Source organism: Hymenobacter fastidiosus (genome assembly GCF_039539565.1).
In the GTDB taxonomy this organism is placed as follows: domain Bacteria; phylum Bacteroidota; class Bacteroidia; order Cytophagales; family Hymenobacteraceae; genus Hymenobacter; species Hymenobacter fastidiosus.
The window spans coordinates 1-42732 of sequence record NZ_BAABDJ010000029.1 but is presented as its reverse complement, the minus strand read 5'-3'; the positions used below and the strand labels follow the sequence as shown (position 1 = coordinate 42732).

The 42732-nt window shown below is 60.2% G+C and carries 37 protein-coding genes and 1 riboswitch; of the genes, 24 read left to right on the top strand and 13 right to left on the bottom strand.

Going from position 1 to position 42732, the window contains the following annotated elements; translation table 11 throughout:
* Positions 1-177: 177 nt before the first annotated feature.
* From ABD833_RS12865 to ABD833_RS12855, 3 genes are all read right to left on the bottom strand, one after another.
* A complete protein-coding gene (locus ABD833_RS12865; protein ID WP_345073499.1) occupies positions 178-804 on the bottom strand; it encodes a NifU family protein in 627 nt (208 codons plus the stop codon).
* Positions 805-987: 183 nt separating this feature from the next.
* Positions 988-2067 (bottom strand): chorismate synthase, encoded by a 1080-nt coding sequence (gene aroC, locus ABD833_RS12860; RefSeq protein ID WP_345073496.1) that lies wholly within the window; start codon positions 2065-2067, stop codon positions 988-990.
* Between the two features lie 207 nt (positions 2068-2274).
* A complete protein-coding gene (locus ABD833_RS12855) occupies positions 2275-3738 on the bottom strand; it encodes a BatD family protein (RefSeq protein ID WP_345073495.1) in 1464 nt (487 codons plus the stop codon).
* 265 nt (positions 3739-4003) lie between these two features.
* On the opposite strand from ABD833_RS12855, the gene ABD833_RS12850 reads away from it, so the two are divergent.
* The 5 genes from ABD833_RS12850 to ABD833_RS12830 all read left to right on the top strand — a co-directional run bounded on the left by ABD833_RS12850 (position 4004) and on the right by ABD833_RS12830 (position 7825).
* Positions 4004-4726 carry a ferritin-like domain-containing protein gene (locus ABD833_RS12850; RefSeq protein WP_345073493.1) on the top strand — a complete coding sequence of 241 codons (723 nt, stop codon included), beginning with the start codon at positions 4004-4006 and terminating at the stop codon, positions 4724-4726.
* Positions 4727-4793: 67 nt separating this feature from the next.
* Positions 4794-5630 carry a ferritin-like domain-containing protein gene (locus ABD833_RS12845; RefSeq protein WP_345073491.1) on the top strand — a complete coding sequence of 279 codons (837 nt, stop codon included), beginning with the start codon at positions 4794-4796 and terminating at the stop codon, positions 5628-5630.
* Between the two features lie 155 nt (positions 5631-5785).
* Positions 5786-6487, top strand: a complete 702-nt coding sequence (locus ABD833_RS12840; RefSeq protein WP_345073490.1) for a ferritin-like domain-containing protein — start codon at positions 5786-5788, stop codon at positions 6485-6487.
* Between the two features lie 29 nt (positions 6488-6516).
* On the top strand, positions 6517-7401 hold the full coding sequence (locus ABD833_RS12835; protein ID WP_345073488.1) for a ferritin-like domain-containing protein: 885 nt from the start codon (positions 6517-6519) through the stop codon (positions 7399-7401).
* Positions 7402-7636: 235 nt separating this feature from the next.
* Entirely contained in the window at positions 7637-7825 is a 189-nt protein-coding gene (locus ABD833_RS12830) for a hypothetical protein (protein WP_345073487.1), read from the top strand.
* A 30-nt stretch (positions 7826-7855) separates the two neighbouring features.
* Here ABD833_RS12830 and queG read toward each other — a convergent pair whose 3' ends face one another.
* Complete coding sequence (queG, locus tag ABD833_RS12825; protein ID WP_345073485.1) at positions 7856-8788, bottom strand: tRNA epoxyqueuosine(34) reductase QueG; 933 nt, start codon at positions 8786-8788, stop codon at positions 7856-7858.
* Between the two features lie 145 nt (positions 8789-8933).
* Entirely contained in the window at positions 8934-9983 is a 1050-nt protein-coding gene (gene ruvB, locus ABD833_RS12820; RefSeq protein ID WP_345073484.1) for a Holliday junction branch migration DNA helicase RuvB, read from the bottom strand.
* Positions 9984-10184: 201 nt separating this feature from the next.
* Here ruvB and ABD833_RS12815 point away from each other — a divergent pair, with 201 nt between their 5' ends.
* Positions 10185-11150, top strand: coding sequence for a hypothetical protein (locus ABD833_RS12815; RefSeq protein WP_345073483.1), 966 nt, complete (start codon positions 10185-10187; stop codon positions 11148-11150).
* Positions 11151-11170: 20 nt separating this feature from the next.
* Here ABD833_RS12815 and ABD833_RS12810 read toward each other — a convergent pair whose 3' ends face one another.
* Positions 11171-11524, bottom strand: coding sequence for an HIRAN domain-containing protein (locus ABD833_RS12810; RefSeq protein WP_345073482.1), 354 nt, complete (start codon positions 11522-11524; stop codon positions 11171-11173).
* 131 nt (positions 11525-11655) lie between these two features.
* On the opposite strand from ABD833_RS12810, the gene ABD833_RS12805 reads away from it, so the two are divergent.
* Positions 11656-12117 carry a DUF4268 domain-containing protein gene (locus tag ABD833_RS12805; protein ID WP_345073480.1) on the top strand — a complete coding sequence of 154 codons (462 nt, stop codon included), beginning with the start codon at positions 11656-11658 and terminating at the stop codon, positions 12115-12117.
* A 343-nt stretch (positions 12118-12460) separates the two neighbouring features.
* Here ABD833_RS12805 and ABD833_RS12800 read toward each other — a convergent pair whose 3' ends face one another.
* The gene (locus tag ABD833_RS12800; RefSeq protein WP_345073478.1) at positions 12461-13693 is read right to left on the bottom strand and encodes an acyl-CoA dehydrogenase family protein; all 1233 of its coding nucleotides are present in this window, start codon (positions 13691-13693) and stop codon (positions 12461-12463) included.
* Between the two features lie 231 nt (positions 13694-13924).
* Between ABD833_RS12800 and ABD833_RS12795 the strand changes: the two genes are divergently transcribed.
* Positions 13925-15661, top strand: coding sequence for an APC family permease (locus tag ABD833_RS12795; RefSeq protein WP_345073477.1), 1737 nt, complete (start codon positions 13925-13927; stop codon positions 15659-15661).
* 181 nt (positions 15662-15842) lie between these two features.
* Here ABD833_RS12795 and ABD833_RS12790 read toward each other — a convergent pair whose 3' ends face one another.
* Positions 15843-18332: a TonB-dependent receptor gene (locus ABD833_RS12790; protein ID WP_345073475.1), complete on the bottom strand. Its 2490-nt coding sequence runs from the start codon at positions 18330-18332 to the stop codon at positions 15843-15845.
* A gap of 59 nt (positions 18333-18391) precedes the next feature.
* Positions 18392-18503: riboswitch (TPP riboswitch) on the bottom strand.
* Between the two features lie 199 nt (positions 18504-18702).
* Here ABD833_RS12790 and ABD833_RS12785 point away from each other — a divergent pair.
* Entirely contained in the window at positions 18703-18945 is a 243-nt protein-coding gene (locus tag ABD833_RS12785) for a hypothetical protein (RefSeq protein ID WP_345073474.1), read from the top strand.
* Between the two features lie 160 nt (positions 18946-19105).
* On the opposite strand, the gene ABD833_RS12780 is transcribed toward ABD833_RS12785, so the two are convergent.
* The 3 genes from ABD833_RS12780 to pnuC all read right to left on the bottom strand — a co-directional run bounded on the left by ABD833_RS12780 (position 19106) and on the right by pnuC (position 21234).
* Entirely contained in the window at positions 19106-19993 is an 888-nt protein-coding gene (locus ABD833_RS12780; RefSeq protein ID WP_345073473.1) for an aldose 1-epimerase family protein, read from the bottom strand.
* Between the two features lie 69 nt (positions 19994-20062).
* A complete protein-coding gene (locus tag ABD833_RS12775; protein WP_345073471.1) occupies positions 20063-20608 on the bottom strand; it encodes an AAA family ATPase in 546 nt (181 codons plus the stop codon).
* Positions 20608-21234, bottom strand: a complete 627-nt coding sequence (gene pnuC, locus ABD833_RS12770) for a nicotinamide riboside transporter PnuC (RefSeq protein ID WP_345073469.1) — start codon at positions 21232-21234, stop codon at positions 20608-20610. Before pnuC ends, ABD833_RS12775 begins: the two co-directional genes overlap by 1 nt.
* 118 nt (positions 21235-21352) lie before the next feature.
* On the opposite strand from pnuC, the gene ABD833_RS12765 reads away from it, so the two are divergent.
* The 3 genes from ABD833_RS12765 (at position 21353) to ABD833_RS12755 (ending at position 25231) form a co-directional block, all read left to right on the top strand.
* Positions 21353-21676, top strand: a complete 324-nt coding sequence (locus ABD833_RS12765) for a rhodanese-like domain-containing protein (protein ID WP_345073468.1) — start codon at positions 21353-21355, stop codon at positions 21674-21676.
* Positions 21677-21772: 96 nt separating this feature from the next.
* A complete protein-coding gene (gene hrpB, locus ABD833_RS12760; RefSeq protein ID WP_345073467.1) occupies positions 21773-24304 on the top strand; it encodes an ATP-dependent helicase HrpB in 2532 nt (843 codons plus the stop codon).
* Between the two features lie 270 nt (positions 24305-24574).
* Positions 24575-25231, top strand: coding sequence for a DUF2490 domain-containing protein (locus ABD833_RS12755; RefSeq protein ID WP_345073466.1), 657 nt, complete (start codon positions 24575-24577; stop codon positions 25229-25231).
* Positions 25232-25411: 180 nt separating this feature from the next.
* On the opposite strand, the gene ABD833_RS12750 is transcribed toward ABD833_RS12755, so the two are convergent.
* Positions 25412-26260 (bottom strand): oxidoreductase, encoded by an 849-nt coding sequence (locus tag ABD833_RS12750; protein WP_345073465.1) that lies wholly within the window; start codon positions 26258-26260, stop codon positions 25412-25414.
* A gap of 323 nt (positions 26261-26583) precedes the next feature.
* Between ABD833_RS12750 and guaB the strand changes: the two genes are divergently transcribed.
* The 9 genes from guaB (at position 26584) to ABD833_RS12705 (ending at position 37822) form a co-directional block, all read left to right on the top strand.
* Positions 26584-28059: an IMP dehydrogenase gene (gene guaB / locus ABD833_RS12745; protein WP_345073463.1), complete on the top strand. Its 1476-nt coding sequence runs from the start codon at positions 26584-26586 to the stop codon at positions 28057-28059.
* Positions 28060-28430: 371 nt separating this feature from the next.
* Positions 28431-30521 (top strand): PP2C family protein-serine/threonine phosphatase, encoded by a 2091-nt coding sequence (locus ABD833_RS12740; protein WP_345073462.1) that lies wholly within the window; start codon positions 28431-28433, stop codon positions 30519-30521.
* Between the two features lie 14 nt (positions 30522-30535).
* Positions 30536-30865: an STAS domain-containing protein gene (locus tag ABD833_RS12735; protein ID WP_345073460.1), complete on the top strand. Its 330-nt coding sequence runs from the start codon at positions 30536-30538 to the stop codon at positions 30863-30865.
* Between the two features lie 25 nt (positions 30866-30890).
* Entirely contained in the window at positions 30891-31304 is a 414-nt protein-coding gene (locus ABD833_RS12730) for an ATP-binding protein (protein WP_345073459.1), read from the top strand.
* 180 nt (positions 31305-31484) lie between these two features.
* A complete protein-coding gene (locus tag ABD833_RS12725; protein ID WP_345073458.1) occupies positions 31485-33782 on the top strand; it encodes a peptidylprolyl isomerase in 2298 nt (765 codons plus the stop codon).
* A gap of 314 nt (positions 33783-34096) precedes the next feature.
* On the top strand, positions 34097-35485 hold the full coding sequence (locus ABD833_RS12720; protein ID WP_345073457.1) for a peptidylprolyl isomerase: 1389 nt from the start codon (positions 34097-34099) through the stop codon (positions 35483-35485).
* 92 nt (positions 35486-35577) lie between these two features.
* Positions 35578-36543, top strand: coding sequence for an AAA family ATPase (locus ABD833_RS12715; protein WP_345073456.1), 966 nt, complete (start codon positions 35578-35580; stop codon positions 36541-36543).
* 144 nt (positions 36544-36687) lie between these two features.
* Positions 36688-37131, top strand: a complete 444-nt coding sequence (locus ABD833_RS12710; protein ID WP_345073455.1) for a hypothetical protein — start codon at positions 36688-36690, stop codon at positions 37129-37131.
* A gap of 124 nt (positions 37132-37255) precedes the next feature.
* Positions 37256-37822, top strand: coding sequence for a GNAT family N-acetyltransferase (locus ABD833_RS12705; protein ID WP_345073453.1), 567 nt, complete (start codon positions 37256-37258; stop codon positions 37820-37822).
* Positions 37823-37841: 19 nt separating this feature from the next.
* Here ABD833_RS12705 and ABD833_RS12700 read toward each other — a convergent pair whose 3' ends face one another.
* Positions 37842-38960 carry a hypothetical protein gene (locus ABD833_RS12700; protein ID WP_345073451.1) on the bottom strand — a complete coding sequence of 373 codons (1119 nt, stop codon included), beginning with the start codon at positions 38958-38960 and terminating at the stop codon, positions 37842-37844.
* A 240-nt stretch (positions 38961-39200) separates the two neighbouring features.
* Here ABD833_RS12700 and recA point away from each other — a divergent pair, with 240 nt between their 5' ends.
* From recA to ABD833_RS12685, 3 genes are all read left to right on the top strand, one after another.
* Positions 39201-40292, top strand: coding sequence for a recombinase RecA (gene recA / locus ABD833_RS12695; RefSeq protein WP_345073450.1), 1092 nt, complete (start codon positions 39201-39203; stop codon positions 40290-40292).
* A gap of 209 nt (positions 40293-40501) precedes the next feature.
* A complete protein-coding gene (locus ABD833_RS12690) occupies positions 40502-41326 on the top strand; it encodes a DUF3108 domain-containing protein (protein WP_345073449.1) in 825 nt (274 codons plus the stop codon).
* Positions 41327-41633: 307 nt separating this feature from the next.
* A complete protein-coding gene (locus ABD833_RS12685) occupies positions 41634-42332 on the top strand; it encodes a response regulator transcription factor (protein WP_345073448.1) in 699 nt (232 codons plus the stop codon).
* Positions 42333-42732 lie beyond the last annotated feature (400 nt).

The window sequence follows — 42732 nt, the reverse complement described above, 5'->3', positions numbered from 1 at the left end:
TATACCGTTTCCGAACGGCTGAAATGGAGGCTGCTTGCATCCAACAAAACTAACTCAAACAGCTTCTCAGGCCCCGTGCAGAGTACCACCGGCGGCGGCCGACGAGCTGCCGAAAGCACAAAAAAGCCCTTCCGGATAAGTATCCGGAAGGGCTTTTACATTCTCAAAAGGGGAAGCTTACACCGTAATGCCTTCGGCAACTACTTCCGTTACTTCCGGCACCATGCGCTTGAGCAGGTTTTCGATGCCCGACTTAAGCGTGACGGTGGCAGAAGGACAGCCCGAGCAGGAGCCCTGTAGATTCACGGTGACCACCCCGGCTTTGTACGAGCGGAAGGTGATGTTGCCGCCGTCCTGCTCCACGGCGGGACGCACGTAATTCTCGAGCAGGTCGATAACCTTCTGGCTGATCTGCTGATCCTGCTCGGAGGCGTCGCCGGTGGCGGCAGCCTGCTGGGCAGCTTTCTGCTCAGCGGCCGGATCGACGGTGAAGATCGGTCCGTTGGCCTCGATATACGACTTCAGGAAGGTGCGCAGCTCGGGAATGAGGTGGGTCCAGGTGAGGTCGGAGTTTTTGGTGACGGTGACGAAGTTGGCGGCAATGAAGACGCGGCCCACGTAGTCGAAGTTGAACAGCTCCTGGGCCAGCGGGGAGTTGGTGGCCGCTTCGAGGTTCGGATAATCCACGCTGACCCCGTCGCTGAGCAGCGTCGAGTTGAGCACGAACTTCATGGATTCGGGGTTGGGGCTGGCTTCGGCGTAAATGGAAACCGGACCAACGGGAGCAGTGAGGGTATCAGCCATGTTTGAAGGACTTGGAGACGAATGGTAACGGCGCGAAACGCCGACGACAAGGTAACGTGTTCGGCGGTGAAACCGTGCCACGCGCTATATGTTGCAAAGGTACATCAGGAATAAGGAAGCGGCTGGTTTACGCTTTCGGCCTCCAACCCCGGATTCAACAGCGGCCGCGGACCGCCCCCTGCGCTAGACCTTATTGGCCCGGGCCCGCAGCAGCATATCGGCCAGCACCAGATTGGTCATGGCATCAACGATGGGCACGGCCCGGGGCAGCACGCAGGGGTCGTGGCGGCCTTTGCCGGCCAGCATAATTTCTTCGCCCTGGTCGTTGATGGTGGCCTGGGGTTGCAGAATGGTGGCCACGGGCTTGAAGGCCACGCGGAAATAGATATCCTGCCCGTTGGAGATGCCCCCCTGAATTCCGCCCGAATGGTTGGTGCGGGTACGCACCAACCCGGCCTCATCGGTATAAAAGGCGTCGTTGTGCTCCGAGCCAAACAGCAGCGTGCCGGCGAAGCCGGAGCCGTACTCGAAGCCCTTCACGGCGTTGATGCTCAGCATGGCTTTGCCCAGTTCGGCGTGCAGCTTATCGAATACTGGTTCGCCCAGCCCCACCGGCACCCCCAGGGCCACGCCCGTCACGATGCCACCCACCGTATCGTGCCGGTCGCGGGTCTGGCGGATCAGCGCCGCCATGCGGTCGGCCGTTTCGGGGTGGGGGCAGCGCACCAGGTTGGTATCAATCAGGCTCAGATCGAGCTGCTCGTAGCCCACCGGCACGGCCACGGCCCCCACCTGCGATACGTAGCTTTGGGCCCTGATGCCAACCGTACGCAGCAGCGCGGCGGCCACGGCCCCGGCAGCCACGCGTGCAGCCGTTTCGCGGGCCGAGCTGCGCCCGCCGCCGCGGTAGTCGCGCCGGCCGTACTTCTGGTCATAGGTGTAGTCGGCGTGCGAAGGGCGATAGGCGTGCTCGATGTGGGAGTAGTCGTGGCTGGCCTGGTCCTGGTTGCGAATCAGCAGACTGATGGGAGTGCCGGTGGTGTAGCCGCCAAATAAGCCGGACAGCACTTCCACCTGATCGGCTTCCTTGCGCGGGGTGGTCAGGTCCGACTGGCCCGGGCGCCGCCGGTCCAGGGCCTGCTGAATCTCATCGGCAGCCAGCGCCACGCCCGCCGGGCAGCCGTCAATAATCACCCCTATACCCACGCCGTGCGACTCGCCAAACGTGGTAATGCGAAATATGGAACCGAAGGAATTACTCATGGACAGCCCAGCAACTTGATACTTCAGAAAATGGTGAATATGCTTCGGGCACCACAACGGAGGAACCCAGCCTGCACAACAAAGAAAGCGCAGTTTCCATGAAAATCTCCGCCACCAGCCACCCCGGGAAGCTCCCCGGCGGTACCTGGTTTACTTGCCCGCCCATCCGGCAGCCGCTTTTACCCCGGCACTGCCCCTGACCTTTATCTAGTTACGGCTGCGCCACCAGCTAAAAGCGGCCACCGTAAGCAGCAGCCCCAGGATAATGTTGGCGTACCGGCGCACGTCCGCATATTCGTCCAACGGACGCAGCGTGTTATCGGCACTGTTGAGTACCTCCCGGTAAAAAGCATCGTCTGGTAATGAATCGAAGGTGGAAACCCGTTGCGCTGAGCCGCCAACCGCCGGGTGCAGCTCCGCCCGTAGCGTATCGTAGCGAACGGTGGCCGGATTGAATATCACCAGGGAGAACAGGGTATCCAGCGGTACCACGCCGGGCCGGCGGGCCACCAGCCGGTAGCTGAACCGCTTGCTGCCGCCCACCCGGCCCACCTGCCGGGTCAGGCTCTGCTCCACCTCCGGGCCATAGACTTCCAACCCGGCAGTGGCGGGTACCACCGGGGCCGGCAGCGCGGCCAGATTACCTTCCCCCTCCACCACCAAGCCGTAGCGAAACGCTTCGCCCGTGCGAAAAGCAGTCCGGTCGATGGTTTCGCGTAGCCGGTAGTTGCCCACGGGCACCTGGTCGCGCAACGGGTGCGGCGGCAGGGGCTTCACGGTGATGACGCGGGGCTGGCTCAGGTAAGTTTTATAGCCTTCCAGCCGGTTATCCAGCCCTTCCGCCGGCTTTTTGGCTACCCGGTACTTGATCATCTGCAAGGCTACGGCCGGAAAGGTGAGCGGCTGCGCGTTCAGGGGGTACAGCTCGGCCTCGTACAGGCGGTAGCGCAGATACTGCTTGCCGCCGGCCATTACTGTTTCGGGCAGAATCTCCTGGTCATTAAACGGCTCCTCCCACACCGTAGACTGGCGCAGCTGCTTGAGTATGACAGGCAACTGGCGGGTCAGATCGTAGAAATTCAACAGCCCCTGGTCGGCGGGCGTGAGATAGAAATATACCCCGATATGGACCCCTTCGCCCACGAACACGCTGGTTTTATCGGGGACCAGGGCCAGAAAGGCGTTGTCCTGGAGCTCCACATATTCCTGGGGCTTAGGCTTACCAAACAGCTGATCCAGCAGCCCCAAGCCCTGCACGGGACCAGGAGCGGCGGGGGCGGCGGCAGGCTGGGGCGCTATTTTCACACTGCCGCCGGCCGAGCGAACCGGCAGCCCATTGATGGTCATTACGAAGGGCTTTATAACGTAGTCGCCCTCGGCATAAGCGGCGTAGCGCTGCGTGATGGTTAGCTCGACGGAAGTCTGCCCCCCTATAACGCGGGTTGTGGTCGTACTGGACTTGCCACTTTTCTTGAACCCTTCCAGATCCGGAAACGCGGAGTACTTCTCCAGGGGGGCCCCGCGTAGCCGGAAGCTGATGGTGTAGTAGTCCGTTATGGAAACTGCTGCACTCCCCAACACAACGTCGGCGGCTACCGGGGCCGGCTGGGCGCGTAGGGACCCGATTGTGGTCAGCCAAAAAAGCAGGAAGCCTAAAAAACACTGCGGCACGGACATTTCAAGCTTTTTAAAGAAGGCTTCAAAACTACGCAAAAAGCCTGTCCAGTTCGCGTAGCCCCGCTTGGCGCTACCACTCATGCTCTATATCCCCGATTCCGCATACAAAAAAAAAGGTGCCTTGTCAATCCGTTTTTCTGAGCCGGCCGTAAATGGCTTTCAAATACCCTTCCGCTTCTGGATTTACCTTGACAAACGTCTTATCCAAGCCGTTTCGGAAGCATTTTGCTTTTTCTTTTCATCCTAACCACCCCATCTCATGTCTAAACTCCTCAACTCCGGCGGGGACGAAGCGGAATTCGCTAAGCCGCTATACGTACCCATCAAACGGCGCTCTTTCTTCATGTATGCCGGTGCTACGGCCGGAGCTACTGCTCTGCTGTTGTCAGGCTGCGGCGATGATGAAAACGATGACGTCGTCCAACCCGGTATCGTGAGCCTGGGTAGCGGTGATGTTGGTGTGCTGAACTACGCTTACGCCCTGGAGCAGCTCGAAGCCGCCTTCTACGCGCAGGTTATCGCCACCCCGTACGCTAATATCTCAGCCGACGAGAGAGCCGCGCTGACTGCCATTGCCAAGCACGAGGCCATTCACCGCGACTTCTTCAAAGCGGCCATCACGGCCGCCGCGCCCACGATGATTATCCCGGGCCTGACTCCGGATTTCAGCAAAGTCACCTTCTCCGACCGTACCTCGGTGCTGACGACCGCCAAAACCTTCGAGGATTTGGGCGTTGGCGCTTACAACGGCGCCGGACAACTGATCCAGAACCCAACTTATCTGCTGCTGGCCGGCAAAATTGTATCGGTGGAAGCCCGGCACGCTGCTTACATCCGTGACCTGATCACGCCGGGCAGCTTCTCGGGCAGTGATGTAGTAAATGCTTCGGGCCTCGACCAGGCGCTGTCGGTAGCGACCGTTCTGGGGGCTGCTCAGGCCTTCATCAAGGAAAAAATCAACGGCGACAACGTCGGTAAGTAATCCACCACCCTCACCTCTGACTTCTCTTCATATGAACCTGTTCAAGATAATTTCCGAGCTGGAAAAGGTGGATCCAGAACTTATGGACCGCCTTTCGCATCGCCGTAGTGCTCTGAGCATGCTCGGCGACATCAGCAAGAAGATGGCCCTCGCCGCAGCTCCTATTGCCATTGGCTCCGCCTTCAACAAGGCTATGGCCCAGAATACGCTGACCAACCCAAATGATATTCTGAACTATGCCCTGCTGCTTGAGCGGCTGGAGTTCAGCTTCTACGATCAGGCTCTGAAGGCCGCTACGCTCACGCCGGTCCTGACCGGTGTCGACCGCGCGGCCATTGAGACCATCCGGACCCACGAACTGGCGCACGTAAACCTGCTGACCGCCGCTTTGGGCTCGGCAGCGGCCCCGGCGCCGGCCAACGGCTTCGACTTCAAGGGGGCTTTCGCTACCTACGACGGCTTCCTCACCACGGCTCAGGCCCTGGAAGACACGGGCGTACGGGCTTACAAAGGCCAGGCTAACAACATTCCCCGCACCCTCAACCCAACGGTAGGCGGTACGGTGGTGAACCTGCTGACGGTAGCGTTGCAGATCCATTCGGTGGAAGCTCGTCATGCGGCGCGTATCCGCTACATGCGGCGTGGGGCTACGGCCGGCAACCAGACCACTATCTTCCCCTGGATCAACAATGCGGAAGCTAACGGTGCTCCGGCCGTAGTATACGGTGCTGGCAACCCGGCCGCTACGTTCCCGGCGGAGAGCAACCTGGCTCAGGGTGGCATCGCCAACCTGACTACTGCTCTCGGAGCCACTTACTCTGCCGCTGACGTGAGCGCAGCCTTCGATGAAGGCCTCGACAACACTACGGTAACGGCTATTGCCCGCGCTACCGCTAATTTCTAAAGCGCCCGTTCTTGTTTCTGAAAAAGGCGTCCCCAAAACAGGGACGCCTTTTTCATGCAACCTCAGGCCCGGTTTAGAGCATCTCACCATAACAGGTTACCTTCGTAAAATTTAGCGCCGGGCTTGTCGCGGCCTTGCTCAGTGATTGTCTGCTTATGATAACCTCTTTTCTGGCCCGCAGCATGCGCCGCCGTTCTTTTTTTCAGCTAGCCGGAGCTACGGCCGCTACGTCGGCACTGGTACTGACCGGGTGTGGCAAAGACGATCCGACCCCTCCGGCCGGAGCCAATCCGAATGTATTGACCTTGCCGGCCGGTGATGTTGGGCTGCTCAATTATGCTTACCTGCTGGAGCAGCTCGAAGCCGCTTTTTATCAGAAGGTACTGGATGCGAAGCTGACCGATCTGCTGCCCGGAGAGCTGGCGGCGCTAACCGACCTGCGCGACCATGAGGTTATTCACCGGGAATTTTTCAAATTTGCGCTGCTCGATAACGCTATTCCAACCCTTGTCTTCGACTTCAGCTCCATTTCCTTTACGTCCCGCCTGAACGTACTTACGGCGGCCAAAAAATTCGAAGATCTGGGGGTAGCGGCTTACAATGGCGTGGGCAAGCTGGTTTCCAGCAGCGCTTACCTGGTATTGCTGGCCAAAATAGCTTCTGTCGAAGCCCGGCATGCCGCCTTCATCCGGGATGCCCTCCAGCCCAATTCCCTGGCCACTCCGGATGCTACCATTATTGCTACCGCCGGCGATTCTACCGGGTTCAATATTGCCCTGACGCCCCGGGAAGTACTCGCCGCCGCCGCGCCGTTTCTTCCATTTGCTGTTGACGCTTCCCAGCTTCCCACCTCTTAATTCCGGTTGCCGCCGACGTCTCTTTTCGTATGAACATCTTCAAATTATTTGCTACTCTGGCTGAGGTTGACCCGGAAGCTTATCAACGGCTAAGTGCCCGCCGGAGCGTACTAAGCAGCCTCGGCAAACTGAGCCGGCGGGCGGCGGCTACTGCTGTTCCTCTGGGGCTCGGGGCCGTGCTCCAAAAAGCCTATGGCGGCACCACGCAGACTATTCTCGACGCCTTCACCCTGGCGCTCCGGCTGGAGCACCTGGAGAATGAGTTTTATAGCCAGGCGTTAGCCGCCGGCCAGGCCGGCACGCTGATCTTCGCGGCCGGTACTCGACCGGTTATCCAGCAAATTCAGGGGCACGAGCAGGCTCACGTGACCTTTTTCCAACAGCAGCTGCAAAGCTCCAGTGCCACCGTACCGGCTAAGCCCAACTTTGACTTTACGGGCAGCAAAAACGGGACGAAGCCCGCACTGTTCGCGGACGTTTTTACCAACTTCGGCACCTTCCTCAAAGTTGCTCAGCTCCTCGAAGACGCGGGAGTACGCGCCTATAAAGGGCAGGTGGAGTTTCTGATGGCCGACAATGACTTGTTACAGGCCGCGCTGCAAATTCATGCCGTGGAAGCCCGCCACGCGGCCCACATCCGGGGCATGCGGCGGGCCCTGGGTGCCAACGTCCGGAACTGGATCAGTAAAAGCGACGATTCAATTACTGTAGTGGGCGCTACGGAAGCAGTTTACGCCGGCGAAGACGTGACCGTGCAGGCGATACCCGGTACTCCCGTACGGCTGTTTCCTGCCGATACTACTCCTATCGTCAGTGGGACAAAAGCGCAGGCCCTCATCAGTCTGGGGGAAGCTTTTGATGAGCCGGTAACGGCCACCGTAGCCAACCAATTGGCTAACCTGTTCATTTATTAACTCAAACGTAACAGCTTCTCTACCCCAAAGGAACGGCTAAGGCCGTTCCTTTTTTGTTGGTACAAGTGGCAGAATCATGCCGGTTGAGCTTGCACTATCAAGATTAATTCTTGTATCTTTCAATAACGCTCCAAAAACCCCTTAAGCCCTTAGAGGCTTTTCGTAAAGCCTTCCCATACTCTCTTCGTCTGCTGCTCTGTTACCTCCTACCCAACCCTTCTAAAACTTTTGACCGATGCTGGAATACGTGAAAACCATCCTGCTTAAAGTCAGCTTTGACAAAATTCTCTTTGAAAAAGAGCTGCGCAAAGCATTTCGGATGCTGGTACCCACTGAGTTGCTGCAACTCAAGACGTGGTGCTATCAGCAATTTGCTAAAGTGTATCATCGTATCCTGAACCGCGTTTTTGCCCAGGCGGCTTAGCCTGCTCCCGATCATTTCTGACGTTCTCGCCTACTCCGTTACAAACCGGATATTACGCGTTAGCCCCGCATAGCCCGTGCGCTTCACGGCCGACTGCCGGAACAGCTCCGAGAACAGCTCGTGGGTAATTTCCTGCCAGTCGGTAGCACTCAGGTGGGGCAACTGCGGGTTGGGCTTGAACTGAGCCTCACTGTGCGGCCTGGCGAACCGGTTCCAGGGACACACATCCTGGCAGATGTCGCAGCCAAATACCCAGTTACCAAACTTGCCGGCCATTTCCGTCGGAATCTGGTCCTTGAGCTCAATGGTGAAATAGCTGATGCACTTGCTGCCGTCGACCACGTAGGGCTCGGTGATGGCCCCGGTGGGGCAGGCATCCAGGCATTTGGTGCAGGTGCCGCAGTAATCCTTGATGGGGCCGTCGTAGTCCAGCTCCAGGTCCAGGATAAGCTCGGCAATGAAGTAAAAGCTGCCGGTGCCGGGCGTAATCAGGTTGGCATTTTTACCCACCCAGCCCAGCCCACTCTTTTTGGCCCAGGCCTTATCCAGCACCGGGGCCGAATCGACGAAGCAGCGGCCGCCTACCTCCCCTATTTCCTGCTGAATATCCTGCAGCAGCGTCTTGAGCTTGTCTTTGATGACGAAGTGATAGTCGCGACCGTAGGCATATTTGCTGATTTTGAGCGTGTCGGCGTCTTGCTGCTGATCTTCTTCTGCCGGGTAATAGTTGAGCAGCAGGGAAACCACCGATTTGGCCCCGTCTACCAGCAGGCGTGGATCGAGTCGCTTATCGAAGTGGTTGGCCATGTAGGCCATTTGGCCGTGCATGTTGCGGTTGAGCCAGTTTTCGAGGCGCGGGGCCTCCTCCTCCAAAAATTCCGCCTTCGAAATGCCACAGTACATAAAGCCCAGCTCCAGAGCCCGGCGTTTGATGAAAGCAGTGTATTGGGCGGTAGGGAGCATCTGGTTTTTGGTTTTTGGTTATTCGTTTTTAGTCAATACACTTTCCTTCTCTGTTTCCGGATAAAAGCAAAGCGTGCCTGAGAAGTTCAGACACGCTTCGTGTTGTAAAGGTCCAAAAACCAAAAACGAATAACCAACAACCAGCTTACCCTTCTGCGCCGAATAAGTCGGTGGTGTTGCCGCGCAGGTGCTGGGGCATGAGCTTGCCCAGGTGCTTATAGGCGGCTTCGGTGGCCTCGCGGCCCCGGGAGGTGCGCTTAAGGTAGCCTTCCTGAATCAGGAAGGGCTCGTATACTTCCTCAATGGTTTCGGCTTCTTCGCCGCAGGCCGTGGCAATGGTGCTGATGCCCACGGGACCACCCTTAAACTTGTCGATGATGGTATTCAGGATGCGCTTGTCCATGTCGTCGAGGCCGTTGTGGTCCACGTCGAGGGCATTGAGGGCGAACTGGGCAATATCGACCGTGATGGTGCCGGTGCCTTTGATCTGAGCAAAGTCGCGGGTACGGCGCAGCAGGTTATTGGCAATCCGGGGGGTACCGCGCGAGCGGCGGGCAATTTCGAAGGCGGCATCGGCGTGAATGGGCGTACCCAGGATTTCGGCCGAGCGCTTCACGATACTGGTCAGCAGCGTAGAATCGTAGTACTCGAGGCGGGCCGAGATGCCGAAGCGGGCCCGCAGCGGCGCGGTGAGCATGCCCGAGCGGGTAGTAGCGCCGATGAGCGTGAACGGGCTCAGCGAAATCTGCACCGACCGCGCATTCGGGCCCGAATCGAGCATGATGTCGATGCGGTAGTCCTCCATCGCCGAGTACAGGTACTCTTCCACCACCGGGTTGAGGCGGTGAATCTCGTCGATGAAGAGCACGTCGTTGGGCTCCAGGTTGGTGAGCAGGCCGGCCAGGTCCGAAGGCTTGTCGAGCACCGGGCCGCTGGTCATCTTAATACCCGATTCCAGCTCGTTGGCAATGATGTGCGAGAGCGTGGTTTTGCCCAGGCCGGGCGGGCCGTGCAGCAGCACGTGGTCGAGCGCCTCACCGCGCTGCCTGGCGGCGGCCACGAACACGCGCAGGTTATCGACCACCTTATCCTGCCCCGCGAAGTCGGAAAAGGACAGGGGGCGGAGGGCTTTATCAAAGTCTTTTTCGGAGGCGTCCATGTGGCCGTTGTCCCCGGATAGATAAGTTTCGCGCATGATGTGGAGCGGGAGTTTGGTAGCTGAAAGGTAACACAACGGCGGGCTGATTCCTCCCATTTTTAGCAAAAAAAGCTGGCTGACCGGCCTGTACGCCTCGTTTATCTAACCATATTAGCAAAAGCACCGCGTCAGTGACTTTCTGGTGGCCAACGACTGGCTGGCGCGTGCGTAATTTGCGGCTTCATCCGCTGCCGCTTTATGTCCGCTTCCGCTCCGTTTGCCACCTGGCTCCACTCACTGCCCGTTGATTTCTACGACCAGCTGGCCCACGCGCTTTCCCTGCACGGCATGGCCTGCGCCGAGCTCCTGAGCCGCCCCCACGACGAGCTGCCCCGGCAGATAGCCGCCCTCACCGGCCTCGCCGCGGCCCAGGTAGCCCAGCTCAACACTATCAGCAGCCATGCCCGGCTGGTGCAGGCGCTGGCAGAAAATCCGCGCCAACTCTACGATTTACTCCTGGTGGGCGGCCTGGTGCTCGATACGTCCCTGGCGGTGCCGGTGCTGGCTTACGTGCGCCAGCAGATGAACATTGATAATACCCGGCTGGCCACGCTAAAAAACTATTGTCTGGAACTGAGCGGCACGTTTCTGGGCGCCCTGGAGCAGCACCTGCCCCCCACGCTACTGGTGGGGCTGCACCGGCTGCGCGTGGAAGCGGCGTTTGCGCACTACGTAGCCGCTAACCCGCCGCCCGCGCCCACGGTAGCCACCATCCGCTTCACCGACCCGCAATTGCAGATGATGCGGCTGGCCCTGCTGCTGGTCCATTCCTTGCCAGAAGCGGGTGAGCAGCCGTTCATGCGGGCCGTAGTGGCGTTAGGCGCGCTGCAACCGACGGCGCTGGAGCCGATAATTGCCCGCCTGGGCCAGTTGCAGCCCGCAGAAGCCCTGACTCTGACCATGCCGGAACTGGTACAGCTCTACCAGGCTATGCAGGTGTGCGGAATGGTGTTTGTAAGCGACGTACTAAGCATGCTGGGTCTGGAAGAAGCCTTACCCCAGCCGCCGGCCGACACTCAAGCCACCCCGGCGCCGGCCAGCAGCCGGCAGGCCGTGGGCGAAATGGTAAGCAGCTTTACGCAATGGGTGCAGCAAACCTTCCCCGACGCACCCGAAATAGCGGCGGCCCGCCGGCAGGTACTGGCCCTGGCCGACGCGCTCTAGCGTCTGGGCCGGGTAAGCGCTTAGTCACGGCCGCCGGGCAGCAGCACTTCGATTTCGAGCTGCAGCCAGTCGTCCTCCCAGGCTTTGTGGGTGATGCGGGCCGTGAGCTCATAGCCGGCGTCAAGCAGGCGGGCGCTGGTTTCGTTGCGCACGTCGGGTAAGTAGCCCAGCCATACGTCCCCTTCAGCTTCGGTGGTCAGCACTTTCACGGCCCAGTCGTCGTACTTGCTGTCGGCCTCACGAACCAGACGCAATATCTGGCCGAGGTAGAGGCCGGGTTCGTGCTGTTGGAGATTTTCGCGGTGGGTGGTGCCGGCCACGAGGCATTCCAGGAGGACCAGATCGGGGGCCGACGGAGCGGGAGCAGGTTTCATGGGGCCAATGTACAGGACCGCAGGCAGCTTACCGCGCCCGAACTCCCAATCAGGCGCCGCCGCTGTCAGGCCGCCAACTTACCCAGCGCCGGAAACCGTATTTTCCCAACCCGAAATTCATTCTGCTTTATATGTATAGCAAAGCCGAAACCGCGCAGCTGCGTCAGGCCTTCTGGACCACCTTTGGGCAGTACATGGCGCCCGTGCCTTCCGCCGAAGGGCTGCCCACCAACTGGATCAACTACAAAACCGGCGTCAAGCACCTGTCCTTCCGCTTGCACGCCGATGTGCGCCACGCCACCATCAGCATCGAGCTGACTCACCCGGATGCCACGGTGCGGGCAACGTATTTCGAGCAGTTTGAGGCGCTGAAAACCCTGCTGCACGAAACCACCGGCCAGCCCTGGCGCTGGGAAGCCGACGCCCTGGATGCCCACGGCCAGCCCCGGAGCCGCATTTTCCAGGAGCTGACTCCGGTAAATATATTCAGCCGCGACGACTGGCCGGCGCTGATTTCGTTCTTCAAGCCCCGCCTGATGGCGCTGGACGTTTTCTGGAGCGACGCGCAGTACTCGTTTGCGGGGCTGGGATAAAACCCGGCTGGCTCAACCGCTGAAAACCATCCGTCATTTTCATTGCTCAGAAGCAGTTTGAGTTAAATTCTCAGACCTCTGAAACAAGGTAGCGACGCATCCTGGCGTAAGAGTCGGCCGCGCCGCTACCCCGTTCGGACGACTCTTACGCTAACGCCATTGGCTGACCGGATCAGCGTCAGGAAAATGGCACAGACGACCAGCCAGCCCAGCGGGTAGCAGACCGCCATGAACCGCAGCAGAGGATTAAAAAAACTCGAACGAAAACATAAGCGCAGCAGCATAAAACCCAAAAACGGCCGCCCTGTATGCAGAGCGGCCGTTTGAAGATACGTAATGCGGCTTACTTGAACGCCTGAATGCCGGTGATATCGGCGCCGGTGATGAGCAGGTGAATGTCGTGGGTGCCCTCGTAGGTGACCACCGATTCGAGGTTCATCATGTGGCGCATGATGGGGTACTCGCCCGTGATGCCCATGCCGCCGTGAATCTGGCGGGCTTCGCGGGCAATGTGCAGGGCAATTTCCACCGAGTTGCGCTTGGCCATTGAAATCTGGGCCGAAGTGGCTTTACCTTCATTTTTGAGCACCCCAAGGCGCCACACCAGCAGCTGGGCCTTGGTGATTTCGGTGAGCATCTCGGCCAGCTTCTTCTGCTGGAGCTGGAAGCCGCCGATGGGTTTGCCGAACTGCTCGCGCTCCAGCGAGTATTGCAGCGCCGACTCGTAGCAGTCGATGGCCGCGCCGATAGCGCCCCAGGCAATGCCGAAGCGGGCCGAGTCGAGGCAGCTGAGCGGACCTTTCAGGCCGTCGATGTTGGGCAGGATGTTTTCTTTGGGGATTTTCACGTCCTGAAATACCAGCTCGCCGGTAGTGCTGGCGCGCAGGCTCCACTTGTTGTGGATTTCGGGGGTGGTGAAGCCTTCCATGCCGCGCTCCACCAGCACGCCCTTGATGCGGCCATTCTCATCCTTGGCCCACACCACGGCTACCTGACACTCGGGCGAGTTGCTGATCCAGAGCTTAGCCCCGTTGAGCAGATAGTAGTCGCCCATGTCCCTGATGTTGGTGGTCATGCCGCCGGGATTCGAACCGTGGTCGGGCTCGGTGAGACCGAAGCAGCCCAGCCACTCGCCGGAGGCCAGCTTGGGCAGGTACTTCCGGCGCTGCTCCTCCGAGCCGTAGGCGTAGATCGGAAACATCACCAACGAGCCCTGCACCGAGGCCGTGGAGCGCATACCCGAGTCGCCGCGCTCAATTTCCTGCATGATCAGGCCGTAGCTGATGTAGTCGAGCCCGCCGCCGCCGTACTCGGTGGGGATGGTGGGGCCGAAAGCGCCCACGTCGCCGAACTTGCGCACGATTTCGGAGGGGAAGTGCGCGTCCTGGGCCCACTTCTCAATGTTCGGATTGATTTCCTTCTTCACGAAGTCACGAATACTCTGCCGGATAAGCTTGTGCTCCTCAGTGAGCAGGCCGTCGAGGTCGAAGTAATCGGTGAAGCCGGCCGCGTTCAGGGAGCCGTGGTGACTGGCTGCTTTAGCTTTGGGCGAGAGGACGTCAGCTTGGGATGACATAAGGAAGTTGTTGGGTGGGGAATCGGGCTCAAAGATAGGAGTTTCCGCCTGCGGAACAGGCAGCTGCCGCCGATGGTTTGGGCCGGCGGCAGCGCATTTTCCGGCTCCGCGGCTCCCGGGGTCCCGACGGCCGGGTGGCCGCTCAGACCATATTTTTAGCTGTTCCGATATTCAAAACCACTGTTGTCTGCGTACAGGCAGCAATCCTTGTCATTCTCCGCCCTCCTACCTATGAGCCACGAAAAAAAACTAAACGAGCTGGAAGCCACCGCTATCTGCGGCAACGATATTTCATCATCGTGCCTGTACGTATCGGCCCTGGCCATTGCCTACGCCGGGCAATACGCCTGGGTGGCCCTGCTGATGGTGGGGGCGGTGCTGTTTTTGTTCCGCTCCATCTACGGGGAAGTAGTAGGGGCGCTGCCCCTCAACGGCGGGGCCTACAACGTGCTGCTGAACACCACCAGCAAGCGCAACGCCGCGCTGGCCGCCTGCCTCACCATCCTGTCGTATATGGCCACGGCGGTTATTTCGGCTTCCGAGGCCATGCACTACCTGCACACACTCTGGGCTGGGCTGCCCATCATCGGCGCCACGCTGGGGCTGCTGGGGCTGTTTCTGGCCCTCACGATTCTGGGCATCTCGGAGTCGGCGAAGGTGGCGGTGGGCATTTTTCTGGTGCATCTGGTTTCGCTCACCCTGCTGGTGGGGACTACGATCTGGTTTCTGGCCACCCACAGCCTGGATACGATGTCGGTAAACTTTGCGCGGCCCCTGCCGGGCGGTAGCCTGCTGACGGCCCTTTTTCTGGGGTTCAGCGCGGCCATGCTGGGCATCTCGGGCTTCGAAAGCTCGGCCAACTTCGTCGAGGAGCAGGCCCCGGGCGTGTTCGGCAAAACCCTGCGCAACATGTGGGTGGTAGTAAGCTTTTTCAACCCCGTCATTGCCTTTCTGGTGGTGGCCGCGCTGCCCCTGACCGAAGTAGGCCCGCACACCGAAACCCTGCTGGCCTACCTGGGCACCACCACCGGCGGCCCGTGGCTGGGCATCCTGATTTCGGTGGATGCCGTGGCCGTGCTCAGCGGGGCGGTGCTGACTTCCTTCGTGGGCGTGAGCGGGCTGATGAAGCGCATGACCCTGGACCGGATCCTGCCCCAGTTTTTCCTGCGGGAAAACAAGGCTAAGAGCAACTACGTCATTCTCATCACCTTTTTCCTGCTCTGCGTGTCGGTGCTGCTGATCACCCGCGGGCAGCTGGGGCCGCTGGCGGGGGTGTATACCATTTCGTTTCTGGCGGTTATGGCGTTTTTTGCCCTGGGCAACTTCCTGCTCAAAAGCAAGCGCCCGAACCTGCCGCGGCCGGTGTACGCCGGTATTCTCACCGTGACGGTGGCGCTGCTGAGCATCCTGCTGGCGCTGTACGGCAACATCAAGATGCACCCCGACTACCTGATTGTATTCCTGCAGTACTTCCTGCCGGCCATGCTGGTGGTGTACGTGATGCTCAACCGTACTTCCATTCTGACCCTGACGCTGGCGGCGGTGAATTCGGTTACCGAGCATACCCGGTTTTCACGCTTCGGCCGGCTGCTCGTCAAGCGCAAGCTGCGGGAGCTGCATCAGCAGGAGTTCGTATTCTTCACCAAGGGCGACAATGTCTCGAACCTCAACAAGGTGATGGCCTACGTGGTGGAAAACGAGTTTACCACCCGCCTCAAGATCGTAACGCTACTCAACGAAGGCGAAACCGTGTCGCCCGAGCTGCTCACCGACATCAACGTGCTGGACCGGGCCTACGAGCAGATCGAAGTCGAGTTTGTGACCATGCAAGGCCACTTCGGCCCGGCATTGATTGAGGAGCTCTCGACTGAATGGTGCATCCCGAAAAACTTCATGTTCATCGGCTCCCCCGGCGACCGGTTTCCCTACCAGATATCGGAGCTGGGCGGTGTCCGGCTAATCATTTGACCACGGATTCGTCCGGATTTTTCGGATTCGTCGGATTTTGTGGACGATTATTAAGACAGAAAGGCCACCCGAGTGGGTAACCTTTCTGTCTTTTGTTTTCCGAGGTTTCTGTCGGGAAGACCCAAAATTCGCGCCGTCCGCAAAATCCGACCAATCCAAAAAATCCGGACGAATCCGTGGTTCAGAACTTCACGCCCACCGACGCCAGAAAATTACGGGTGGCCTGGGGGTAGTAGAAGTTGTAGTTCAGCTGCTGGCCGGCGGCGTCGAGGTTGCCGTAGGTGTAGCCGTTGGCCACGTACTCGCGGTTGAGTATATTATTGACCAGTAGCCCCAGCTCGATTTCCTTCACCCAAGCCGGCCGGATGGTGTAGCGCAGCCGTAAGTCCAGCACCTGGTAGGGCTTGAGGCGACGGTCCTCGCTGGCCGAGTTATCCAAATACTGCCGGCTCACGGTTTTGTAGAGCAGTGCCACCCGCAGGCCCTTCAATGGCTGCCCTTCCAGCGTGTGCGCCGACACCACCGCCGGCGAATAGGAAATGGTGGACGGTCGGGTCTCGGCGGCTATAATGGGGGCGAAGCCGCTGTCGAACAGGATCTGGCGGTAGTCCAGCACGCGGTTGCGGCTCAGGGTCAGTGTGCTGCTCAGGCTTACTTGGTCGTTGGCCGAAGCCGAGCCCGTCAGCTCCAGTCCGGTGCGGTAGCTGCGCCCCACGTTGGTGCGCAGCGGTGTGCCCACGGCGTCGAGCTGGCCCGTGGCCACCAGCTGGTTGCGGTAGCGCATGTAGAAATAGTTGGCTTCCAGCCGCAGGGCCGTATGCGGACCCAGCACCGTAGATTCGGGCTGCGCGAAGCGGTAGCCTACTTCCACGTCGTCGAGCCGCTCGGCCCGGGGCAGCGGCTGGCCGGCGGGGCGGTCGGTAAAGTCGGCGCGGACCGGCTCGCGCTGGCCCACAGCATAGCTGGCGTAGAGCTGCTGCCCGGCCGTTGGCGAAAAGGTAATGCCGGCTTTGGGGTTGAAGAAAGTGTAGCGGGCCCGGGTGCGCACGTCCACCTGGCCTTCTTCCAGCCCGTCGAGGTTGTAGGTGATGTGGCGCACCTGCGCGTCGGCGTACACGCCCAGGCGGGGCGCTACCTGCCAGGTGGCGCGGGCGTAGGCATGGTAGTCGGTTTTGCGGGCGTCGTTGAAATAGTAGCGCTGACGGATCGGGCCGTTGGAAGCATACTGGGCCCAGATCACCTCACCGTAGTGGTCGTTGACAAACTGGTTCCAGGCGCCGCCTACCGTCGCCTGAAACGCGTCGTTGGCCCGGGGCTGGTAGTTCAGGGCAAAAGTACCGCCGTAGAAATAGTTGTCCAGCCACTTCCGATTGATGAGGTTGGTAGCCGTGATGGTATCGACGCCGACGATGACGTCGGCCAGGCCGTACTTGGCCAGGGCCTGAGCAGCCTGGTAGTTTTCGTAGTAGCCAAAGCCCCGGGTCAGGTGCAGGGCCGCGCCCAGGTTCCAGTCGGCACCCAGACCCTGGGTGAGGTGCAGCTGGTAGTGGTTCTGCTGGTAGTTGTCGGTCTGGTTGTCGTAGGTGTAGTAGCTGTAGCGCCGGCCTTCGCGCAGCACCCGCTCGGCATCCCCGTCGCTGAGGGCGTAGTTGTCGGCAAACCGCTGCGCCAGGGCCCGGTCGCCGGTCAGGGCGGGTTCGGGTACGCCGTTCCAGGCCTGGTAGGTTTTCTCCCGCCCCGAAAAGGTGATGAACTTCAGCAGCGTCTGCTTATGCTGGTAGCCGGCCGCAAAATAGTACGACTTCAGGTCCGACGCCGCCCGGTTCATGTAGCCCTCCGACCTGATGCGCGACAGGCGGCCATCTACGGTGAAGTGCCCGTTCAGCAGCCCGGTACCGAAGGAGACGTTGTTTTTCCAGGTGTTGAAGGAGCCGACGGAGTTCTGGGTTTCCCCGTATGCCTCCGTGCGATTCTCCAGGGTGCTGATGTTGATGCTGGCCCCGAAGGCCGCGCCGCCGTTCTGGCTGGTACCCACGCCGCGCTGCACCTGCAGGGTGTTGATGGACGAAGCCAGATCGGGCAGATTGATCAGAAACGACCCGTGCGACTCCGCATCGTTCAGCGGCACCCCGTTGATGGTCATGTTGATGCCCGTGTTGCTCGTTCCCCGAATGCGGATGTCGGTGTAGCCCACGCCGGCCCCGGCATCGGAAGTCACCACCACCGAGGGCGTCTGGTCGAGCAGGTAGGGCAGGTCCTGGCCGAAGTTGCGGGCCTGGAGCTGCTCCTTGCTGACGTTGGTATAGGCCGTGGCCGTGCGGTCGTTGGCGCGGGAAGCCGTGACCAGCGCCTCACCGGTGAGCACGCCACCGGGCCGGAGCAGACTGGTCAGCCGTTGCGCAGCCAGCTGCCCCCGCACCGGCTGCACCAGCGGCTCGTAGCCCAGAAAGGTAACCCGCAGCTCGTGGGCCCCGGCCGGTACAACCGGGATAGAGAAAGTGCCCGCGGCATCGGTGGCGGCACTGGCCGTGCCATCGAGCACCACGGTGGCGCCGGGCAGCACCAGGCCCGTGCGGGCATCCGTAACTGTGCCGGACACGGGGCCTTGCGCCCACGCCGACGAGTAGGGCAGCGCCAGCAGCGCCGCCCCCAAAACCAGGAAATTTTTCAACGGGTAAAAAAGAAAAAGTGGAACGGGCCCTACGCCAGGGGTCGGCGCAAAAGGTTTTCACGTTCGCGGATCGTTTGTTCCCTTCGCCGGCATTACCCGGATCAGGTTCAATGGGTATGATCTCAGCCCCACGGCATCGTTGCCGATGGTGGGACACCCCTAAACTATGCGGCAAAACTAGGGCCTATGGTCTGCCCTTCCAAATCAGCTTATCCGTCGACCTTTACTTTAGGCTGATAATCAACTATCTTAGGAAAGCAGTAGCGGCCCAAAAAGTTGATTTAGGCCAAAACAACTCCCCCCTGCGGGCCGTTACTCCACTACCGCCCGCCGGCTCATTGGGTTTCCGTCGTCTTTCACTGCCCTCGCCATGATCAGCCTTGTCTATGCCCTCGTGGTCTTCTGCATTCTCGCTTATTTTATGGTAATGCCCCGGCGGCGCTACCAGCAACCCCCCTTTCCCGACAGTGACGACGACGGCGGCGAACCGCTCGACGACGGCCTGCCCGACCTGGACCTGCCGCCCGGCATCACCCGCCCCGTCAACGACTGGGAGCCCGACTACAACCGGCCGAAGGTGCCCATTCGTCCCAGCACCCCTATCCTGCTGTAGTTTTTCTTCCTCGCACAGCGGCCCTTTCGCCCTGGCTTTCCTCCTCGTCAGGCGTGGCTGACGCGAGCAGGAGGCCGGGGCGAAAGGGCCGCTTACTATAAGCTGGGGCTGATCAGAAACTTTCTTATGGGCCCGGGCTACCGGGATGCAGGCCCCCGGCTTACTCTATCGTGATGGAGTAAGCGGCCGAAAACTGCCGGCCGGGGGCCAGCGTCAGAATGCCTTCCTTTTCGGCCAGCTCCATAGGTCCATCAACGGAGCCGGCAATTCCCTGCCAGGGTTCGATGCAGACAAAAGGCGCGCCCGGCCCTTTCGTCCAGAGGCCCAGATAGGGAAAGCCGTCGAAGCGCATGTGCACGGCGCGCCCGGAATGGCGGCTGCGCAGGCTGATCCGGGTGAAATCGAAGTGCTTTAACACCAGCGCATCCTGGGCGAAAAGATCGTAGGTGAGCGGCAGCGTGTTTTGTTGATTCAGCACCCGCTCCGTGGCGCCGGTTAGCAGGCCACCGTGCAGCAGATGGCGCTCCAGGGTTACGGGGTGGTCGAAGTGCAATGAGTAATCCTCAAACTTTTCTCCCGCCAGCAGCGGGCAGCGGAAGGCGGGGTGCGCCCCAATGCTGAACAGCAGCTCGTCGTCGGCCGCCGGATTATGCACCTCCCACTGCCCCGTGAGCGTCAGGCCGCGTAAACGGTAGCTGATGACCAGCACGAACTCGAAGGGGTACGCCGCCCGGCTGACGTCATCGGCCCGCAGCTCGAAAGCCAGCTCCGTTGCGGACTGGCGCACAAGCGCAAACTCCCGGTCGCGGGCAAAGCCGTGCTGGGGCAGCTGGTATTCCCGGCCCTGATGCCGGTAGGTGTCATTGGCGAGGCGGCCGACGATAGGAAACAGTACCGGCGCGTGGCGGGCCCATACCGTCGGGTCGGCCGGCCACAGGTATTCCAGCTCGCCCGGCTCCGGCAGATCCCGGCGGATAAAGCTGCTCAGCTCGGCCCCGTAGCTTTGCACGGCTACGCGGCACTGGTCGTTTTCGAGGAAATAAATCATGCGGCAGAACGTAGATCAGGAAAACGCCAACCAAGGACTGGCTTACTGAGCCCCGGCGACCCCAAACAGTTAGCGGGACGTGGCCGGCCCCGCGCGATTTTCGCCGGCCAGCAGCTCATCGACCAGATAGCAGGCCTGCTCGAAGCGCCGGGCGGGCGGACCGCTGATTTCGGCGAAGTTGGAAACCTGACTGCTCAGCTCGGTGTGGTAGAGGTTGTAGAAATGCTGGCGGTGAGTGGGATGCTCGCGCAGAGGATCAGGCTCCCAGGGCAGGTCTACGTCGAGCAGGAGCACTAAGTCGTAGCGCCGCTGCTCGATGCGCCGCAGGATCCACTCCGGACAATGGCCAAACGCGTGTTCTGACCAGATTTTAATGACTAGCAGGTCCGTATCGTAGAAAACCACCCGGTGGGCCTGCGCGGCGGCGGCTTCTTCGGCGGCCAGCTGGCCCTGCGCAATGGTTTCCAGGTCGGCCAGCCCGTAGTTTGGGCCGCGGGCTTCGAGGTAGGCCCGGGCATATTCGGGCGCCCAGGTGGTCTGGTACTGTTCGGCCAGCAACCGGCTCAGGGTAGTTTTGCCCGTCGATTCGGGGCCGGTGAGGGCTACGCGCAGCATCAGGCAGCCGGAATTGCGGGGGCAGCGGCGGCGCGGGCGGCGCGGCGCCATTCCACGTAGCCATACCCGGCCAGAATGAGGTATACGGCATACAGACCGCTGGTCGGATACAGCTCCTTATACCACAGAATAGGCACGTAAATAATGTCGACCAGAATCCAGAGCAGCCAGTTTTCGAGGCGCTTGCGCACCAGCAGATACTGCGCCGCCAGACTCCCAGCCGTAGTGAAGCTGTCCCAGTAGGGCAGAGCCGCATCGGTGTAATGCCCCAGGTAATAGCCCGACAGGGTGGTGAATGCGACGATGCCCACCCCTATCCCCACCCATTCGCCGGGCCGGGTGCGGGTTACGACCAGCGCCGACCGGCGGGTGCCACCGTACAGCCACTCGTACCAGCCGTACAGGCTCAGGGCAATGAATACCCCCTGCAGATTGCGGTCGGAATACAACTGGGCGCTGTGATACACACTGATATAGAGCCCGCAGCTGACGATGGCCACCGGAAAGTTCCAGAGCGATTCGCGGGCCGCCAGCCACACGCAGGCAAAGCCGGTGACGACGGCCACCCATTCCAGCGGGGTGTTGCCCGCGGCGGAAGTCCAGAACTCGTAAAGGGAAGTCAGCAAAAGCAAGAGATGGGTAGGCCGCGAACCGGAATAATCTGACGACCACCGCCAGATTCAGCCAAAGCTAACCAGTCAGTGGCTAATTTTACCCGTGCCCCCGCAATTTCGTTTCCCGCTTATGCTCCCCGACCTCACGCCCGAAGACCTGCACGCCCGCCTCCAGGGCGGCGAAATACTGCAATTGATTGACGTGCGGGAGCCCGAAGAATACGCTTACTGCCGCATCGAAGGCAGCCGCCTGATTCCCCTGGGCGACATTCCGGGCCAGGTAGCTGAGCTGGCTACCGACCACCCCGTGGTGCTCATCTGCCACCACGGGGTGCGCTCGGCCCAGGCCCTGGCTTACCTCCAGCACCGGCACGGCCTGACCAATCTGCTCAACCTGCGCGGCGGCATCCACGCCTGGTCCGTGCGCGTCGATCCGACGGTAGCGGTGTATTGAGGCCTGGCAAAAGATCGTCTGGCCGTATGGGCTGGCAGTCCCGCCCGCGGCTACCGACTTCTGCCCGTTGATCGTTAACCGCCATACCCACTCCTCTTGCGCCTCCCCGACCTTCCCATCTGCGCCGCGCTGCCCGAGCTGCTCGCCACGCTCGACACCGCTACCTGCGCGGTTTTGCAGGCCCCGCCCGGCGCCGGCAAGACCACGATAGTGCCCCTGGCCCTGCTGGAAGCTTCCTGGATGCCGCCCACGGGCCGCATTATTGTGCTGGAGCCGCGGCGGCTGGCGGCCCGGGCCGCGGCGGCGCGGATGTCCAGCATTCTGGGCGAGCCGGTAGGCCAGACCGTAGGCTACCGGGTACGCCTGGAAAGCCGGATTTCCGCGCACACCCGCATTGAAGTCGCCACCGAGGTCATTCTGACGCGCATGCTGCAGGACGACCCGGCGCTGGAAGGCGTAGCGGCCGTGCTGTTCGATGAATTTCACGAGCGGAGCCTGCAAGCCGACCTGGGGCTGGCCCTGGCCCTCAATGCCCAGGCCGTACTCCGTCCCGATCTGCGCCTGCTGATTATGAGCGCCACGCTGGAGGCTGAGCGACTGGGCGCCTGGCTCGGGGCTCCCGTCGTGCGCAGTGCCGGGTTGCAGCACGCCGTAACCACCCACTACCTTTCCCCGGCCCGCGTGGCCGCCGCCGGCAACCGCCCCAACGACCGACTGGCAACCCTCACGCCCGCCCTCATCCGCGAAAGCCTGAGCACCCACGCCACCGGCGACCTGCTCGTATTTCTGCCGGGTTTGGGCGACCAGCGCCGGACGGCCGAAAAGCTGACCGGCGTGCTGCCCGATACGGTTGACCTACACGTGCTGCACGGCGAGCTGCCGGCCGAGCAGCAGGATGCCGCCCTGCGTCCCGCGCCGACCGGCCGGCGCAAAGTGGTGTTAGCTACCAGCATCGCCGAAACCAGCTTAACCATTGAGGGGGTTCAGGTCGTGATAGATGGCGGCTATGCCCGCGTGCCGCAGTTTGAGCCCCGCACCGGCCTGACCACGCTGGCTACGGTGCCCGTCAGTCAGGCGGCGGCGGACCAGCGCCGGGGCCGGGCCGGCCGCCTGGGTCCCGGCACCTGCTACCGGCTCTGGACCGCAGCCGAGCACACCCTGCGCCCGGCTCATCTGCCCCCCGAAATTCTGACGGCGGATCTGAGTGGGCTGGCCCTCGAGCTGGCCCTCTGGGGTACGCCCGATCCGGCCACCCTGCGTTGGCTCGACGCTCCCCCTTCCGTCGCCCTGACCCAGGCCCGCGACCTGCTGGTACGCCTGGGCGCCATCACTCCCTCCGGTCACCCCACCCCGCACGGCCGGGCTATGGCGGGGCTGGGCCTGGTGCCCCGCCTGGGCCATCTGGTAATCCGGGGGCGGGAAATCGGCCACGGCGCTACCGCCTGCGCCCTGGCGGCCCTGCTCACTGAGCGCGACATCCTGCGCGCCGCCGACGGTACGCCGGCGCCGCCCGATCTGCGGCTGCGGCTGGAAGCCCTGGCTACGGGCCGGGCACCTTTTCCGGGCCTTTTGCCCGATGCCGGCGCCGTACGGCGGGTACGCGAAGCCGCGGCTGTGCTGCGCAACCGCGCCGGCGTCCGCGATACTCCCTTGGAAGCCGATGCAGCGGGCATCCTGGCCGCCCTGGCCTACCCCGACCGCCTGGCTCAGCGGGAAACGCCGGAACGGGTGCGGCTCGTCACGGGTCAGCGGGCGACGCTACCGGCGGAGTACTTCAGTAAGGATGATATCTTCTTTGCCGTGGCCCATCTCGATGGTCCGGCCACCACTCCCCGGGCCGGGCTGGCTGCCCCCGTGGAGCTGGCCGAGCTGGAAAAGTATTTTGCCGACCTCATCGAAACCCGGGAAGAAGTCCGTTGGGATGCGGCCAATGGCCGGGTAACCGCCCGCCGCCTGCGCCGCCTGAATGCCCTTACCCTATCGGATACCGCGCTGGCTCAGCCCGCGCCGGCAGCAATAGCCGCGGCCCTGCTGGAAGGATTGCAGACGGCTGGTATCAGCCGGTTGGCCTGGACCGCGGAGGCCCAGCACGTGCGCGAGCGACTGGCCTTTCTGCATCAGCTGGAGCCCATGGCCTGGCCCGATGTCGCTGATGAAGCACTCTGCCACCAGCTGCCGGCGTGGCTGGGCCCCTACCTGGACAGCGTACGCACCTTGGCCGAAGTGAATCGGGTGGATCTGGGCGAAGCGTTGCTTAACTGGCTGCCCGGCGGCTGGTCCCAGCGCCAGGAGCTCGAACGGCTGGCTCCAACTCAGCTGGAAGTTCCCAGTGGCTCCCGCATTACGCTTGACTACAGCAACCCGGCTGCGCCCGTGCTGGCGGTGCGCCTCCAGGAAGTGTTTGGCCTGCTGGATACGCCCCATGTGGCCGGGGGCCGGGTTCCACTCACCGTTCATCTGCTTTCGCCCGCCCGCCGCCCGGTGCAGGTGACCCGCGATTTACGCAGCTTCTGGACCACGGGCTACTTCGCCGTGCGCAAGGATCTGCGTGGCCGTTACCCCAAACACTTCTGGCCCGATAATCCGCTGGACGCGGTGCCTACGCGAGGCATCAAGCCGCGGCGGTAGCCGGTAAAGCTATTCATGGCACCAAAGCTCTTTTCGGACCGGGCGGCTTCGCACAAAGCTATTCGACCCCGGGTAACCCATTCTGCACCACCAAAATAAACCAGGTAACAATTAAATAACACTGGTAATGATTCCGTAACATTGAGTATGTGCACGGCTACTCCTTTCTCTCTTTCCCTGCTTGGCTGCTTTGTCAGCTTGCTGCTGACTCCAGCGGGGGTGCGGGCACAACAGGGGCTGGACCACAGGGACAGATTGCCGGTGGAAAATGTGTGGCTCCTGTACTCTACTGATGCGCAGCTGACCGGAAAATGGGGGTTGCATGCCGATGCCCAGATTCGGCGGGCCCGCAGCGCCGCTACCTTGCGGCAGAACCAGGTGCGCGTGGGGGTCAACTACACTGCCAATCCTCAGGTGGTGCTCACGGCAGGTTACTCCTACGTCGATCTGTACAGCGCTGATGAAGCACCGGCAGCTATTCAGGCCCCCGAGCACCGACTTTACGAGCAATTAATACTGCAAGACGACCAGGGGCTGGTGCGCATGCAGCACCGTTACCGTCTGGAACAGCGGCGGCTGACACGCCCGGGGGAAGAAGAGCCGGTGTATCTGAATCGGTTCCGCTACCAAATGCGGCTGACCCTGCCTTTACGGGGAAAAGCAATAGAACCGGGTACACCTTATATCGCGGCAGCTAATGAGCTGCTCTTCAACTTCGGGCGTAATCTGATCGGTGGCATTTTTGATCAGAACCGGGCCGCAATAGCGGTGGGCTACCAGTTCACCAAAGCCACGGCTCTGGAAGCCGGCTATCTGAATTTACTATCCCCGACCGCCAACCAGGCCCGGCAGCGGCACATTGCTCAGCTTAGCCTCACCTTCAACCCCGATTTACGGCCGCCCACACTAAATCCGACGCAGTACTGAGCCGTATATTTTTTGGCTTAGGATGCTGAATCAGGTTTTCAGAGCCGGAATGCCCGGCCTACGCGGCCACGGACTTTTCACCTGCCACCCGCTTGCCGCAGTGGCTTGAGCAACCAAAAATCCCGTCCCGAAAGCAACAGTGCTTCCGGGGCGGGATTTTCAGCTGTTCCTTCAGACCGATTATTCTCCTTCCGGGAAATCAGCCGCGTTGCCGGTTTCGGCTACGGCTTCCAGCTCAAGCAGCAAACCCGTGAATTTCTCCCGGGCTCCTTTCACGGCAGCCTTGCCCAGGGGCAGATGCAGGGGCGGATTTTCCTGGCGCACGAGGTCGTACATGGTTTGGGCCGCCCGCACCGGGTCGCCGGGCTGGCGGCCGCTGTTGCTTTGGATGCCTTTGAGGTTTTCGCCCACCGTAGCGCGGTAATCCTCGATGCTGGTATCGACGAAGTTCGCGGAAGCCCCGGCCCACTCCGTACGGAACCCGCTGGGCTCGATGTTGGTCACTTTAATCCCGAGCGGCGCGACCTGCTGGGCGAGACTTTCGCCAATAGCTTCCAGCGCAAATTTGGAAGCATTGTAAATGCCCACGCCGGGGAAGGTTTTCAGGCCCCCAATACTGGTGATGTTGAGCACGTGGCCGCTTTTCCGCTCCCGCAGGTGGGGCAGCACGGCCCGCAGCACGTGCAGCGGCCCAAACACGTTCACATCGAACTGGCGCAGCACCTCGGCCGCGTCGATTTCCTCAATGCTGCCCAACGAGCCGTAGCCCGCGTTGTTCACGACTACGTCGATATGGCCCAGGGCCTTGATGGCCGCCTGCACCGTCTGCTTTACCTGCTGCTCGTCGGTAACCTCACACACGAAGCCCTGCCCATTGGCGCCGGCTTGTTGGGTGAAGGCATCGGCCTGCGCCTGCTGGCGGAAGGTAGCGGCCACTTTATCGCCTTTTTCGAGGAGCAGATCCGCCAGGGCAGCCCCAAAGCCAGTGCTGACGCCAGTGATAAACCAGTTTTTAGAGTTGGTGGTCATAAGAAGTGGAAAGGTTCAGGCCTGGCCCGAACAGGGTTAGACGAACACGAAAAAGCTGGGCCCCGGCGGTCAGCTTTGTCAGTGGTAGGGTCTTTCAACTCCGGAAAGGCAAAGCAGGTTTATTTTTTTGCTTACCCTGCTTTACCAGAACGGGCCTGAACTGTTGGAGCGGTCAGGGATAATGCCCATCCCCGGGGCGCAGACCGCCCGCGGCGGTTACCAATAGCCCGTTTTTACAAATAGATACCCCTGGCCCGCCCTTGCACCCAAGTTTTCGTCGTAGCTTTGCCCGGCAATAAGTGTCCCCTAACAACTTGTTGCTCATGGCTGCCGACGCCCTCCCCAAAATTGCCTTCGAGGCCCTCACCTACGACGATGTGCTGCTGCTGCCGGCATACTCCGAGGTTCTGCCCCGCGATGCCGACACCAGCGCCCAACTCACCCGAAACATCCGCCTGAATCTGCCGTTCGTTTCGGCGGCCATGGATACGGTCACGGAATCGGAGCTGGCTATTACCATGGCCCAGGAAGGCGGCCTCGGCATCATTCACAAAAACATGAGCATCAAGGCGCAGGCCGAGCAGGTGCGCCGGGTGAAACGGTCGGAAAGCGGCATGATCCTCGACCCGTTCACGCTGGAAGAGCACGCCACCCTCGGCGACGCCAAGCAACTGATGCGCAAGCACAAGATTGGTGGTATTCCGATTATCGACGCCCAGCGTAAGCTCAAAGGCATTCTGACCAACCGGGACCTGCGCTTCGAAAAAGATATGGCCCGTCCCGTATCGGAGGTGATGACCAAAGGCAAGCTTATAACCACCGAAACCGGCACCGATCTAGCCCGGGCCGAGGACATCCTGCAGGAATATAAAGTGGAGAAGCTGCCGGTAATTGACCAGGACGGCCGTCTCACCGGGCTCATCACCTACAAAGACATCCGCAAGCGCCGCCGCACGCCGCACGCTTCCAAAGATGAATTCGGCCGCCTCCGGGTCGGAGCCGCCGTGGGCGTCACCGCCGACCTGCTCGACCGGGTGGCTGCTCTCGTAGAGGCGGGCGTAGACGTAGTGAGTGTGGATACCGCCCACGGCCATTCCAAGGGCGTACTCGATGCCGTACGCAGCATCAAGAAGCAGTTTCCCCGGCTTGAAGTCATTGCCGGCAACGTAGCTACTGCCGAAGGCGCCCGCGCCCTGGCCGATGCCGGGGCCGACGCGGTGAAAGTGGGCGTTGGTCCCGGCTCCATCTGCACCACCCGCATCATCGCCGGTATCGGCGTGCCCCAGCTTTCGGCCGTGATGGAAGCCGCCCGGGGACTACAAGGCACCGGCGTACCACTCATTGCCGACGGCGGCGTGAAGTTCAGCGGCGACGCGGTGAAAGCCCTGGCCGCCGGAGCATCCAGCATCATGATCGGCTCGTTGCTGGCCGGCACCGAGGAAGCCCCCGGCGACATTATTATCTACGAGGGCCGCAAGTTCAAGTCGTACCGGGGGATGGGCTCGGTAGAGGCCATGGAAGAAGGCTCCAAGGACCGCTACTTCCAGGATGCCGAGGATGACGTGAAGAAACTGGTGCCGGAGGGCATTGTGGGCCGGGTGCCCTTCAAGGGCGGCGCGGGGGAAGTGCTCTATCAGCTGGCCGGTGGCCTGCGCGCGGGCATGGGCTACTGCGGGGCGGCTACCATTGAGGTGCTGCAGCAGGCCCGCATGGTCCGCATCACCAACGCCGGTTTGCGCGAAAGTCACCCCCACGACGTCCAGATCACCAGCGAGTCGCCCAACTACAGCAGCCGGTAGAGTAATCCGCCGGGGAGCATAGCCTGTGGGCCCGACCGACGGCCGCTCCAGTCGGCTTTGGTCGGGCCTGATGATCCAGAGTAACTCAAACCGCCCCGCCGTGCGCACCCGGTGGGGCGGTTTGAGTTACGGCCGGTTTTGGCTTTTCCGGAATGCCGGTTTCGCCGTGGGGCGCTGACTATAGGTTGTTCCCCGTTCCGTTACCTGCGCTACTACTTTCCGGGGTATAGACTTCATCTTCAGCTGCCTACATTTGCCAGGCTGGTTATTCGAAACTCCTGATCCTTTATTCGGCATTCAGACGCTATCTTAGCCGACTGATTCCGGACCGGTTTTCCGGCCGGGGCTGACTGCCGTACTCTACTCTGTTCATGCATTTTCTCCAGAAGCTGAAACCTGCTGTTCTGCCACTCACGGCGCTGAGCTGGCTGGCATTGCTCATCAGTGCGCTGCTTCATTCTGCTACCGACCGTGCCGGGCTCGTCCCCGACTGGGTGACGCTGGTGGCCCAGACTGCATTTGTGGTGGGGGCCTTCCTCTATCAGCGCGGGCTGCCGGACCCTTTGCGGGGCACCGATTTCATCGGACTGCTTCGGCGGTTACTTTTGGGACCGGGGTTGGTAGCGGCTGGTTGCGTTGGGCTCCACCTAGCGGAGCGCCTGGTCCAGTTGCGGGCGCCCACCACTGACCAGACGTTCTTCTCCCTGATTTATACTATTAATCTGGGCTTGTTCGTCTGCTTTCTGGCCTACGCCAACTATACCTGGCGCTCTTTGGTACTGTTCCGGGCGTCGCCCACTATTCGCAGTAACTGGCACTGGTTCGAAGTCCTGCTCGGCGTTACCCTGTTGCTGCGACTACTGAACTGGACCCCGCCCGCAGGGCTAACCTATGGTATTCTGGGGGGGCTGGCCCTGTTTGGCATTTACCTGAGCAGTCATCAGAAATGGATAGCGTATCTGAACCGGCGGCAGAAATGGGAAGCCGTGCTCATGCAGATTGCGCTGCTGCTGTGCATAACCATTTTCGCAGTTTACTTTCTGCGCATCACCCAGCAGGCTCGGCTGGTAGCCCCTGCTGCTCAACACGGATTTTTGCTCCTGCTGGTATTCAGCGCCTTTTTCTATGCGCTGATAGGCTTGCTCATCACCTTATTCAATCTACCGACGGCCGGTCTGTTTGAGCAGAAGCGCGAGGAAATGCTGAGCCTGCAACGGCTCAGCCAACTCATTCAGAAGGGCCAGACCGAGCAGGAAGTATATGACATGCTGTTCGACGCCGCCGTGCAGACCGTAGAAGCCGATGCCGCCTGGCTGGACGTACGCAACGAAGCCCGCGGCCTGCTGTATGGTAAGTCCTTCAACATTGAGGAAGACACTATCGCCGCTATTCGCACCTTGCTGGCCGACTATGATCTGGGCCAGATTGAATACCTCAACAACGACCTTCCCAACAGCAGCGGCTTTCAGGCCCTCAACCTGCCGCTAGGCTCCTTAATTGTGATGCCCATGCGCTCAGCCAAACGACAGTATGGCTCCCTGTATATGTTGAAGGGGCAGCGTCAGGGCTTTGACCACGAAAACCTGGGTATTCTGCAGACGTTCGCTACCCAAACGGTGCTGAGCATCGAAAATCTGCACCTGCTGGCCAGTTCGCTGCAGAATGAGCGGGTCCAGGAAGAGCTGAAAATCGCTTCCTCCGTGCAGGACAGCCTGATTCCTAAGAATCTACCCATCGACAACTGGTTTGAAATCGGTTCCCACGCCCGGGCCGCCAAGGAAGTGGGCGGCGACTTCTACGACTTTCTGCACCTGCCCGGTAAGCGGCTCGCCATCCTGATCGGCGACGTATCGGGGAAGGGCATCACGGCCGCCTTCCACATGGCCCAGATGAAGGGAATCTTCCACGCCCTGATGCAGGAAAATCCCCTGGCCAAGGATGAGCGGGAGAAATTTCCGGTGCCCAGCAAGTTTATGGCCATGGCCAACCGCGCCCTGACGCACTGCCTGGAAAAATCGTCGTTCATCACCGCGGCGCTGTACATCGTCGACTACGAGCACGGGGGATTCGTGTTTGCCCGCGCCGGCCACTGCCATACGCTCTACTATCATTCCATCAAAGAAGAGGTTTCCTATTTCCGCACGGCGGGCCTGGGCCTGGGCATTATCCGCAACGACGGCTACGAGAAGCATATCAAGAACCAGTTTTACGACTACAATCCCGGCGACGTCATGGTCATCTACACCGATGGCATTGTGGAAGCGCGGGGCGCAGATCAGGAAGAATATGGCGAGGAGCGACTCAAGCAAATGCTGGAGCGCAACTATTACCTTGAGGCTGACGAAATCAAACAGCAGATCCTGAACGACCTCGACGAGTTCAGTTTTGGTCAGCCCATGCACGACGACCAAACGCTGCTGGTCATCAAATTTAAAGCGGCCCAACCCGAACCCTTAAGTTAACGTACAGAGGAGGCATGAAAATAACGCAACAGTCCACCGAAAACACCCTAATCCTCAGCCTGGATGGCGAACTGGATGCCAGCTCTTCGGTTTTGCTCGACACGGAGCTTACTCAACCGGACGTGCTCAAGTATCAGAAGGTCCTCATCGACTGCCAGCGCCTGAACTATATTTCATCCGCGGGCTTAGGGGTTTTTATTTCCCATCTGCAGCAGTTTCAGGATGCCAACGTGAAGCTGGTCTTCTTTAACATGCAGGAGAAGGTTCACAACGTCTTTGAGATTCTGGGCCTGGACGCCCTGATGACCATTGTGCCATCGGAGGCGGAAGCCACCGCCATCTAAGCTGCCGAAGGATAACGCGAGGGGAATGAAAAACGCAATTCGGATCAGTTGTAGCCGCAGTAATCTGAAGGTAGTGCGCGACTTTGTCAGCACGTATCTGGCAACCTATAGCTTATCCGATTTGCACCTCAACCAAATTGTGCTGGCCGTAGATGAAGTAGTAGCCAACCTGATCATCCATGCCAATGGGGAGGACGAAGCGCAGCATCTGGACTTGCGGGTGACCGTCGACAATCAGGTTTTCGGCATCGAAATAGAGGATGACAGCCCCTCATCGTATGCCCCGTCTACCTACCGGGAGCCGGACCTGCAGGAACACATCCGCACGGGCAAAAAAGGCGGTGTGGGCATGGCGCTGGTCAACCGCATCATGGATCGGGTAGAATTCTCGACCACCGGAACGCACAACGTGTGTCGGTTGTACAAGAAGATAGCCTGACTGGTCAGTCTTGCCGCAGAAAAAGCACTTCAGCCGCGAAGTGCTTTTTTTTTGTATCGGCCGTGTTGACCACCGGCAGGGAGCAGCCCAAAAAAAATCCGTAAAATTGCAGCAAGCTGCCGCTCCGGTTACGGACGTGCCGGCGCTGACAGTTCGCTTTAGTAGTTTCTTATTCCCTGTATGCACAAACGCATTCTGTACGCCGGCCCTCTTGCCGTTGCATTGCTGGCCGGGTGCCAGACTACCAAATCCCTGACGTCGGCCCCACAGCCCGTAGTGGAAACGCTCGGCACGACGGCCGTGCCCGCGGCGGAATTTGCCTACGTATACCGCAAAAACAACAGCACGGCCCCGGAATACGGGACCAAAGCCAGCGTTGGCGAATACCTGGACCTCTACACCAACTTCAAGCTCAAGGTGCTGGAAGCCGAACAGCGGGGGCTCGACACCACCCGGGCCTTCAGGCAGGAGCTGGAAGGCTACAAGCAGCAGCTGGCCCAGCCTTACCTCACGGAGAAGAGCGTAACCGATCAGCTCGTGCGGGAAGCCTACGACCGGATGGGCCAGGAGGTAAATGCTTCTCACGTGCTGATCCGCATTACCCCCGATGCCGACCCTAAGGATACGCTGGTAGCCTACCAGAAAATTGTAGCCCTGCGGCAGCGGGTAACGGGGGGCGAAGACTTCGGCAAAGTGGCCAGCGAAACCTCCGAAGATCCCTCGGCCCGCGAAAACGGGGGCAAGCTGGGCTACTTCACCGCCATGCAGATGGTGTATCCCTTCGAGTCAGCGGCTTACAAAACCAAAGTTGGGGAGGTTTCCCAGCCCGTCCGCACCCGCTTCGGCTACCACCTCATCAAGGTCAACGACATGCGGCAGGCCCAGGGCGAAATCAAAGTCGCCCACCTCATGATCCGGGCCACCCCGGGTATGCCGAAGGCAGACTCGGTGACCGCCAAGAAAAAGATTGATGAGCTCTATGCCCGGCTCAAGCGGCAGGAAAACTGGGAGAAGCTGGTCGCGCAGTTTTCGGAAGATGCCGGCTCCGCCGCCAATGGGGGGGAGCTGCCTCCTTTCGGTACGGGCCGCATGATTCCCAGCTTTGAGGAAAGTGCCTTCCGCCTCCAGAACCCCGGCGACCTGGCAGCACCGGTGTCGACGCCTTACGGCTGGCACATCATCAAGCTGATCGAAAAGCAGCCCGTCGCTAAATTCGAGGATATGGAGCCGTCGCTGAAAAGCAAGGTATCCAAGGATTCCCGCTCCGAGCTGAACCGGTCCGCGTTCCTGAAGCGTATCCGCACTGAAAACAGCTTCACCGAGAACAAAGCCAGCAAGGATTATGTGTTTACCAAAGCTGATACGGCGCTGGTAAACGGCCGTTTCAGGTATACCGCCTTGCCTGCCCCCGCCAAGGCCGGCAAAACGACGGGCGATAATTCACTGCTATTCACCATCAAGGACAAGCCTTATCTGGTGAAGGACTTTCTGACTTATGCACAGCAGAACCAGAAAGCCCGTCCCGGCTCGGAACCACGCTATACCATGCAGCAGCTCTACGACCAATACGTAGATCAGCAGCTGACGGAATACGAGAAGGCCAACCTGGAAACCAAGTACGAGGACTACCGGATGCTGGTAAAAGAGTATCGCGACGGTATTCTGCTGTTTCAGCTGATGGATGAGAAGGTGTGGTCCAAAGCCATTGAGGACACCGTGGGCCTGCAGAAGTTCTTTACTGAGAACCAGAGCAAGTATCAGTGGGGTCCGCGGGTACAGGGCACGGTGGTTAGCGCGGCTACTGCCCGGCTCCTGGCTCAGGCTCAGGCTCAGATGAAGAATGGCCGCTACCCGGTGAAGAACGGAGTACCCGCTACCGTAGCCTTTCGCCCCGGCACGGCGGATATTCTCAAGGGCGCCTGGAGCAGTCTCGACCGCCTGGCCAGCCAGCTGCAGGCCGATACCACCCTGAACCTCGTGGTTACGGGCCGGGCTAAAAAGGGCGAAAGCGCGGCCGTAGCGAAGAAGCGCGCCAGCAACGTAGTGCTGTACCTGACCAGCAAAGGCGTACCGGCCCGGCAGCTCAGCCCGGCGGCGAAGACCCGGACGGCCGCCGATGGCTCAGCCCAGCTGGCCCTGACGGGTACGAACCCGGCCGCGCTGGAAGAAACCCTGAATGCGCAGAACCCGCTGGCCATTCAGATCACGCAGCGCAGCTTCGTGAAAGGCGACAACAAAGTAATGGACGGCCTGCTGGACCGTGGTCCGGGGTCCTACCCCGTGCAGCAGGATGGCCGCTACTATGCCGTGACCATCGATAAAGTGCTGCCGGCCGGGCCAAAGACGCTGGCAGATGCCCGGGGCCAGGCGACTTCCGACTATCAGAATTATCTGGAGAAGCAGTGGATTACGCAGCTGCGCGACAAGTATCCCGTCAAGTTGAACCAGGCCGAAATAGATAAGCTGGTGACCAAGTAGATTTCCCCCTGACTAATGCAATGCAGAAAAGCTCCGGTGCCACCGGGGCTTTTCTTTTATCCGCCGTTACATGCAACGCGGAGCTACCCGCGCGGCTCCATGAGGGCGACGGCCAACAACTGCGGCCGCACAATCAGGATACTACCGCCAGACCAGACCCTGGGCGTTTATCAGGTAGATAGGATAACCCTCGCTCCAGCTTTTTTGCCGGAGAAGGGATTTATGTTGAAATTTACGGGCGGCTTTCTGCGTTTCTCCAGCCGATTGATCCGGAAGGCCTACTGATGCCCCCGGATGTTACTCTTCTCGATTCCATGATTCAATTCGTTCGTTTGTCAGTTCGCGTGGCGCTACTGACCCTAATGGTAGTAGCTGGCACGGTAAGCGCCAGTGTTGCCCAGCTCGGTATTGGCCGGCCCGCGGGTCGTTCCGTGGTCGATGCTATCATCGTGAAAGTGGACAACCAGATCGTGCTCAGCTCCGATCTGGAGGCCGTCTACGCCCAGCAGGTGGCCCAGGCGGAGGGCAAGCCCCTGCCCCCTGATCTGCGCTGCCGGATTCTGCAAAGCATCGTGCTCAACAAGCTGATGCTGGCCAAGGCCGAAACTGACTCGGTGGTGGTAGAAGATTCCCAGGTGAAAGGGGAGCTGGACCGCCGGATGGCCTACTTCGTCCAGCAGATCGGCTCGGAGAAAAAGCTGGAGGAATACTATAACAAGTCGCTCAAGCAGCTCAAAGACGACCTGCGGCCTCAGGTGAAGGAGCAGCTGGTGCAGCAGAAAATGCAGGAAACCATTGCGGGCAAAGTAACCGTGACCCCCCGGGAAGTACGCCAGTATTTCAACCGCACGCCCAAAGACAGCCTGCCGTACTATTCCACGGAGGTAGAAGTAGGGCAGATTATCAAGCTGGCCCAGGTGAACACCAAAGCCAAGCAGGAAACCCTTACCAAGCTCAACGATATCCGGGCCCGCATTTTGGGTGGGGAGGATTTTGCCACCCTGGCCAAGCAGTACTCCGAAGACCCGGGCTCGGCCGTAGAAGGAGGCTACCTGGGGTTCTTTAAGCGCAAGGAGCTGGTGCCGCAGTATGAGGCGGCGGCGTTGAAACTGGAGCCCGGGCAGATGTCGCCGGTGGTCGAGTCGCAGTTCGGCTTTCACCTGATTCAGTTGATTGAGCGCAAGGGCGACTCGTACAGCACCCGGCACATTCTGCTCAAACCCGCTACCGGCAACAACGACGTGAGCGAGGCCGCCCTGCAGCTGGCCAAGCTGCGCACCCGTATTCTGGCCGACAGCCTTACCTTCGCCAAAGCCGCCAAAGACCAGTCCGACGATAAGCTGACCAGCGGCAACGGCGGCCTGATTGCCAACCGCCAGGACGGCAGCACTTACCTGCCCCTCGACAAGCTCGACCCGGCCATCTTCTTCACCATCGATACGATGAAAGTAGGCCGCATCACGCCGCCCCTACCCTATCGCACCGACGACGGCAAGGATGCGATGCGCATTATCTGGCTGAAATCGAACACGCCCCCGCACCAGGCCAACCTGAAGGACGACTACCAGAAAATAGCCGGGGCGGCCCTGAACGAAAAGAAAAACAAGGCCCTGGATGAGTGGTTTCTCCAGAACCGCAGCAGCGTCTATATCGAAGTCGACCCGCGCTATCTCGACTGTAAGCTGCTGGACGCGGTTAATTAATTTCTTCGTTTTTGGTTGTTCGTTTTTGGTTTTCAGCCCACTAAAATTATCAAAAGCCAAAAAACGAACACCCAAAAACCAACAACGACTTAATGCGCACATTCTCTTCCGATAAAGAAGCCGCCGATGCGCTGGCAGCTTCTTACCAAACGTTGCGCAAGGAAATCGGCAAAGTAATCATCGGGCAGGACGACGTGGTGCGCCTCGTGCTGACGGCCGTGTTTTCGCAGGGCCACTGCCTGCTGGTCGGGGTGCCCGGCCTGGCCAAGACGCTGCTCATTCAGACCATTGCCGACTCGCTCGACCTGTCGTTCAACCGCATTCAGTTCACCCCGGACCTGATGCCGTCGGACATCGTGGGCTCCGAGACCCTGACCCAGCAGCGCGACTTCCAGTTTGTGAAGGGTCCCGTGTTTGCTAACATCGTGCTGGCCGACGAAATCAACCGGACCCCGCCCAAAACGCAGGCGGCGCTGCTGGAAAGCATGCAGGAGTATTCGGTGACGGTAGCCGGGCAGCGCTACCCGCTGGAACGCCCGTTCTTCGTGCTGGCCACCCAGAACCCGATTGAGCAGGAGGGCACTTACCCGCTGCCCGAAGCCCAGCTGGACCGCTTCATGTTCAACATTCAGCTCGATTATCCGAGCTACGAAGCGGAGCTGCAAATCGTGAAAAACACCACCTCGGATACCAAACCGACCGTGGGCAAGATTCTGCACGCCGACGATATTCTGGCGTATCAGCATCTGGTCCGTCGCGTGCCGGTGGCCGACAACGTGGTAGAATACGCCGTGAGCCTGGTGCACAAAACCCGCCCCAATACTGACCGCGCCGCCGGCCGCGCCACCCAGCTGCTGGAGTGGGGCGCGGGGCCGCGGGCATCGCAGCACCTCATTGTGGGAGCCAAGTGCAACGCCCTGCTGAATGGCAAATACTCCCCCGATATCGAAGACGTGAAGGCCGTGGCCCTGCCCATTCTACGGCACCGGCTGGTCCGCAACTTCAAAGCCGAAGCTGAGGGCATCAGCGTCGAGCAGATCATCAAAGAACTACTGTAGGGTCCCGGGGACTTGGGGTCTGAGGAACCTGGTTATGGTTCTGACCGGCTTTTGGTCCATCTGAATGCAGCTATTCTGCACCGTCGGAAGAGAAACCCAAGCCCCTGAGTCCCCAAGCCCCCAAGCCCCCAAGACCCCAACGAAATGGAAGTCCCGTCCTACTATCAGCAATTTGAGCGCAACGTCGCCATCATTCTCGACGCCCTGGACGCCGGGCTGGACTTGCGCACTACGGCCCTCGCAACGTCGCTGCCCCTGGAAATCTACGTGCTTTGCGAAGTACTGAACCAAGGCGGCGGGAATTATCACCTCACCACCGAGGGGCTGGCCCGGCTGGGCGAGTTCAGTCAGCAGTACCTGCCGCACGCCTCGGCCACCGAAGCCATTATCCGTCAGATTCTGGACGACAAGCGGGCCGCAATGAGTACCCCCGAAGGACGCGTCCTGACCAAGGAGATGCTGATTCGCCGGCTGGAGTTCTTCAACGAAACCGCCCGGCAGGTGAACGTGATGCGCACCCAGCAAGCCCTGGGCAGCCCCATGCAGTATCAGCACCCCCACTTTACGGCGCTGGTGGTAAACAAGTAAGCCTGCTTCAGGAAGTAGAGCTAAACGCCGCCCGCAACCGGGCGGCGTTTTTTGTAAGAAGCCGGTTCGGCCCGGTTATCTTGGCGGCGGGTTTGCGCGTAGATTGAGCGTGCCCCCTAGCCTTATGAGTCGTGCTCCCTCTGTTGCTCCGCCGCTGACCCCGATTCTCACGGCCCGCCTGCTGCTACGACCGTACGAGTTAACGGATGAAGCGCCTTTTTTCACCCTGCTGGCGCAGAACCGGCCGCGCCTGTCCCCAACCTTTCCGGCCCGGGTAGCGGCCGTCCAGACTCCAGCCGATGCCCGGCGCGTACTGGCTGCCTTTCAGCAGGACTGGCGCACCGGCCGCCTCTACGTACTCGGCATCTGGCACCGCGACACCAGCCTCTACCTGGGCGACATCAGCCTGCGCCCAGCCTGGAGCCGGCCCGTGAGTGCGGAAATCGGGTATTATCTCGCCGCCGAAGCCGAAGGCCAGGGCTATGCCCGCGAGGCGCTGACGGCCGCCGCCGCGTTTGGCTTCACCGCACCGCTACAGGCCCGGCAGCTCACCATCCGGTGCCGGCCCAACAATCCGCGCAGCATAGCAGTGGCGGCAGCGGTAGGGTTCCGCTCCGTCCCTGACCGCCGGCGGTGGCTCCTGCGCGGCGCCGCCGATATTCTCTGCTATCAGCTGGACCGCCCGGCCTGACCAACCTGCTTACTAAGCCCTACTCTACGCCCCGGCGGATGGTGGTCAGCAAAAAGCTCTGGTTGAAGTTGAAATACAGGGCGAAGGAAAAGTCGAACAGCCCATTATTGAGGTCGTAGAGCGGCTCGAAGCGGGTGGTCATAATCAGGTTGCCGGGCAGGCGGTAGTCCTTCAGGAAGCGGGCAATGAGTAGCTGCCGGTTTTTATCCACGTACTGCGGGTTGTTGACGGTATTGGAAATGGAGCGGTAGAGCGGTCCGCCCAGCGGGGAGATATAGCCGTTGCCGCGCCAATACGCCACCTGTAGGTTCGAGAGGCGCGTATCCACCCCCGCATTCAGATACAGCCCCGTGCCCCGGCGGAACGCCAGCACGTCGGTGAAGGAGTAGTCGTCGAAATACGTGACGTAGCCGTCGAAATGCACGGCGTGAAAAAAGCGCGACGCCAGCGGCTTGCGCACCCGCAGGCCGCTGGCCAGGTTGAACAGCGTTTGCAGCGGCGCGTCGACCGTATCAATCTGGCCGCCGCGGTGGGTGCCGGTGAACTGAAACGGCACCCGCAGCCACCAGCCGGCAGAGTCGCCGGCTACCGTGGCCTCGGTGGCGAGGCCGCCGGCCACTTCCTCCTGAAAGTTGCTGAACGGGTATTGCTGCCGCTGCCAGTCGACCCAGGCATCCAGGCTCAGGCGCTTTTTCTGCAGCTTATACTGCACGCCCTCTTCCAGTCGGTTGGTCATCACCCGTTCGAAGTCGAACATCGGCTCGATGTAGCCGTGGTGCAGATTGCCCTCGATATTACCGAACAGGATGCTGTGCGGGCCATTCTGGTATTTGATGGTGAGCAGCGGCTGGATTTCCCGGAAGCGGGCCGTGCCATAGTTTTTCCATAAAAACACGCCGGCCTCCACCCGCAGGTTGGCCGTGGGGAAGTATACCAGCCGCGGCGCCAGCTGGGCCCCGAAATATGTACGCCCTTCCTCAATCTTGTTGAAATACTCGTTGTCCTTGTTGAAAAGAAAAGCCTGCACGTCGAGCCGCAGCTGCCGCTCGTACTGCGGGCCCACGGGAAGCGGGTGAACGAAAGCCGAATTATCGAGCTGCGCCCAGGCGGGACTGATAGTGCTTCCCCACGCTAACAATACCAGTTTCAGGCAGTAGCGAACCGCGGGCTTTGACAAAAAATTTAGCATTCGTCCATAGTCTGAAATTCAGCAAATTTTTTTAGCATTGCGGGCACAAAATATAGCTCCGGCGCGTTACCCATTGCCGACCGAAAACAGCCTTGTACGCCCGGCGTAAAAGGGCTTTCCCGCATTGGTTAGGCGGCTAAAAACGCCTACATTCACCAAACCTAAGCATTTATCCCCAACCCTCTTCTAATGGCTGCTACCACAGACAAAGCCGAGAAAACTCCCGCAAACCCGCAGGCTGAAAAGCTGAAAGCCCTGCAGCTCACGATGGATAAGCTTGACAAAGCTTATGGCAAAGGCACCGTCATGAAACTGAGCGACAACAAGGTGGTCGACATCGCGACCATCAGCACCGGGTCGCTGGGCCTGGATATTGCCCTCGGTATCGGCGGACTGCCCCGCGGCCGGGTGGTCGAAATCTACGGTCCGGAATCGAGCGGTAAAACCACGCTTACCCTGCATTGCATTGCCGAGGCGCAGAAAAAAGGCGGCATCGCGGCCTTCATCGATGCCGAGCACGCCTTCGACCGCGCCTACGCCGAAAAGCTGGGCATCGATACCACCAATCTGCTCATCGCTCAGCCCGACAACGGCGAGCAGGCCCTGGAAATAGCGGACCACCTGATTTCGTCGGGCGCCATCGACATTATCGTCATCGACTCCGTAGCCGCCCTGGTGCCGAAAGGCGAGCTGGAAGGCGACATGGGCGATTCGAAAATGGGTCTGCAGGCCCGTTTGATGAGCCAGGCCCTGCGCAAGCTGACCGGCACCATTAACAAGACCGGCTGCTGCTGCATTTTCATTAACCAGCTGCGCGAGAAGATCGGCGTGATGTTCGGCAACCCTGAAACCACTACTGGTGGTAACGCCCTGAAATTCTACGCCTCGGTCCGCCTCGATATCCGCCGCATCGGCCAGATCAAGGAAGACAAGGACAATGTGACTGGTAACCGCACCAAGGTGAAGGTGGTGAAGAACAAGCTGGCACCGCCCTTCAAGGTGGTCGAGTTTGACATCATCTACGGCGAAGGCATCAGCAAAGTAGGCGAAATCCTGGATCTGGGCGTCGATATGGGCATCATTGCCAAGTCGGGCTCCTGGTTCTCCTACGACGGCAACCGCCTCGGCCAGGGTCGCGAAGGGGTGAAAACCATCCTGCTCGACAACCACGAGCTGGCCGACAAAATCGAGAAGCAAATCCGCGACATGGTGAAAGGGGAGCCCGAAGCGGTTCTGGCTGCCGTCCCAACGGAGGAGTCGACCGACGAAGACGACGACTAATATTCATCTTTCGCTTTGGAAAGCCTTTCCGGGAAACCGGGGAGGCTTTTTTAGTGCTTTGTCAGATCAGGTAAAAGGCCCTTGCTGAACCTTGGGGCAGCTTCCTCGTTCCTTTGAGGCCGGCACGGTGCTATTGTGCAGGCTTCGCGATATCTTTGCTGGCACCCTGTTTGAATGAGCATCGGCCAGACCCTTTTTTGTTTGTTCTCATGAAGCGCCGCTGGCTCCTGTCTTCTCTCGTTCTGCTGCCTTTAGCGGCCCTGTTTGCCTTCGGGCCGAATGATGCCGGGCGCACCGTGTCCAACTCCAGCTTTGCCCGGGGTGAGGTACTCCAGTATAAAGTCCACTACGGCCTCATCAACGCCGCCGAGGCTACCATTGAGGTGGCCAACGATATTCACCGGGTGAACGAGCGGCCCTGCTACAAGGCTACCGTGACGGGCAAAACCACCGGCTCGTTCGACTTTTTCATGCGGGTGCGCGACACTTGGCGCACTTACATCGACACGACCAGCATTCTGCCCCAGAAGTTTTTCCGCAATATCGAGGAGAACAACTACCGCAAGAAGGAAACCATCGACTTTGACCACGCGAAGCATACAGCGCAGGTGGAAACCCGCAAGAAAACCAGGGACAACGTACGCCAGGAAACCTTCAAAGTGCCCGACAACGTGCAGGATATGGTCAGCGGCTTCTATTTCCTGCGGACGCTGAACTACGACAACCGCCGCGTCGGTGACGTCATCCGCGTTCAGGGTTTCTTCGACAACCAGGTGTTCACGATGGACGTGATTTACAAAGGCCGCGAAATCGTGGAAACCAAAGCCGGCAACATCCGCGCTATCAAGCTGGTCCCGAAAATGCCGAGCAACCGGCTTTTTCGCGGGGAAAACGCGTTATCGGTTTACCTTTCCGATGACCGCAACAAAATTCCGGTTCTTATTCAGGCCGAGCTGTTCGTGGGAGCCGTGAAGGTGGACATGTACAAATACCAAGGGCTTAAAAGCCGGTTGAATCTGGTAGCTCAGAACTGATTTTCCTTGAAAGCGACTCTACCCGGGTCGCTTTTTTTTATCGCTGATTGTCGCTGATTAGCCGTTGATGGCGCTGATTCGGAAGTCATTCAGCGGTTTTACCGAATAGCCAAAGAAGCTACACTTTATGCCGCTGACGGAATTACCCGCCAAGAAATTGAGCCCCAAACCGCGCCAGCAACCAGCAGCGGCAGCAGCGCCCGGTCAGCGAAAATCAGCGATTAACACAATGGTAACACGCCCGGCCGTGCGGCAAGCGGTATTTTTGTCCTCGCGCATTTTCTTTTACCCCCAAATCCCTTGCCCCGTGCATCCAAACGCCACTTCTCACCCCTACAAGATCCTGGTCGTTGATGACGATCCGGACATCGTGGAACTGCTGGAGTACAATCTGCGCAAAGAGGGCTACGAAGTAGCCAGCGCCCCCGATGGCCGCAAAGCCCTGGAAATTGCGCCCGGCTTCGCGCCCGACATCGTCCTGCTCGACGTGATGATGCCTCACCTCGACGGCATCGATACCTGCCGCCAGCTGCGGGAGCTGCCCAAGTTCAAGGATACCTACATCATCTTCCTCACGGCCCGGGCCGAGGAGTTCTCGGAAGTAGCCGCCTTTGAAGCCGGGGCCGACGACTTCATTGCCAAGCCCATCAAGCCCCGCGCCCTGCTCAGCCGCCTGGCCGCCTTCGTGCGCCGCGACAAGGATCCGCAGGCAATTTCGGAAACCATCGAAATCAACGGCCTGACCATCGACCGCACCGGGTTTGCCGTGTATCAGGACGGCCGGAAGATTTCCTTACCCAAGAAGGAATTTGAGCTGCTGGCTTTCCTGGCCGCATCGCCCCACAAGGTATTTGGCCGCGACGAGCTGCTGCAGAACATCTGGGGCAATGATGTATTCGTGCTGGCCCGCACCGTAGATGTTCACGTGCGCAAAGTGCGGGAGAAAGTCGGCGACCACCACATCCAGACCATCAAGGGCGTCGGCTACAAGTTCAATATCGACTGACTCTCCCATATGCCCCTGAAGGGCTGATCAGATAAAGCCGGCTCTGCTACAGGACCGGCTTTATCTTTGGCTAGCGGGTCAGTCAGGACTGCTCCGGCATTATGCCCCGTCCGCATACGCTCCGTGTTAGTGAAGCTGTTTAGAAAGTCAAGCAGTCTGTCATCCTGAGCAGAGCGAAGGACCTTATCCCGGCTGAACGGTACCCGCTCGATGAACTACCAGGTGCGCTCAGGTCCTTCGCTGCGCTCAGGATGACAAACGCTTAGAAGCTGTTTGAGTTAGTTTTGTTGGATGCAAGCAGCCTCCATTTCAGCCGTTCAGAAACGGTATAGTTCGGATTTATCGACGCACGACTGGCAGCAGTTGGAGTCGTTACTGGTGGTGCGTCGGCGCGGCAAAT

What these genes read in the sequence shown, in the direction of transcription:
- ABD833_RS12850 (WP_345073493.1), top strand. Translation starts at nt 4,004, where the DNA reads ATGTCTAAACTCCTCAACTCCGGCGGGGACGAAGCGGAATTCGCTAAG.
- ABD833_RS12840 (WP_345073490.1), top strand. Translation starts at nt 5,786, where the DNA reads ATGATAACCTCTTTTCTGGCCCGCAGCATGCGCCGCCGTTCTTTTTTT.
- ABD833_RS12710 (WP_345073455.1), top strand. Translation starts at nt 36,688, where the DNA reads ATGGAAGTCCCGTCCTACTATCAGCAATTTGAGCGCAACGTCGCCATC.
- ABD833_RS12865 (WP_345073499.1), bottom strand. Translation starts at nt 804, where the DNA reads ATGGCTGATACCCTCACTGCTCCCGTTGGTCCGGTTTCCATTTACGCC.
- recA (WP_345073450.1), top strand. Translation starts at nt 39,201, where the DNA reads ATGGCTGCTACCACAGACAAAGCCGAGAAAACTCCCGCAAACCCGCAG.
- queG (WP_345073485.1), bottom strand. Translation starts at nt 8,788, where the DNA reads ATGCTCCCTACCGCCCAATACACTGCTTTCATCAAACGCCGGGCTCTG.
- ABD833_RS12815 (WP_345073483.1), top strand. Translation starts at nt 10,185, where the DNA reads ATGTCCGCTTCCGCTCCGTTTGCCACCTGGCTCCACTCACTGCCCGTT.
- guaB (WP_345073463.1), top strand. Translation starts at nt 26,584, where the DNA reads ATGGCTGCCGACGCCCTCCCCAAAATTGCCTTCGAGGCCCTCACCTAC.
- ABD833_RS12780 (WP_345073473.1), bottom strand. Translation starts at nt 19,993, where the DNA reads ATGATTTATTTCCTCGAAAACGACCAGTGCCGCGTAGCCGTGCAAAGC.
- ABD833_RS12720 (WP_345073457.1), top strand. Translation starts at nt 34,097, where the DNA reads ATGATTCAATTCGTTCGTTTGTCAGTTCGCGTGGCGCTACTGACCCTA.
- ruvB (WP_345073484.1), bottom strand. Translation starts at nt 9,983, where the DNA reads ATGCGCGAAACTTATCTATCCGGGGACAACGGCCACATGGACGCCTCC.
- ABD833_RS12725 (WP_345073458.1), top strand. Translation starts at nt 31,485, where the DNA reads ATGCACAAACGCATTCTGTACGCCGGCCCTCTTGCCGTTGCATTGCTG.
- ABD833_RS12800 (WP_345073478.1), bottom strand. Translation starts at nt 13,693, where the DNA reads ATGTCATCCCAAGCTGACGTCCTCTCGCCCAAAGCTAAAGCAGCCAGT.
- ABD833_RS12690 (WP_345073449.1), top strand. Translation starts at nt 40,502, where the DNA reads ATGAAGCGCCGCTGGCTCCTGTCTTCTCTCGTTCTGCTGCCTTTAGCG.
- ABD833_RS12810 (WP_345073482.1), bottom strand. Translation starts at nt 11,524, where the DNA reads ATGAAACCTGCTCCCGCTCCGTCGGCCCCCGATCTGGTCCTCCTGGAA.
- ABD833_RS12765 (WP_345073468.1), top strand. Translation starts at nt 21,353, where the DNA reads ATGCTCCCCGACCTCACGCCCGAAGACCTGCACGCCCGCCTCCAGGGC.
- ABD833_RS12730 (WP_345073459.1), top strand. Translation starts at nt 30,891, where the DNA reads ATGAAAAACGCAATTCGGATCAGTTGTAGCCGCAGTAATCTGAAGGTA.
- ABD833_RS12775 (WP_345073471.1), bottom strand. Translation starts at nt 20,608, where the DNA reads ATGCTGCGCGTAGCCCTCACCGGCCCCGAATCGACGGGCAAAACTACC.
- ABD833_RS12750 (WP_345073465.1), bottom strand. Translation starts at nt 26,260, where the DNA reads ATGACCACCAACTCTAAAAACTGGTTTATCACTGGCGTCAGCACTGGC.
- ABD833_RS12805 (WP_345073480.1), top strand. Translation starts at nt 11,656, where the DNA reads ATGTATAGCAAAGCCGAAACCGCGCAGCTGCGTCAGGCCTTCTGGACC.
- ABD833_RS12740 (WP_345073462.1), top strand. Translation starts at nt 28,431, where the DNA reads ATGCATTTTCTCCAGAAGCTGAAACCTGCTGTTCTGCCACTCACGGCG.
- ABD833_RS12715 (WP_345073456.1), top strand. Translation starts at nt 35,578, where the DNA reads ATGCGCACATTCTCTTCCGATAAAGAAGCCGCCGATGCGCTGGCAGCT.
- ABD833_RS12835 (WP_345073488.1), top strand. Translation starts at nt 6,517, where the DNA reads ATGAACATCTTCAAATTATTTGCTACTCTGGCTGAGGTTGACCCGGAA.
- ABD833_RS12735 (WP_345073460.1), top strand. Translation starts at nt 30,536, where the DNA reads ATGAAAATAACGCAACAGTCCACCGAAAACACCCTAATCCTCAGCCTG.
- ABD833_RS12830 (WP_345073487.1), top strand. Translation starts at nt 7,637, where the DNA reads ATGCTGGAATACGTGAAAACCATCCTGCTTAAAGTCAGCTTTGACAAA.
- ABD833_RS12705 (WP_345073453.1), top strand. Translation starts at nt 37,256, where the DNA reads ATGAGTCGTGCTCCCTCTGTTGCTCCGCCGCTGACCCCGATTCTCACG.
- ABD833_RS12795 (WP_345073477.1), top strand. Translation starts at nt 13,925, where the DNA reads ATGAGCCACGAAAAAAAACTAAACGAGCTGGAAGCCACCGCTATCTGC.
- ABD833_RS12785 (WP_345073474.1), top strand. Translation starts at nt 18,703, where the DNA reads ATGATCAGCCTTGTCTATGCCCTCGTGGTCTTCTGCATTCTCGCTTAT.
- aroC (WP_345073496.1), bottom strand. Translation starts at nt 2,067, where the DNA reads ATGAGTAATTCCTTCGGTTCCATATTTCGCATTACCACGTTTGGCGAG.